Below are 56,104 nucleotides of genomic sequence, written 5' to 3' on the forward strand. Positions count from 1 at the left end.
GTCGTGCTGCGGGAACGGCTGACGGCCGTGCAGTGGACCGGGATCGTGCTCGCGTTCGGGGCGTCGGTGGGCTTGGCGCTCGCGTAGCGGGGCGCGTGCGCGGGCTGCGGCGGCGCTGGGTGCGGCGGCGCTGGCGGCTGCTGCGGCGCTGGCGGCTGCTGCGGCGGCGCTGGCGGCGTGGGATGGTTCGCGCTGCGCGACAGTTCACGGGCGATCGAGCGCGTGAGGTGTCGCTCAGCGCGTGGAGTCGTCCGGGCCGGGCGGCGCGCATCCGGGGTCAGTCGTCGGGGATGAGCCGCTTGCCGAGCGAGACCGCGTGGTCGTCGGCGTACCCGAGCGACTCGTAGAAGCCGATCACCCGCTCGTTGCCGGCGCGGACCTGCAGGCTGAGCTTCGGGCAGCCGAGGTCCGTCAGCAGTCGCTCGAACTCGGCCATGAACGTCCGTCCGAGGCCCGTGCCCTGCACGTCGGGCCGCACCGCGAGGTAGTTCACCCAGCCCCGGTGCCCGTCGAACCCCGCCATGCCGGCCCCGACCACCGGGCGTGCCGGATCGTCGACGTCCTCGGCCACGAGGAACAGCTCGGGCTGCACGGTCAGCTTGCGCGCGATGTCGCGTCGGGGGTCGTTCCAGGGACGGACCAGCCCGCACTCCTCCCACAGGGCGACGACGGCGTCGGTGTCGGCAGGGGCGAACGGTCGGAGGACGTGCTGCATCACTGCACCGTAACGGTGCTGTGGACAACCTCGTCTCCGGTTCGTCGCCGTGATCTGATAGACCTGTCCGACCACCCCATCCGAATCAGGAGCCCCGTGACCGCACACGAGACACTCTCGTCGCGCCGAGACCGCCGCGACGGTGCCGTGGGTGCTGCGCGTCGGGCTCCGCGGCGGCGTCAGACCGTGGGTGGCGCGATCGTCTCGCTCATCGCGGAGCTGCTCATCATCGCCGGCGTGGGGACCGGGCTGTACGTGGTGTGGACGGCGTGGTGGACCGACGTCGTCGCCGTGAACGAACAGACCAAGCTCGTCGACGGCCTCGGGCAACGCGACACCGCCGGCACCGGGACCGAGCACCGCGGGCCGGCACCCGTGCTCGCGGAGCCGCCGGCTGTCACCGACGTCTTCGGGACCATGCAGATCCCCCGGTTCGGCAAGGACTACGAGCGACCGATCGGCGAGGGTACCGACCGCGAGAAGGTCCTCAACACCATCGGCCTCGGTCACTACGTGGACACCGCCATGCCGGGCGCCGAGGGCAACTTCGCCGTCGCCGGACACCGGGTCACCTACGGCAAGCCCCTCAACCAGATCGCCGAGCTCAAGACCGGCGACGACATCGTGGTGCGGGTCACCGACGCGAAGACGAAGTTCGACGTCTGGTACGTCTACAAGGTCACCGACTCGCAGATCGTCACGCCCGACCACGTCGAGACCATCGCCCCGGTGCCGAACAAGCCCGGCGTCGAACCGACCGCCGACGACCGATGGATGACCCTGACCGCGTGCCACCCGATGTGGTCGGCCAAGGAACGGTACGTCACCCACGCCAAGCTCGACTACTGGATGCCCGCGTCGGAGGGCACCCCGAAGGAACTCTCGGAGACCGTGCAGTGATCTTCCCGTTCGTCTGGCGCATCCTGCCCGGCCCCACGGCGCTCAAGGTGATCGAGTTGCTCGTGCTCCTCGCGGCGATCGTGTGGGTGCTCTTCACCTACGTCTTCCCGTGGGTCGCGGCGGACATCCTGCCCCCGCCGGACGGCACGGTGGACGTCTCACCGTCGCCCTGACCCACGTCGGCGGGCGGCCCGTCGGCGTCGCGCGTCAGACGGTGGTGGTCACCCGCGAGCCGCCGTCGGCCGTGCGCCGCACCGCGATCCGCTCCGGGATCCGCTGCTTCAGTTCCTCGACGTGACTGACGATCCCCACCTGGCGTCCGCCCGCCGTCAGGCGCGACAGCTGCCCGATCACGTCGTCGAGGGTCTCGGGGTCGAGCGTGCCGAAGCCCTCGTCGACGAACAGCGTGCCGAGCGACACCCCGCCCGCCTCGGCCTGGACGACGTCGGCGAGCCCCAGGGCGAGGCACAGCGACACCGTGAAGGTCTCGCCACCCGACAGGCTGCGGGGATCGCGGACGGTGTCGGTTGTCTGGTCGTGCACCGCGAGTGCGAGCCCCGTCCGTCGCGACCGTGAGCCGGACTCCCGCTCGTCGGAGGTCTCGAGCGTGAAGCGACCCGCGAGCATCGCTCGCAGCCGGTCGTTCGCCGCCGCGACGACGTCCTCGAACCGGCGCATGAGCACGTAGGTGCCGAGGGTGATCCCGGTGGGGTTGGCCGAGGCGACACCGGCAGCGACGTCCGCGAGTCGCACGACGGCCCGGCTGCGCGCCGAGGTGTCGTCGCGCGCACGCACCGCCGTCGCCAGATCCACCGCGCACCGCTCGGAGGCGACCGCACGGTCGAGCGCCGAGGTGGCCGCGCGGACGGTGGCCTCGGCCGCGGCTGCGGTGGCGTCCCGCGCCGCCCGGGCGCCGTCGAGGTCGAGCGTCTGTGGGTCGTCGTCCGCCGCGGCGACCACGGCCGGTTCGGCGAGCCCGGCGTCGACGACCGCACGGGCCTGGTCGGCGCGGGCGACCTCGGCTCGGAGCGCCCCGGCCGTTGCCTGGTCGAGCACGTCGGCACGGGCGGAGGCGACGTCGTCGAACCCCTGGGCGCTGAGCACCCGGTCGACCTCGGCCGCACGTTCGTCGACGTCGGCCGCCGCCGAGGCCGCCCGGACGTCGGCCTCGACCACCGCGTCCAGACGCCCGACGAGCGCGTCGAGGGCCTCGACCCCGCGGCCGAGCGTCTCCGGAGCGGTACCGAGGTGCTCGGTGACCCGATCGACGGCGAGCGCCACCGCGGCAGTGTCCTGGTCGAGGCGTTCGGTGTCGGACGTCACCGCGGCGGCGAGCACGGCCCGTTCGGCGTCGACGTCGTTCCGCTGCCGTTCGAGGCTGCGTGTGGTGTCGTCGTGCGTCGCGCGCTGCTGTTCGAGCTCGCGCACGCGGACGGCGGCAGCGTGCGCAGCGGCCACGGCAGCGTCGGCCGCCGCGGCGAGGGCATCGACGGTCTCGTCGTCGGTGTCGCCGAGGGCATCGGTGAGCCGATCGAGCTCGGCCCGCTCGAGCGCGAGGGTCGTCGCTGCGTCGGCGAGCGACCGCTCCGCCCGACGGGCACGCTCGGCGGCGGCCTCGATCGCGTCGGCGGTGGGGTGGTCGTCCTGTGGGGTGGCGACGACGGGGTGTTCGGTCGCGCCGCAGACGGGACACGGGTCACCCGGCTGGAGCGCGGCACCGAGTTCCCCCGCGAGACCGGCGATGCGGCGCTCCCGCAGGTGCTGCTCGGCCCGGACGAGTTCGTGGGCGGTGGTGCGCGCGGCGGCGACGGCCTGTTCGGCGCCGTGCACCCTTCGCTCGGACCCGGCCCGTGCGACGAGTTCGGCCCGGAGCACGCGGACGCGGTCCACCTCGAGCCGCGCCGCCTCGGACCCGGCGGCCAGGGCGGCAGCGGCACGGGCGTCCTCGACGATCCGGGCGCGCTCGGCTGGGCGAGCGTCGAGCGTGGCGTCGAGTTCGACGAGCCGCTCGGCCAGGAGGGCCCCGCGGGCGACGGCGTCCGCTATCGAGCGACGCCGGCCCGGGACGGCGGCTTCGAGGTCGACGCGGTGCCGGACCGCGGCGAGACAGTCCGTCACGGCGGTCCGCCGTCGTGTGAGTGCGTCGTGGTCGGCGGTCAGACCGTGCTGGGAACGGAGGGCGTCCGTCGACGCGCGGGCACGGTCCGCCCGCGCCCGAGCGGCGTCGAGGCCGTCGGCGAGGACCGCGACCCGGCCGGCACGTTCGCTGGACGCCACTCGGGCCCGGGCGGCCGCGACGGCGTCGGCACCAGCATCGAGTTCGGCACGACGTGCGAGCAGGGCGGTCCGTCGCTCGGCCGCGGCGGCGCGGCCCGTGACCGACTGCTCGTGCGCGGCCGCGACCGCAGCGGCACGCGTCGCGTCGGCGCGCTCGGACTCGGCGGCGTCGGCCGTGGCACGGAGCGCGGCGACGGTCTCGGGCACGGCGGCCTCGTCCGGGTCGTCGGCACCCGCCGCCTGGGCGAACCGGGCGAGCGCGTCGCGGACGGCGGCGTCCGCACCCTCGACCTCGGCGAGGACGGCGCGGCGTCGGGCAGCGAGCTCGTCGGCCGTCCGGTCGTAGACCTCGGTGCCGAACAGCGACTGCAGCAGCTTCCGGCGCTCTTCGCCGGGCGACCGCAGGAACCGCGCGAACTCGCCCTGCGGCAGGACGACGGTCTGCAGGAACTGGGCCTTGTCGAGTCCGACGATCCGCGCGACCTCGATCGCGATCTCGGGGATGCGCGAGGACATCGGCTCACCGATCGCGTCACCGGGACCGGCGAGCCGGAACAGCTGCGCGGACGCCTGCTGCTTGACGGTGCCCGTCCCCCGCTGCTTCGGGCGGTGGTACTGCGGTGTGCGTCGGAGGCGGTACACCCCGGCACCGGTCTCGAACACGAGCTCGACGAACGGCTCGACCGCGGGGTCGGCGTGCTGGCTGTGCAACCGGTCGTCGCTCGCCTCGGCACCGGCGAGTCCGCCGTACAGGGCGAACACCACGGCGTCGATGATCGTCGACTTGCCGGACCCGGTCGGCCCCTCGAGCAGGAACACCCCCGAGGCGGCGAGCGCCGCGAAGTCGATCGACACGAGGTCCGGGTAGGGACCGATCGCGCGGAGGTCGAGTCGGTGCAGGTACATCAGCGGTCCCCCTCGCGCTGGAGTGCCGCGGCGGCGGCCTCGTACGCCTCGGTGAGGATCGCACGGTCGGCGTCGTCGGGGGTGGTGCCGGTCGCGAACGACACGAAGTCCGCCGCGACCTCGACCGGGTCGGAGGTCGCCGTGACCGCGCGTGCGGCGGCGCGCTCGCCACGGTCGGTGGGTTCGTGCGTGACGGCGAGTGCGAACGGGAAGCGGTCCTTCACCCGCGCGTACATGCGCTCGGGGTGCACGGTGTCCGTGACGGCGACCCGGACCCAGGCGTCCGTGGCGGCCTGGTGCGCCCCGGACTCGATCTCGTCGATCGTGGCGCGGACGTCGACCAGGCGGCGCGGCACCGGCGTCGGTACGAGCTCGGCCGTCACCCGGCCCGCGTCGTCGAGGTCGACCACGGTGACGGACTTCCGCTGGTGCCGCTCACCGAACGAGAACGCGAGGGGCGAGCCGGCGTAGCGGAGGCGGTCGTCGTCACCGACGCGCTGCGGACCGTGCAGGTGCCCGAGCGCGACGTAGTCGATGCCGTCGAACACGGAGCGCGCCACCCGGTCGACACCGCCGACGCGGATGTCCTGCTCGCTGTCGCTCGGTTCGGTCCCACCGACGAACGCGTGTGCGACGACGACGCTGCGCGTGCCCGGGCGTCCGGCGAGGTCGGCACGGACACGGTCCATCGCGGCACCGACCACGGCCTGGTGGGAGCGGGCGAGCGGTTCGTCGGGGACCGCGGCGAGGGCGTACCGCGTCAGGTCGGGGTGCAGGTAGGGGATGCCGTAGACGGCGACGGGACCGTGGGCGTCGTCGACGAGGACGGGCGTGGCGATGCCGGCGGGTTCGGCGAGGATCCGGACCCGCGCGTCCATCACACCGGCGCCGAAGCCGAGCCGGGCGGCGGAGTCGTGGTTGCCCGGCGTGACCACGACCGTGGTGGTCTCGGCCAGCCGTTCGAGCACCCGTGACAGCATCCGGACGGCGTCGACCGGCGGGACGGCACGGTCGTAGACGTCCCCGGCGACGACGACGAGGTCGACCGCGCGGGCGCGCACCTGTTCGACGAGCCAGTCGAGGAAGGCCGACTGGTGCGCGAGCAGATCGGCACCCAGCAGTGTGCGGCCGAGGTGCCAGTCGCCGGTGTGCAGGATGCGCATGCGGTCACGGTAGCGCCGGCCGGGGACATCGCCGGGTGCCTCGCGGCGGCCTGTGGAGAACTCAGGCGCAGCTGAGGCTCGTGCCGACGAGGGCGGTCTGGATCCTGGCGGTCGAGGTGCTCGTCGACGTCCAGTTGCCGAGGAAGTCCACGCGCACGACGACGGTGTACACCTGTCCCAGGTTGAGGAGACCGGAGCCGGTGACCCGCACGGGTGAGGTCGTCCCGGTGGCGAGGACGGTCGTCCCGCTGAGCACCGAGAACGAGGTCGCCGCGGGCCCCGGGTAGGTGAAGCCGATGTTCACCGTTCCGTCGCCGTTGGCGGTGCAGCCGAGGCCGGTGGCCTGCGGCACCGTCAGGGCACCGAACGAGGACGCCGTGGCGGTGGTCCGCGTCCACGGTCCCGCGACGGCCTCCGCGGGCAGCAGCACCCCGGCACCGCCGGCGAGGACGAGCACGGCTGCTGCGCCGCCGAGCCGGCGGGTGCGACGCATGCGACGGGCGGTCCGACGGACGGTGCGGCGCGATGCGACGGTGGACGGGTCGGGCGCACGGTGTCTGGCGGGGGTGCGCCGCGCCTCCTGGCCGTCGTCCCTGCCGGTCCGAGGGCCGGTGGCGGTGCCGTCGGCGTCGTCCGGTCCCGTGGGCGGGTCGTCGTCGGACGGACCGTCCGCGGGGTCGGTGTCGACCAGGCGGCGCAGCGATCCGTCGACGGTGCAGAGCGCGAGCAGCGCGACGAGGCCGATCGAGAGGATCCCGACCCTGCCCCACGCGCCCTCGCGGAGCCAGAGGATCGGGGTGCCGACGACGGGGACCCGCAGGAAGGCGACCCCGTGCACCGCCGACCGCTCGACGGGTGTCGAGTCCTGCTGCGGGTTGGCGTCGCCCTTGGTGACGATCGTGCCGTCCGGGCCGTCGTCGACGTAGCGGTGCATGCGCAGGTGGCCGGGCTGGTCGGGGTCGTCGGCGAGCAGGACCCTGCCCGCCCGGAGCTCGGCGGGCGCCACGGGGCGGGAGACCACGACGTCCCCGGGGACGAGCCGCGGTTCCATCGAGCCGGTCACCACGGTCGTCGGCTGCCAGCCGATGACGGCGGGCGCGGCGGCCCAGAGCGCGAGCCCGAGCACCGTCGCGACGACGCCGCGGGCGATCGTGGCGACGACGACGCGCCCCCAGTCGACGGCGTCGCGGAGCGCGTCGTGCGGTGCGGGTCCACCGTGCACTTCGATGCTGACCATGACTGCCTTCGACCGGGGGCGCGTTGATCGGGCGGTGACGGACGGGGCCGCATCGGGCCCGGTCCCGGCCGTCACGCTGGGCGGCGGCGGGAGCGCTCACGACGCTCCCGCTCGGCCCGCTCAGCTGTTCTGGGCCTCCCAGGTGAAGCCGAGGGCCGCGGTGCCGCCCTGCACGGTGTTCGGCGCGGTGCTCGACACGGTGTAGGTGAAGCGGAAGACGCGCGACTCCGAGCCGCTGCCGGTCGGCGCCCAGGTGCCGACGCCCGAGGCGAAGTTCGTCGAGGCCGAGCCGAAGCCCCCGACGGTGCCGCTGTAGAGCGTGCCGCTGGTCGACGCGGGGGTGAAGCCCGTGCAGGAGCCGAAGCCGCCGCCCGTGCCCTGCTCGACGGTGAGGTTGATGTTCGTCGCGAGGGCGTTGGTCGTCGCCGGGTTCGTGCCGTACAGCTTCACCGTCGAAGGCAGCGTGCCGGTCGAGGTGACCGTGATGCAGTTCGTCCCCGTCGAACCGGGCTTCAGGCCGGTCGCGGTGAAGAGCGCGGTGTTGTTGTCGTCGTCGGTGAGGGCGACGGTGCCGGCGCTCCAGTTGCTGGTGGGGTTGACCGTGGTGGCGGAGAACGCCGAGTAGGACGCGGTCGAGACGACGACACCCGAGGCCACGAGAGCGGCGGGGACGGCGATCCAGGCGGCGAGACGAGCGGCGCGAGGGGTGACACGGGACATGACGGAGCTCCTGATCCATGGTGTGCCGGGTCTGCGGTGGTTGGTCGCTCCGGCACGGTGGTTCGTACGACGATCAAGCTACTTGGCCGCCGTGTGACTCACAATGGAAGCTACACCCCCACAGTTGGGGGTAGTTCAATCGCTGAGATACTTGTTCAATGAGCATCACGGCGTCGTACCCCAGTCGTCCCACCGATCGCCCCGACGATCACCACCCGAGAAGAGCCGCCCGATGACGGACACCGTCCCCGCGCTCGCGCAGCGCCCGCACACCGCGCAGCTCCTCACTGCACCCGTGTCGCCGACGATCGGCGTCCCCGAGGGCGACCCGCGCGGGGACCTCGCGGCGCTCATGACCGCGTTCCGGATGCTGCAGACCCAGCACGCACGGGTCCTGCACCACGAGAGCGCCACCCACGGCCTGAACGCGACGGATTCCCGGTTCGTGTTCTTCCTCGCCTCGGCCGACGGCGAGGGCGTCACCCCCAAGCAGGCCGGCGAGTACCTCGAGCTCTCCACGGGCGCCATGACGAGCCTGATCGACCGGCTCGAGCAGCGCGGGCACATCGAGCGTCGGCCGAACCCCGCCGACCGGCGCAGCATCCTCGTGCACCTCACCGCCTCCGGCTCCGAGGTCGCCAGCGAGATCGGCAGCGTCTACACGGCCGCCTTCCGCGACGTCATCGCCCCCGGCGACCGTCGGCGGCTCGCCGACGCCTTCGACCGGCTCGGCACGGCGCTCGAACACCACTCGCGGAGCGTGTCGGTGGCGGCGACCGTCGCCGGCATCACCCCGTGACGAACGGGGTCGGTCGCCGCGCGTAGCGTGGCCGGCATGACCCCCTCAGAACTCCTCATCGAAGCGTTCTCGCGCGTGCCGGCGACCGTCGAGCGGGCCGTCGGCGGCCTGTCGGAGGACCAGTTGGCCGCTCGTCCGGCGGCGGGCGCGAACACCCTCGCCTGGCTCGCGTGGCACATCGCGCGCGGGCAGGACGCCCAGGTCGCGGACCTCGCGGGCACCGAGCAGGTGTGGACCGCGGACGGCTGGGTGGACCGCTTCGGGTTGCCCTTCCCCGCTGAGGCCCTCGGCTACGGCATGTCGCGCGACGACGTCGGACGCGTCCGCGCCTCGGCGGACCTGCTGGTCGGCTACCTCCGCGCGGTGCACGAGCGCACGGTCGCCTACGTCCGCACGCTCGACCCGGACGACTTCGACCCGGTGGTCGACGACGCGTGGGACCCGCCGGTCACGCGGGGCGCGCGACTCGTCAGCATCCTCGACGACTGCACGCAGCACGCCGGACAGGCCGGGTACGTGCGCGGGTTGCTCTTCTTCAACCGCTGACGCGGTCGCGACGGGAGGCACGGTGCCAGCCGGCACCGTGCCTCCCGTCGTGCGTCCGCTCGCGACTACCGCGCGGCGAGCTCCGCGACGATCCCGTCACCGGGTGCGGCGTCGACGAGGTCCGCCTCGATCTCCGCGTGCTCGAGGATGCCCTCGATCTTGCGACGACGGCTGCGCGGGACGATCGTGACGACGGTGCCCTCCTTGCCGGCACGACCCGTGCGGCCCGAGCGGTGCATGTACGCCTTGTAGTCGTCCGGGGCGTCGGCCTGCACGACCAGCGAGACGTCGTCCACGTGGATGCCACGGGCCGCGACGTCGGTCGCGACGAGGACGTTCACGCGACCGCTCGTCAGCAGCTGCAGGTTGCGCTGGCGCCGCGACTGGTTCAGGTCGCCGTGGAGCGAGGTCGCGCGGATGCCGGCGTCCTCGAACTGGTCGGCGAGCCGCTCGGCGTAGGCACGGGTCCGGGCGAACACGATGGTCTTGCCGTCACCCGCGACGAGCTCCTCGAGCAGCTGGTCCTTCTGGCGCTGCTCGACCACGAGCACGCGGTGGTCGATCGTCGACGAGGCCTGGTCCTCACCGGCGACCTCGTGGACGCTCGGTTCGTGCAGGAACTGGGCGACGAGCGACGCGACCTGGGCGTCGAGCGTCGCACTGAACAGGAGCTTCTGCGCACGGTTGCCCTGGGGCGTGACCTCGGCGGTGGCGGAGAGGATCTCCTGCACCGGCTCGAGGAAGCCGAGGTCGCACATGTGGTCGGCCTCGTCGAGCACGGAGATGACGACCTCGCTGAGGTCGAGCTTCCCCTTGTTCATGAGGTCCTGGACGCGGCCGGGGGTGCCGACGATGATGTCGACGCCGCGCTCGAGGGCGCCCTCCTGACGGCCGTACGGCACGCCGCCGTAGATCTGCGTCGTGAAGAGGCCGACCGAGCGGGCGATCGGCTGCACGGTGCGGTCGATCTGCAGCGCGAGCTCGCGGGTCGGCGCGAGGATGAGCGCACGCGGAGCGCGACCCATCTTCCGCTTCGTGCCGCCGCCGTGCTCCATGAGCTTCTCGACGAGGGGTGCACCGAACGCGATCGTCTTGCCGGAGCCGGTGCGGCCTCGGCCGAGGACGTCCTTGCCGGCGATCACGTCGGGGATGGTCGCCGCCTGGATCGGGAACGGGCTGGAGGCGCCGAGCTCGGCCAGGGCACGGGTGATGTTGCCGCCGATGCCGAGGTCGCCGAAGGTCACGCCCTCGACGTCGGCCGCGACGGTGGCCTCGGCCTGGAGCTTCTCGAGCTTGACGTCGTCCGCGGGGACGAAGTGCCCACGGGCGCTGTCGTCGCGGTCGAACGAACGACGCGGACGGTCGTCGTCGCGACGGGGTGCGCGGTCGTCACGGTCGAACCGACGCGGGGCACGGTCGTCACGGTCGAACCGACGCGGGGCACGGTCGTCACGGTCGAACCGACGCGGGGCGCGGTCGTCGTCGCGACGGGGAGCCCGGTCGTCACGGTCGAACCGACGCGGGGCACGGTCGTCGTCGCGACGGGGAGCCCGGTCGTCACGGTCGAACCGACGCGGGGCACGGTCGTCGCGGTCGAACCGACGCGGGGCACGGTCGTCGTCGCGACGAGGTGCGCGGTCGTCACGATCGAACCGACGCGGGGCACGGTCGTCGCGGTCGAACGAACGACGCGGACGGTCGTCCTGGTCGCGGCGCGGAGCACGGTCGTCACGGTCGAACCGACGGGGCGCTCGGTCGTCGTCGCGACGGGGGGCGCGGTCATCGCGGTCGAAGCGACGCGGGGCACGGTCGTCACGGTCGAACCGACGCGGGGCACGGTCGTCGTCGCGACGAGGTGCGCGGTCATCGCGGTCGAAGCGGCGGGGAGCGCGGTCGTCGCGGTCGAACGAACGACGCGGACGGTCGTCCTGGTCGCGGCGCGGCGCACGGTCGTCGCGGTCGAACCGACGCGGGGCACGGTCGTCGCGGTCGAAGCGACGGCCACCGCGGTCGTCGCGCTGCGGGCGGCCCTGGCCACCGTCGCGTGGCTCCCAGTTCGGCCGGCTCGGGCGCTCGCCCTGTGCCGCACGGCCGCGACGCTCTTCGGCGTCCCAGCGCTGCTTCTGCCGCGGAGCCGACGGGTCGGCGGCGCGGAACCCGCGGTGCTTGCTGCTGCGAGCGGCAGGGGTGCCGTTCGGGTGACGGACACGGTCGGAGGCGCGGTTGTCCGCGCCGCCCTTGTTGTACGGGGCCATGACTACTTCCTCGGGTGCGCAACGTACCGCAGCGCCCGGCAGCGACATCGGCGGGGGCTTGCGTGCGGAGAGGGGGTTCTTCCCGTCGCGGATCGACGTGAATCCAGCCCTCGAGCAACACACACCCAGAAGAACACTCCGTGATCACAATGTCACGGTGTCGAAGGCCGACCGAGTGAGTCTACGCGATGGACGCGTCGCTGGCCAGCCCACCGCCGGGCCGGGGCCGCGGGGCGAGGGCGACCCGTGCCTCCTGGACGGACCCCGGGTCAGGACTCGGCGAGCCGCTGCCGTTGCTCGGCCACGTCGAAGTCCGCTGCGGGCCAGGTGAGCTGCATGTCCTCGAGCGTGCGGAGCAGGAGCTGCTGCACGGCGAGCCGCGCGTACCACTTGCGGTTCGCGGGGACGACGTACCAGGGGTTCGTCGCGGTCGAGGTGCGCTCGAACACCGTCTGGTAGGCGGCCTGGTAGTCGTCCCACAGGAGTCGCTCGTCGATGTCGCCCGGGTTGAACTTCCAGTGCTTGTCGGGGCGGTCGAGCCGCTCACCGAGGCGCTCGCGCTGCTCGTCCTTCGAGATGTGGACCATGACCTTGACGAGGCTCGTGCCGGACGCGGCGAGCTCGTCCTCGAAGTCGACGATGGCCCCGTACCGGCGCTCGATCTCCTCGGGCGGAGCGAACGCCCGGACCTTCTGGATGAGGACGTCCTCGTAGTGGGACCGGTCGAAGACCCCGAGCTGGCCGGCACCCGGGAGCTGTCGTTCGATGCGCCAGAGGAAGTCGTGGTCGCGCTCCTCGGCGGTGGGCGCCTTGAACCCGGCGTAGTGCACGCCGTTCGGGTCCACCGCGCCGACGACGTGCGAGACGATGCCGCCCTTGCCCGCGGTGTCCATGGCCTGGAGCACGAGGAGCACGCGGCGCTGGTCGCCCGCGGTGGACGCGGCCCAGAGGCGCTCCTGCAGTGCGGACAGGCGGGAGGCGCCGGCGGCGAGCGCCTCGAGGCCGTCGATCTTCCGGCCAGGGAACCCCGGGGTGGCTTCCGGGTCCACCCGGTCGAGGCGGAACCCGTCCTCGACGCGGAGCAGCGGTTCGGGGTCGGCGTTCCAGGCCTTGCGACGGCTCACGGGTCCTCCTGCGGGGTCGCCCCCATCCTGGCACCGACGGGCGGGTTCGTCCGGCGGGGCCGGGGCGGGGTCGTCGGGGCGCGGGGTCGTCGGGGGCGGGGGCGTCGGTGGGGCGGGGGTGTCGGTGGGGCGGGGTCGTGTGTGGTGCGGGGTCCTCCCGTGGGTGGACGACGGCCCGTGGCGGCCGGGTTACCGTTGACCTGATGAGGTCAGGCCGTCGCACGCTGCTCGCGCTCGTCGCCGCGGTCGTGGCGCTCGGCGCGGTCGCGTCGTGCAGCACGGACCCGGTCGGGGACGACAACCGGACGGTGACCGCCGGACCCGTCATCTACCCGCTGTCGCTCCGGTACCACGGCATCGACGTCGTCGCGGACGTGCCGTACGGATCGGACCCGTTGCAACGGCTCGACGTGTGCCTGCCGGCGGACAGCGCGCCGGACACCACGACGACGCCGACCCCGGCCGCGTCGGCCTCGGCCTCGGCAGACCCGGATGCGGACGCGGTCGGCCTGCGGGCCGGAGACGCCGTCGCGGTCGATGCGCAGGCCCGAGACACCGGCGCGGGCGATGCGGCCGCCGGAGGCACCGTCGCGGGCGATGCGGTGGCCGGGGTCGCCGAGCAGGCGGCCGGGGGCACGCGGCCCGCCGTCCTGATGATCCACGGTGGGAGCTGGTCGCACGGCGACAAGGCGACCGCCGCCTACCGGTCCGTTTGCGAGTACCTGGCGTCCGAGGGCTTCGTCACCTTCAACGTGGACTACCGGCTCGCCCCGACGGACCCGTTCCCGGCCGGGCTCGACGACGTCCGACGGGCGCTCGACTGGGTGTTCCGGCCGTCGACGCTGTCCACGTACGATGTCGACCGGAAGCGGGTCGGGGTGTTCGGGGGCAGCGCGGGTGGGAACCTCGCGGCGATGCTGGCGGTGACGGACCACGACTCCACGGCGTACGCGCAGGGCGACCGGATCCGTGCCGTCGTCGACCTGAGCGGCCCCACGAACCTGACGTCCCGCTCGACCGAGGCGGACGGCGTCTCGGCGTCGTTCCAGCGGAAGCAGCTGCTGTACCTCGGCTGCCGGACCTACACGGACTGCCCCGCGGCGACCCGGGCGTCGCCGGAGTACCACGTCACCTCGGACACGGCGCCGTTCTTCATCGGGCACTCGACCGACGAGTTCATCCCGCTGTGGGAGTCGCAGGAGTTCGCCGCGACGCTCCGTCGGCACGACGTCCCGGTGACGTTCGTCGCGGTCGAGGGGTCGGCGCACTCGATCGCGCAGCTCGACGAGGCGATGAGCAAACGCGTCGTCGCCTTCCTGCACGCGCGCCTGGGCTGAGGCGCGGACACGCGACACGCACGCACGCGTGCACGCACGCGCCCCCGAGTCTCGGCTCGGCGGACGTTCCTCGGGCGCCGGCGGCGCGGAACTGTCCGCGGAGCCGAGACTCGGCACGGGCGGCGGCACCGGCACGGGCACCAGCCGCGGCGGCGGCGCCGGCGACGTGCCCCGGCCGGGTGGCACCCGGAGTCGGGACTGCCGCCCGACGCCCACGGCGCGCAGACTTCGGGGGTGACCGACACCTCGACCCGCTCTGCGCACGCCACCGCCTCCCGTTGGGAGCGGCACTCCTCGCTGCAGACGTTCGCCGAGCTCCTGCTCGGCCTGTCGTTCACCGCCGCCGTCGCCTTCGGCGGGTACGCGGCCGTCACCGGCCGGATGACCGTGCTGTCGCAGGGCGCCGGCGTGGTCTTCCTCGTGACGCTGACCTGCGTGCTCGTGTCGTGGTTCCGAGCGGTCGAGCGCGAGGACGCACCCGCGGCGGCGCGTCCCGTCGCCCCGGCGACACCGGCGCACCCGCTCTCGGCGATCGACGCCGAGTACCGCCGCTAGCCCGCGGACCCCTCGCCGGACGCGCCCCGCTCGAGCCGCGCGTCCCGCTCGGACTGCGCATCCCCGTCGAGCCGCGCCGCCCGCCGGTCGGCCCGCTTCTCGAAGAAGCCCTCGACGAGCGCGTACAGCGACGGCAGCACCACGAGGGTCAGCAGCGTCGACGACACGAGCCCGCCGATCACGACGAGCGCGAGCGGCTGCGAGATGAACCCGGACTTGCCCGTGAGCCCGATGGCCATCGGGAGCAGCGCGAAGATCGTCGCGAGCGCGGTCATCAGGATCGGGCGGAGTCGCCTCGTCGCACCCTCGATCAGGGCGTCGTGCACCCGGAGCCCTCGGCGTCGGTACTGGTTGACGAGGTCGATGAGCACGATGGCGTTCGTCACCACGATGCCGACGAGCATGAGCAGCCCGATGAGCGACGCGACCCCGAGCGGGATCCCCGTGACGATCTGCAGGAGCACCGCACCGGTCGCCGCGAACGGCACGGACACGAGCAGCAGCAGGGGCTGTCGGAGGCTCCGGAACGTGGCGACCATGATCACGTAGACGATCAGGATCGCGACGAGCATCGCGAGCAGGAGCTGGCTGAACGCCGACGACTGGCTCGACGCGACGCCGCCGATCTCCGCCGAGGCACCACGCGGCAGGTCGAGCGCGTCGACGGCCGCCGTCACGTTCTGCACCGCGGCGCCGAGGTTCGTCGAGTCGGGCGTGACCGTGATGGTCGCCGTGCGGACCGCGTTCGAGGTCGTGATCGAGGTCGGCCCCTCCGCCCGTTCGACCGTCGCGAGGTCGGACAGCGGCACCGATCCCGTCGAGGTCGGGACCGACAGCGACCGCAGTGCCGCGGCGGTCGTCGGCGGCGCAGGGTCGGCGATGTAGACGTCGAGGGTCGCGTCGTCGATCTCGATCGTGCCGGTGTCACGTGGCGAGACGGCCGCCGCGACGATCCCGCCGACCTGCGTCTCGGTCAGCCCGCGTTCGGCCGCCGCCTTCCGGTCGACCCGGACGGCGAGGTACGGCTCGGACGCGGCGAGGTTGCTCGTCGCACCGGTCGTGGCGTCGACCTTCCGCATCTCGCGCAGCACCGACGCCGCGGCCGTCCGGAGCTCGGCCTGGGTCGGCGCGGTGACGTCGACCTCGATGTCGCTCGAACCGCCGAAGCCGCCGCCGGCGGTCGACAGGCTCACCTCGCCGACCCCGTCGATCCGGTCGATGCGGTCGCGGGCGGTGGACTGGATGGTGGTCTGGTCGTCGCCGGCGTCGGTCGTGACGTTGTACTGCACGGACGCCGAGGCCCCGCCACCGAACGCCGCCTGGATCGACTGCCCGCTCGTCCCGATGGTGGTCTGCACGGTCTGGACGCCGTCGACGCCGCGGAGGACACGCTCGACCTTGCGCGCCGCGTCGGACTGCTCGTCGAGGCTCGTCCCCGGCTCGAGGTCCTGCGTGACCGTGAACGTGTTCTGCCCGGAGTCGCCGAGGTAGTTCGTCTTGACGAACGGCACCGCCGCCCCGGTGCCGCCGAGGACGAGGACCGCCAGCACCACCACGAGCGCCGGTCGGCCGACGGCCCAGCGCAGCACCGGCTGGTACGCGCGCCGGAGCCGGTCCGAGGTCCCGGCGTCGTGCAGGTCAGCGGCGGACGACAGCGAATCCGTCGCGGCGGAGGCGCGAGCACCGGACCCCGCGGAGCCCGCGGGAGCCTCGGGCGCCGCGGTGTCCACGGACTCCGCGGACCCTCCGGCGTGCCGGTGGGTCTTCGGCGTCCGGAGGAACCAGTACGCGAGCACCGGGACGATGGTCAGCGACACCAGCAGCGACGCGACGAGCGCCATCGTCACGGTGAGCGCGAAGGGCCGGAAGAGCTCGCCGACGAGTTCCGCGACGAACGCCACCGGCAGGAAGACCGCGACGGTGGTGAGGGTCGAGGCGGTGACGGCTCCGGCAACCTCGCGGACGGCGTCGAGGACCGCCCGGGTCCGGTCCACGCCGGGCTGCAGGTGCCGCTTGATGTTCTCGATGACCACGATCGAGTCGTCCACGACACGTCCGATCGCGATCGTGAGCGCGGCGAGGGTGATGACGTTCAGCGTGTAGCCCGTGGCTCGCATGCCGATCGCGGCGAGGAGCACGGACGTCGGGATCGAGATCGCGGTGACGATGGTCGACCGGACCGACAGCAGGAACAGCAGGATCACGACGACGGCGAAGCCGAGGCCGAGCAGTCCCTCCTCGGCGAGGGAGTCGATCGACTGCTGGATGTAGGGCGCCTGGTCGAACACCACGGTGAACCGGGGGTCGCCGGCGACCTTCGCCTCGATGCCGGGCAGGGCGTCCCGGACCGTCTTCGAGACGTCGACGGTGTTGGCCTCCTGCGTCTTCGTGATGGCGATCGTCACGGCCGTCTCGCCGTCGACGCGGCTGATCGAGGTGCGCGGGGACTCCTCGATCGCGACCTTCGCGACGTCGCCGATGGTGGTCGGCGTGGTCGCGGCGGTCGTGCCCGAGGCGGTGGTCCCGGAGGCGCTGCTCGCGCCCGTCGCGCCGCTCGCCGCCGTCCCTCCGGTCGCGCTGGTCGCGCTGGTCCCGCCGGTCGATCCCGGCGCGCCCGTCGAGCCGGTCGCGCCGGCGCCGGTCGCACCGGTACCGCTCGCACCGGTCGCCGAGGCCGTGGACCCACTGCCCCCGCTGCTCGACGACGCGGTCAGCGGCAGGGCCTCGATGTCGTCGAGCGACGCGATCCGCTCCCCCGTCTGCACCGACAGCGTCGTGCCGTCCTGCGTGATCGTGCCGCCGGGGACGAGCGTGCCGTTGTCGTCGAGCGCGTCGGCGATCGACTGCGTCGTCAGCCCCTTGGACGCCAGCTCGTCGGTGTCGGGCGTGATCACCACGCGCCGACCCGGGTTGCCGAAGACGTCGGCCTGCCGGACGCCGTCGAGCTTCTCGATGTCGGGGATCGCCGTCGCGTTCAGCCGATCGACGAGCTGTTCCTGGTCGCCCGTGCCGGACACGGCGAGCTGCAGCACGGGCAGGTCGTCGAAGGACCCGGTGACGATCTGGGTCTGCACGGTGTCCGGGAGCGACAGGGCGTTCACCGCGGTCTGGATCTTGTCCTCGGCGCTGGCGAGGTTCGAGCCGTAGTCGAACGACGCCGAGACGACGCTCTGCCCGGTCGACGACGTCGCACTCGTGGACTCGAGGTTCGGGACGACCTGGATCGCCTGCTCGATCTTCGTCGACACGTCGTTCGACACGACCTCGGGCGTGGCGCCCGGGTAGGCGCTGACGATGGCGACCTGGGGGAACTGCACGCTCGGGATGAGCTCCTGCTTGAGGCTCGTGAGCGCGATGCCGCCGAACACCGCGACGACGACGGTGACGAGCGCGATGAGCGCCCGGTTGCGGAGGCTGAAGACCGAGAGGAGGTGCACACCCCGATCCTTGCAGGGCGGAGCGCGACGCACTCAGCCGCCGAGGAGCAGGCGACGCACTCAGCCGCCGAGGAGCAGGTAGATGCCGAGCACCCCCACGGTCCCGAGCACCCCGGTCGCGAGCGCCACGATCCGGCCGGTCGGGGTCCGGGCCGCGAGCACCGCGACGACGAGCACGGCGACACCGACGACGATCTCCACGACCCAGGTCGTCGAGCCGGTGGTCGCCGCGACCTGCAGCAGTGCGCGGACGCCCTCACCGACGAGCACGGCGGCGGTCGCACCGAGCGCCGGCCCGCGCCACCGGACGTCCCGCGTCCGGACGGCCACCGCGACCGCACCGGCGAGCACCCCCGTGGGGATCCCCATCAGGACCCAGAAGTTCGTGATCGACAGCACGTCCGGGTACCCGCGCAGGTTCGTCGTGGCCCAGTAGCCGACGTGCATCAGCTCGAGGAGCACGATGCCGAACAGCATCGCGAGCGGCAGCGCCACGCGGCCGGCGCGGACCCCGGCGAGCAGGCAGAGGGCGGTCGCGACGACGAACCAGGGTCCGGCCGAGTTGGCGACGCTCGAGAGCCCCGGGACGGCCTGCCCGAACGAGGTCAGCACCCCGGCGAGCAGGGCACCCGTCAGTGCCATCGACACCCGGGCGGCCGCGGGCACCCGGTGCTCCCGGGCGTCGGCGGTGCGGACGGTCGTGCCGGCGTGCATGGTCGTCTCCATGGGACCAGGATCCCCGCCGAGTGGCGCCGGGTGCATCCCTCGGCAGGGCCAGATCGCGCGGTCGGCGTCACCCCCGAGGATGACCCGCCGGGCGACCCGGCCACCCGTCACACCACGGCGGCGAGCGATCCCCGCACCCCGGCTGCGTCGCCGCCGATCCGAGCCCACGACCGTCCGAGCACCTCGACGAGCCGGACCCGGTCCGCCGGGGACATCGTGAAGGGCACCCGCAGGAACCGCTCGAACCCGCCGTCCGGTCCGAAGACCCCTCCGGACGCGAGCACGACGCCCTCGGCCCGCGCGGCGAGCACCAGGGCGCTCGAGACCGGTCGCCCGAGCCCGACCCACGTCGTCAACCCGCCCGCCGGCGACGGTACGTCCCACTCCGGGAGCCGCGCGCGCAACGCCCCCACGACGTCGTCGCGACCCTGGCGCAGGTACTCGCGCCGCGCCTCCAGGACCGCCGCCGTGCGCGGGACGAGCTCCCGCGCGACCAGCTGGTCGAGCACGGGTGTGCCGAGGTCGCCCGTCGGGCGGGCGAGCAGCAAGCGCTGCAGGAGCTCGGGAGCGGCTCGGATCCAGCCGATGCGCAGGCCGCCCCAGAAGACCTTGTCGGCGGACCCGATCATCACGACCGACGCACCGGACGGGTCGGCCGCCGCCAACGGCAGGGACGGCGAGCCCTCGATCCGCAGCTCGCCCATGGTCTCGTCGGCGATGACCGTCGTCCCGGTCGACGCCGCCACGGACAGCAGCAGCTGCCGGGTCGACGCCGACATCGTCGCGCCGGTCGGGTTGTGGAGCTCGGGCATGACGTAGGCCACGGCCGGTGCCGTGCGGCGCATGGTCGTCTCGAGCGCCGCGGCGTCCCAGCCGGTCCGCGCGTCCACCGGCACGCCGACGAGTCGTCCGCCGGCCTCGCGGAAGGCCTCGTGCGCGTGCGGGTAGGTCGGGGACTCGACGACGACCGCGTCCCCGCGGCGGACGAGCACCCGAGCGAGCAGGGCGATGGCGTGCTGCGCCCCGATGGTCACGACGATCTGGGAGGGGTCGGTGGGCAGCCCCCGCTCGGCGTAGCGCTCCGCGATCGCCGCGCGGAGCCCGGGGTCGCCCACGGTGTCGTACCCGATGCCGGCGAGCGCGGCGGGCACGTGCCGCATCGCGTGCTCCACCGCCTCGGCGAGTCCCGGTGCGGCGTGCAGCGCCGCCTTGCGGAGGTCGAGCAGGTCGTCGTCGACCACCCCGCCGAGCCGTTCCGGGTCCGGTCGACCGATGAGCCCGGCCGGCAGGCGGACCACGCTGCCGGAGCCGCGGACCGACACCAGGAAGCCGTCGGAGCGGAGCCGGGAGTACGCGTTCGCGACCGTGGTCCGCGAGACGCCCAGCGCCGTGGCGAGGCCCCGCTCGGCCGGCAGCCGCACGCCCTGCGGGACCCGCCCGTCGATGACGAGCACGCGCAGCGCGTCGGAGAGCGCCTCGTACGCGGGGGCGTCGGTGCCGGCGCGCCAGTCGGTGAGGAGGAGCGCTGCGGACCGAGCGCTGAGCAGGACCGGGGTCATGGATCCACGGTAGCCGAATTGGCTCTCGACCAGCAGTCCAATTTCCACGACGATCGAGCCATGCCCCGCTCGACCGCCCTCACGCTCCGCTTCGTCCAGCTCTTCGTCGGCCTGTTCCTCTACGGGGCCTCGACGGCCCTGCAGGTCCGCGCCGTGGTCGGCGTCTCGTCGTGGACGGTCCTCACCGAGGGGCTCGAGCACGTGGTGCCGTGGTCGTTCGGCGTCATCACCGTGGTGTCGAGCGGCGTGATCCTGCTGTTCTGGATCCCGCTCCGCCAGAAGCCGGGCATCGGGACGCTGCTGAACGCCCTCGCGATCGGACCGAGTGCCGACCTCGTGCTGTGGCTCGTCCCGACCCCGGCCGATCTCGCGAGCCGGGTCCTGCTGTTCGCCGCGGGACTGGCGCTCCTCGCGGTCGCCACCGCGTTCTACATCGGCGCCGGCTTCGGCACGGGGGCGCGCGACGGCCTGATGGTCGGCCTGCACGAGCGGCTCGGGTGGCCGGTCTGGGTGGCGCGGACCGTCATCGAGGTGTCGGTGGTGGTCGTCGGCTGGTTCCTCGGCGGCGACGTCGGTGTGGGCACCGTGATCGCGGCGTTCGCGATCGGCCCGATGGTGCAGCCGCTCATGCCGCTGTTCCGTCGGTTCCCGTGGAGCCCGGAACGGACGCGTTCAACCGTCGCGGAGTCGTCCCGTCCGACACCCGGCCCGGAGGCGCGGGTCACCGGTTGAAGGACGAGTCCGGACGTTCAGGCTCGGCGAGGATGTGCGCCAGGGCCGCAAGTGTGTCGGCAGGCGTGTCGAGCAGCGATTCCCACTGCCCGGCGTACTGCGAGTTGGCAATGGGCCGACCGGTTCGGACAGCGAGTCGGACGAGGAACTTCTCGACTTCGATCGACCGGATCCGCTCGGGTTGCTCGAACCACGCGAAGCTGGCGCTAGGAGTGACGAAGTCGTACTCGAGGAATCGTGCGAATGCGCTTCGAGCATCCGAGACTTCCCGCTCCGCGTATCGCTTGACGATGAGTTCCTCCCGATCAGCATGTGCACGAGCGAGCTTTGCCGCGGCTTCCGCGATCGCAGCCCGAGCCTGATCGATGTCAAAGTCGCTGAGCCAAAGGTCGACGGAGACTGACGCATTCGCCGCGATCGTCGCAGTCCAAGCCGAGACCATCATCGGACGCCCCATTGGGCTCACGGTGACGAATTGGTCCAGCGGCCGCCCCTCGGCGCGCGAAGCCCAGACAGCCTCGTTTCGCGTCCGCGCCGAGGAGTCCTGCTTGCCGACGTAGACAACGTCCCCCGTCCCGCCCTCAGCGACCTGAACGTACAGGTGTGGAAGACCGGCAGTTTCTCCACCTTGGATGCTGAGCCGCACCCCTACACTCGCGGCAAGCGCGGTCATCTCGTCCAGCTTCACGTCACAGCCGATCTCTTGCGTCTGGCGAAACGCATCGGCGCTTTCTCTGTCCGCCCGGAATCGACCGCGCTGGTGCGCGGGACACGCTGCCACCCCTGCGCGTCGATCCGGGCTCGCCGTGTCCAGACATCAGGCAACCTCGGCAGCCAACGGAGGCTCTTCCTCGGCGAGCAGCCCGGTCGCGGATCTCGGCGGCAGCTCGGAAGCTCCGGCCTCTCGGTAGGCATCGAGCCACGACGACGCGTGCCGAGCCTGCTGTGTCGCCCGCAGTCCGGCGAGTGCCACCCCAGCGATGAGCAGGAGGCTGATGAACCCTGCTGACAGTCGGAATTCCGGGGGTGCCACGGACTCCGGTGCCGCCGCCAGAATCGCGTTCAGCGCCGCAACGACAGCCGCGACAACGGACAGCGCCGTGCCTACCGAGACCTCCTTCAGCTCCGCGAGCTCGCTGAGTACCTTCCGCCGGAGTTCACGGTTTTCAGCTGCCGCAGAAGCGAAGTCATCGGCCTGCTTCTGGCTGGGAACGCCTCCGTTACCAGGCTTCGGCATCCAACGCTTCCAATTCTGAGCTTCAGTGGGTGTCGTGTTCATAAATGAGATTCCTTTCGGTTCCAAGGTGCTCAATCGGACGCCGGGCGAGTTTCGTCGGTGAAGCACGAGAAAATCGTGCGATCAGTGAACTCGCGATGTATCGTGTCCTGCACAGACGCGATACATCGCGAGTTCGAGGAGGCAACATGGCCCAGGAGAAGTGGCTCGTCGAGGAGCCGAAGGTGATCGACACCGGGATCGTCCGCCGCTTGCGCGTCGGACTCGCCGGTGGTCAGGTCGACGTCGTCGCCCACGACGAGCCGACCGCGCGCATCGAGGTGCACAGCGTGTCCGGCAAGCCGATGAAGATCGAGCTCGACGGGGACACGCTCACCATCGACCACCCGCAGGTGCGCTGGGACGACCCGATCGGGTTCCTGAAGTCGTTCCACGGCAAGGCCCACGCCGACGTCAGCGTCCTGGTCCCCCGCGACGCGATCGTCACGCTCGGCGTCGTCTCGGCCGGCGCCCTGCTGTCCGGCACCAACCGCGGTGCGACGCTCAACACGGTCTCCGGCGACGTGGTCGTCGACGGCGTGGCGGGCGACGTGACCGTGAACGCGGTGTCCGGCACCACGACCATCCGCGACCTCGACGGCGCCCTCACCGTGCACACCGTGTCCGGCGACGTCGTGGCGACGGGTGCGATCCCGCGGTTCCAGGCGGACGGCGTCAACGCCGACGTCGTGCTCGACCTGCACGGCACCCCCGACCAGGCTCGCGTCAACACGGTGTCCGGTTCGGTGAGCGTCCGGCTCGAGGACGGCGTGCCCTACCGGTGCACCGTCAGCACGGCCTCCGGCAAGCTGCAGTTCGACGACTCGGAGATCCGCGGCGTGCGGGGGTCCTACGTCAAGCAGGGCGGCGAGCTGTCCGGACAGTGGCTCGACCTCAAGGTGAACTCGGTGTCCGGCGACATCGCGGTGCTGCACGCCCCGCCCGTCGCGGAACCGTCGGAGGGATCCGCCCTGACCACCCCGAGCACCCCCGCGGCTCCGACGACCTCGGTCACCGACAGCGAGGTGCCCGAATGAGCCCCGTCTTCGCGCACGGCCACCTGCGCCTCTACCTGCTCGTGCTGCTGGCCGACCACCCGATGCACGGGTACGAGGTCATCCAGGCCCTCGGCGACCGCTTCGGCGGCACGTACGTCCCGAGCGCCGGCACCGTGTACCCGCGGCTCGCCAAGCTCGAGGAAGAGGGACTCGTCACGAAGTCCGCCGACGGCCGGAAGACCGTCTACGCCATCACCGACGCCGGCCGTGCCGAGCTCGACGCCCGCGCCGACGAGATCGCCGCGGTCGAGAACGGCGTGAACGACTCGGTGAAGTCGCTGGCCGACGGCGTCCGCGCATCGGTGGGCGAGGCGATGCGCTCCCTCCGCGCCGACCTCGCGGCGAGCGCACAGGCCCCGCGTGGGCAGACCGCCGACGAGCCGGAGGACGTCCCGTCCGAGGGTGCACGTGCCCTGCGCGAGGTCGAGATGGCGCTGTCGTCGTTCCGGCAGCAGGTCCGCGCGGACCTCCGCCGGCGTGCGACGCGCGGCACGCTCGGCTCCGACACCGTCACGCGCCTGCGCGACGGCCTGGAGTCCCTGCGCAAGTCCCTCTGACGACCGACGGCCGACGGACGGTCACGACCCGCGCCTCCAGGCAGACCGCCAGGAGGCGCGGGTCGTCCGTCACAGGCCGCGGTCGGCCAGCGCGTGCATCGCGTCCCGCAGGGCGCGTGCCGCACCCGCGCCCGCCCACTCGTAGGCGTGCGTGAACCGCTCGTCCTGCACGTACATGTCACCGAGCGTGCGGAACCGGTCGGCGGTGAGCTCGGCCGGGGGCGTCGCCTCGGCGAGCCACGCGAACTGGCGCTTCGCGAGTGCCGCGCCGGCCTCCGATGCCGGACCCGCGCCCGACGCGGCGAGCGCTGCGGCGTCCTGCGCGATCGCGCGCTGTTCCGCCTGGAACGCCTCCTTCGCGGCGGAGTCCTTCGACTCCCACCAGCGTGCGCCGCGGTCCCAGGCGTCGGCGCCCCAGCGCTCCTCGACCTCCTGCCGGAACCGTGTCTGGTCGAACCCGTCGAACGTGTCCGTGGTGTTCATGTCCACTCCTTCCTCGATCCTCGTGATGGTGGTCCGCACGGCCGCGAGCTGCCGGGCGAGCCGGTCGCGCTCGCGTTCGAGCCACGCGACGTGTGCGGTGAGGGCCGTGACGTCGTCCTGCTCCCCGTCGAGGACCCGGCGGACGTCGGCCAGGCCGAGCCCGAGGCCCCGCAGCAGCAGGATCCGCTGCAGCCGCACGAGCGCCTGGTCGTCGTACCGCCGGAGCCCACCCTCGCCGGTCGCCGTGGCGGGCAGCAGACCGATCGCGTCGTAGTGCCGGAGCGTGCGGCTCGACACACCGGCGGAACGCGCCACCTCGGCGATCCCGTGCGGCGCTTTCGCAGCCGGACTGCCCGTGTCTGTCGAATCCCTCATGCTGGAGAGGCTAGAGGTTGACGCTGCGTCAACCGCAAGCCCGATCCGGGGTGCGAACCACCCGACCCGATGCGGACCGGGAATACCGCCGGATCCGCCCGTGTTGACTCGCGCCCGGAAATGAGTAGGTTTGCCGCTCGTGACGAACGAGATCCGGTCGTTGAAAGCGCGACTGATCGGGGATCCCCTCCCCTCCGAGAAGCTCGAGGGACAGCTCCTCCCGAAGCACCTGGCACTGCCCATCTTCGCGAGTGACCCGCTGTCCTCCGTGGCGTACGCACCGCAGGAACTCCTCATGATCCTGCTGCTCGGCGGCATGGCGTTCCTGACCTTCGCCCCCTGGGTCGCCGCCCTCGTCGTGCTGCTGCTCGTCGTGGTCGTCGCGTCCTACCGACAGCTCATCAAGGCCTACCCGTCCGGCGGCGGCGACTACGAGGTCGCCCACCGGAACCTCGGCGAGAAGGCCGGACTCGTCGTCGCGTCCGCCCTGCTCGTCGACTACGTGATGACGGTCGCCGTGTCGGTCGCCTCCGGCGTGGACAACATCATCTCGGCCCTCCCCGTCCTCAACGAGTTCCGGGTCGAGCTCGCCCTGCTCTTCGTCGTGCTGCTCGCGGCGGCGAACCTCCGTGGCGTCCGCGAGTCGAGCAAGGCGTTCGCGGTGCCGACCTACCTGTTCGTCGCCTCCGTCTTCGTGATGGTCGTCGTCGGGTTGGTCCGCGTCGTCGCCGGCGACGCCCCCGTGGCGGAGTCCGCCGCGTACACCGTGCAGAACGTCGAGCACACGACCCAGGCCGCGTTCGTCCTGTTGCTCCTCCGTGCGTTCGCCTCTGGCTGCTCGGCGCTGACCGGTGTCGAGGCGATCGCGAACGGGGTGCAGGCGTTCCGTCGACCGAAGGTCCGCAACGCGCAGATGACGCTGGTGTTCATGGGGTCGATCGCGATCGTCCTGTTCGTCGGGCTCATCACGCTCGCGCTGGTCTCCCGCGTGCACTACGCCGAGAGCGCCTGCGACCTGCAGGGCTTCGCGCAGTGCGCCACGACGCCGCAGCGTTCCCTGATCGCCCAGATCGCCGCGGCGACGTTCGGGAACAACACGATCCTGTTCTTCGTCATCCAGGCCACGACCGCAGCCGTCCTGCTGCTCGCGGCGAACACCGCCTTCAACGGGTTCCCGCTGCTCGGTTCGATCCTGGCCCGCGACTCCTACGCCCCGAAGGCGCTGTCGACCCGCGGCGACCGGCTCATCTACTCGAACGGCGTGATCGTCCTCGCGCTCGTCGCGGCCGCGCTGCTGATCGTCTACCGGGCCGACGTCACGAGCCTCATCCAGCTCTACATCATCGGCGTCTTCGTCTCGTTCACCCTCGGGCAGACCGGGATGATCGTGCACTGGACCCGGCTGCTCCGCGACGACCGGGCCGGGACCGCCGCCGAACCGGTCAACCGCGGGCAGGTCATCCGTTCCCGGGCGATCAACGCGACCGGCGCCACCTTCACCTTCGTCGTCCTCGTCATCGTCACGATCACGAAGTTCACGCACGGCGCCTGGCTCGTGTTCCTCATCATGCCGATCCTGTTCGTGCTCATGCTCGGCGTGAACCGGTACTACCGCGACGTCTCGCACGAGATCGAGGCCGACGACCAGACGCAGTTCGGTGCGACCGGCGACCACGCGATCGTCCTCGTGAACAAGCTGCAGAAGCCGGTGCTCAAGGCGCTCGACTACGCGATCGCCGCGAAGCACGCGAGCTTCGAGGCGGTGCACGTCGCGATCGACGACGCCGATGCCGCACGCCTCCGCGCGCAGTGGCAGGAGTACGGCATCGAGGTCCCGCTGACCATCGTGCCGAGCCCCTACCGCGACATCTCGATGCCGCTCATCAAGTACATCAAGGCGCACCGGATGGAGCACGGCTCCGAGGTGGTGACCGTCTACACGCCGGTCTTCGTCGTGGGGCACTGGTGGGAGACCTTCCTGCACAACCACCGCGGCCGTCGCATCCGGAAGAAGCTGCTGCTCGTGCACGGCGTCACCGTCGCGCTCGTGCCCTGGCTGCTGGACTCCTCCGAGCTCCTGTACGGCCGTCGCTCCCGCCCCCTCCCCGGGCAGGAGCGCCGCGGCGAGCCGATCCGGCCCGCGCTCCGCCGGTCACCGCACGGTGTCGTCCACCACGAGGTCGAGGACGACCGCCTGCTCCGGTCGGCCGAGCGGAACAGCCTCCAGCCCCGCCGAGCGACCCGGCCGGCCGGTCCCGCCGAGGGCGTCGACCAGACCCAGTGCACCGGCGAGATGCACGTGCTCGTCCCCTCGCCGCCGCGCACCGACGGTCGCTCGTCGTAGCATCTGACGTCATGACGATCTCCGACCTTCGCACGTTCGCGACGTTCGACGGGCACGGGGGCAAGGTCTCGAAGCGCGTCGAGGTGCTCGACCACGAGCCGACCCCCGGCGGTCCGCACGAGGGACTCGTCGCCGTCCGGGGCCCGCACCCCCTCGGTGCCCTCGACGAGCGGGCGGCCGACGACGAGACGCACCGGATCGGCTGGGTCGATCCCGCCACGCTCCGCGACTGGTACCGCCCCGACCGCGTGGTGGTGTCCCGCCTCGAGGCGCGTCGGTCCGGCATCGAGCCCGGCACCTACGCCGACTCCCGCGGTCGCGGTCGGGTCCGGATCGACGGACTGGAGGCGCGGCTCGCCCCCGACGGTCGGCCCGCCTTCCGCGCGCTGGCCGGTTCCGCGGACGCCCCGGTCGTGGACGTGGCGCTCCCCACCGACCAGGCGGTGCGGCTCGTGGTGGTCCGAGCGGTCGACGAGGGGATCGAGATCGTGACGACACCGGTTTCGCCGTTCCTGTCGCCCGGGCGGTACCCGGCCTTCGGTGACGACGTGGTGGGGCTGCCCCCGCGCGCAGCCACCGGGTCCGTGTCGGTCAGCGCTGCCGTCCTGATCGACGGCACCCTGCACGAGGTCGAACGGATCGACGAGCGGGCCGCGACGATCTGGATCCGCCGCGACGGCCGTTCGGTGCCGATCGCGGTGAGTTCGGTGGGGCCGGACCTGGTGCGGTACACCGCGGTCGCGGACTGAGCGCGCGGTCGTTCCGTCGCGTCGGGCGCGGGCGTGTGATGAGTCCTGCCGTCGGGTCCGTGTCGTCGCGGGTGTCGACGCGCGGGCCGGTGTCCGCATCGACGTCCGTGTCGTCGTGCGGGCCGGTGTCCGGGTCGACGTCCGTGTCGGTGTGCTGCCGGTGTCCGGGGGACGCCACCGTGGGCGTTCCGGTCGGCGGCGCGGCGTAGCGTCCGTGCCATGAGTGACGCAGACCCGACCGACGACCGCACCGAACAGCCCGAGACGCTCGGCGGAGCCCGACCCGACCCCAGCACCGACGCCAGCAAGGACCCGGAACAGTGGGTCACCGGCGACGAGCCCATGACCGGGCCGCAGCGCAGCTACCTCGACACCCTCGCCCGCGAGGCCGGCGAGGAACTCCCTGCCGACCTCACCAAGGCCGAGGCCTCGGAGCACATCGACCGCCTGCAGCAGCAGACCGGGCGCGGCGCCGACTCCTGACGGGACCGCCCAGGCCCGGGTCCGCGTTTCGGCGGACCCGGGCCTGGGCATGTTCTGGCGATGTCCGGGAAGTCCCCCGCACGGGGGTGAACGATGACGCGTCACCGGTTACGGTCGGCGGCATGCGAACGACAGCGACCTCCATCGGCCTGACCGCGCTCCGCATCGTCCTCGGCGTGGTGTTCGTCGCGCACGGCGCCCAGAAGTTCGCGCAGGGACTCGGCTCCGTGTCCCAGGGCTTCTCCGGCATGGGCGTCCCGCTCGCCGACGTCGCGGCGCCCCTCGTCGCCGGACTCGAGCTCGTCGGGGGCGTGTTGCTCGTGCTCGGTGTCCTGACCCGGGTCGTCGGCGTGCTCCTGGCCGTCGACATGGTCGTGGCCGGGCTACTCGCGCACGCGTCCGCGGGGTTCTACTCGCAGGACGGCGGGTTCGAGTACGTCCTGGTCCTCGCGGTGGCGTCCCTCGCGGTGGCGCTGACCGGGCCGGGTCGCTTCTCGCTCGACGCCGTGGTCCTGCGGGCCTCGCGCCGGCGCCGCGGCGTCGAGGGACCCCTCCCCGCCTGACGCGCCCGTGCCGGCGGCCCGCGGGCCCGCGTACCGCGTGCCGCGCGCCGCGCGGGCCGGCGGGTCGGAGGCCGCGCGGGGCCGCTCGTCACGCACCGTGCGCCTTCCCACATCCCGTGCGGCGTTGCCCGCCCGGTGCGGCGCTACAACCTCGCACCGATCGAGCAGCGCCGCACCCGGCCAACAACACAGCACCGTCCCCACCGCCACCGCGAGCCCGAACCACGCCCGCGCACCGTGCGCCCTTCCCCAACCCGTGCGGCGTTGCCCGCCCGGTGCGGCGCTACAACCTCGCACCGAGCGAGCAGCGCCGCGCCCGGCCAACAACACAGCACCGTGCGCACCGCCACCGCGAGCCCGAACCACGCCCGCGCACCGTGCGACCTTCCCCAACCCGTGCGGCGTTGCCCGCCCGATGCGGCGCTACAACCTCGCTCCGAGCGAGCAGCGCCGCGCCCGGCCGACGACACAGCACCGTGCGCGGCCATTTGGTGCGAGGTCAATCGGTGCGCGGCCAGGCCGTGCGTGATCAGTCGGCGTGCGCAGCCTGCCCGTCGGGGTCGTCCTCAAGGACGTCCATCACCTGCCGAGCGATCCTCCGGCCGGCCCGGTTCGCGCCGATCGTCGACGCCTGCGGCCCGTACCCCGCGAGGAAGAGCCGCGGCTCGTCGACCGAGCGCCCGTCTTCGACCACGATCCCGCCGGCGGCAGTCCGCAGGTGCAACGGCGCGAGGTGCCGCAGGTCCGCGCGGAACCCCGTGGCCCAGATCACGGCGTCGGCGTGCACGTGCTCGCCGTCGGCCGTGACGACACCGGTCTCGTCGAGTCGCGTGAACATCGGCGAATCCCGGAGGACACCGCGGTCGAGTCCCGCACGGATCCGGCGCGAGATCGGGACCCCGGTGCCGGACACGATGCTCGGCAGGGTCTCCCCCGCCCGGGCAGCCCGGTCTTGCTCGTCCACCGCCGCGACCGCGGACTCGACGTCGAGCGCCGCCGCTTCGGACCACACCACCGGGCGACGCGTGAACCACCGCGTCCGCGCAGCCACTCCGTCGAGCTCGAGCAGGAAGCCGATGGCACTCGTCCCGCCCCCGACCACCACCACGTCCTGCCCGGCGAACTCCGCCGCGCTGCGGTACTCCGTCGTGTCCACCTGCCGACCGCGGAAGACGTCCCGGCCCGGGTACCAGGGGACGAAGGGCGTGCCCCACGTCCCCGAGGCGTTCACCACGACGTCCGCGCCGATCCGGCTCGTCCCCCCGTCGGCACTGCGCACGGTGACGCACAGTCCCGCCGAGGATCCGGTGGTGTCCGCGATGCGCGACACGGAGGTCACCGCGACCGGCCGCCGCACGCGCAGGTCGTAGTACTGCTCGAAGCGTCGGTAGTACTCGCCGACGACGTCCCGGGCCGGCCGCGACCGATCGGCGTCGTCGAACCGGAGGCCCATCGCGTTCATCCCCGGCAGGTCGTGCACGCGGTGCGCGGCTCCGAGACGGAGGGCCTCCCACCGGAACTGCCACGCTCCTCCGGTCGCGGGCGCCCGGTCGAGCAGCACCAGGTCGCTCCCCGGCGTCAGCCCGAGCCGACGGAGGTGGTATCCCGCCGAGAGACCGGCCTGACCCGCGCCGATCACCACGACCCGGGCGTGCTGGTCGGCCGGGGCCTGCGCGTCGTCTGTCATCACTTCGATTCTGCTGTGGGCGGGGCCGTCGCGGCGACGTCCAGATCGGGGTACATGGTAGAGTGATCGGCAGATTTCAAACCACGAAACCGTTCGGTTCCCCGGGTGACTCCTCTCCCGCCAGGACCGGACCAGAGCCGATCACGAGGGGGTCACGCATGGGGCGCGGCCGTCAGAAGGCGAAGCACACCAAGGTCGCCCGGGAACTGAAGTACTTCAGCCCGGAGACGAACTACGGTGCGCTCGAACGCGAGCTCTCCGCCGGGCAACACTCGGATGAGAACTCCTACATCGACCGCTGGGCAGACCAATACGGTGATGACCAGCTCGAAGAAGACGACGAGTTCGAACCCCAACAGGACCAGAACAAGTCCGCCTGACCCAGGCTCGATGACGACGCCGCGCACCCTCCGGGGCAGCGCGGCGTTTCGTCGTACGTGCAGGCCGGTGTCACCGTGCCGCCCGCATCGATGCGCGAGCACGGTGCGACGTTGTCCGCTTCGATCGACCGGCGCAACGTCGGCTCGTGCACGCACATCGGATGCCGGCGCATCGTCCGACATCGCACCCGTCGATCGACCGGCGCGGTGTCGCATCATGCACACGCACTGATCCCGGGCGCTCCCCGAGGTCGCACGACGCGCCGCGCCCGTTCCACCCGGTCGCGCGAACTGCCGCCCGGAAGGAGTCCGGACGGCAGTTCGTGCGACCTCGCGCCCGCGTGGCGCGCGCCCACCCCGCACCCGCGCGGCGACGCCCGTCCCGCGCCAAACGTGGCGCGGCGCGGCCCACCCCGCGCCCGCCCGCCCCGCGCCCGGGACTCAGCCCTCGTACGCCCCCACGAGACGCACCGCGCCGCCGTCGACACCCTTCGCACCCTGCTCGAACCCGGCGAGGTCCTCGCGCTCCGAGGTCGAGATCGACCCGACCGCCCACGACGGCAGGCCGGCAGCGCCGAGCGACGCGATGACGTCCGACGCGGCAGCCTCCGAGACGACCGCGAACATGCCGATGCCGAGGTTCCAGGTGCCCTCGGTGTCCTCGATCGGGGTCCCGGCCATGTCGGCGAGGACCCGGAACACGGGCAGGGGCTGCCACGTGGAGCGGTCGACCTCGACCCAGGAGCCGACGGGGAGGACACGCGCCAGGTTCGCCGCGATGCCGCCGCCCGTGACGTGCGAGAGCGCGTGCACGGCACCCGGGTGCTGCTCGATGAGCGACAGCAGCGGCGTCGTGTAGAGGCGCGTCGGCTCGAGCAGGGCCTCCCCCACGAGCCCGCCGAGCTCCGGCAGGGAGTCGGTGTAGGCGACGCCACGCGACGACAGGATGTGTCGGACGAGCGAGTAGCCGTTGGAGTGCAGCCCGGAGGACGCGATCGCCACGACGACGTCGCCGTCCTGCACGAGGTGCGCGCCGAGCTGCGACCCGGCCTCGACCGCGCCGACCGCGGCACCGGCCACGTCGTAGTCGTCCGGCCCGAGCAGGCCCGGGTGCTCGGCGGTCTCGCCACCGACGAGCGCGGTGCCGGTCTCCGAGCAGCCACGCGCGATGCCGGCGACGATGTCCGCGATGCGAGCGGGCACGACGCGTCCGCACGCGATGTAGTCCGTCATGAAGAGCGGCTTCGCCCCGACCACGACGATGTCGTCGACGACCATGCCGACGAGGTCCTGGCCGATGGTGTCGTGCTTGTCGATCGCCTGCGCGATCGCGACCTTCGTGCCGACGCCGTCGGTCGAGGTCGCGAGCAGCGGTCGTGAGAAGTCCTTCAGGAACGAGACGTCGTAGAGTCCGGCGAAGCCACCGACGCCGCCCAGTACGGACTGGTTGTGGGTGGCCGCGACCGCGGACTTCATGAGTTCGACGGCCAGGTCACCGGCGGCGGTGTCCACTCCGGCTTCGGCGTACGGGTTGGGCATGCTGAGTCCTTCGCGGTGACATGGCAGACTTGTTCGGTACCCCCCGATTCTACGGTCTGGAGCACACCCGCGAATGTGCGGCATCGTCGGCCTCGTTGCACAGGGCCCCGCCAACCAATCCATCTACGACGCACTGCTCCTGCTGCAGCACCGCGGGCAGGACTCGACGGGCATCGCCACGGTCGAGGGCCACGTGCACCACATGCACAAGACCCGCGGGCACGTCCGCGAGGCGTTCCGCACCCGTGACATGCGCGCCCTCCTCGGCACCATGGGGCTCGGGCACGTCCGCTACGCCACCAAGGGCGCCGCGAGCAACGAGGAAGAGGCCCAGCCGTTCTACGTGAACGCGCCGTACGGCATCGTCCTCGTCCACAACGGCAACCTCACCAACACGCGGGAACTCACGCGTGAACTGTTCGACATCGACCGTCGACACCTCAACACGACGTCGGACACCGAGCTGTTGGTGAACGTGCTGGCGCACGAGCTGCAGGGGCAGGTCCGCGGCGCGAACCTCGACCCGGGCCAGGTCTTCGACGCCGTCGAGCGCGTGCACGAGCGCGTCGAGGGCTCCTACGCCACGATCGCCACGATCGCCGGGCACGGGCTGCTCGCCTTCCGCGACCCGTACGGCATCCGTCCGCTCATCCTCGGGCACAAGTTCGACGAGGCCGGGCAGCCGGAGTGGGTCGTCGCGAGCGAGTCACTCGTGCTCGAGTCCGGCGGATACGAGATCGTCCGCGACGTCGCCCCGGGCGAGGCCGTGTTCATCGAGATGAACGGTCAGATGCACGCCCGGCAGTGCGCGAAGAACCCGCGACTGGTGCCGTGCTCGTTCGAGTACGTCTACCTGGCCCGACCCGACTCGGTGATGAACGGCATCTCGGTCTACGACGCACGCCTGCGCCTCGGCAACCGGCTCGCCGACACCATCGAGCAGTACGCGCCGACGGGTGACATCGACGTCGTCATGCCGATCCCCGACTCGAGCCGACCGGCCGCCATGCAGGTGGCGCAGAAGCTCGGCATCGAGTACCGCGAGGGCTTCTACAAGAACCGCTACGTCGGCCGCACCTTCATCATGCCGGGGCAGGCGGAGCGCAAGCGGTCGGTGCGCCAGAAGCTCAACGCGATGTCGTCGGAGTTCAAGGGCAAGAACATCCTGATCGTCGACGACTCGATCGTCCGCGGCACCACCAGCCGCGAGATCGTCGAGATGGCCCGTGCCGCCGGGGCGAACGAGGTCACCTTCACGAGCGCCGCGCCGCCTGTCCGGTACCCGCACGTGTACGGCATCAACATGCCGACGCGCGCCGAGCTCATCGCGCACGACCGGAAGATCCCGGAGATCAACAAGGTGCTCGGCAGCGACCACCTGATCTACCAGGAGATCGGCGACATGCGCGACGCGATCATCGAGGGGTCCGACGTCACGGACCTCGAGATGAGCTGCTTCACGGGCGAGTACGTCACGGGCACCGTCAGCCCGGAGTACCTGTCCTGGGTCGAGGCGAACCAGCTCAGCTGAGCGACGGTCGCGAACGCGACCCAGCAACGGACTGGAGGCGCGGTGCCAGGCCGAGCCGCGCCTCCAGTCCGTCAGATGCGGACGACTACGGCGCCCGGTCGCCGTCCGGCCGAGCGTCGCCGTGGTCCTCGATCTCGCCGTCCACGGTCTCGGGCGGCAGCTCGACCTCGACGCGCTCCGCCGTGAGGCGGGCGGCCCGGCGCGCGAACACGCGGTCGAGCACCACGGCGACGACGGCGCCGACGAAGGCGCCGATCGTGACGCCCCACAGGCTGAAGTAGCCGACCAGGCTGCCGAAGCTCGCGGTCTCCTGCGTGTCCCCACGGTCGATGTCCATGGTGAGCGACACGACGACGAGCGTCGCGATGAAGCCGAGGACCGCACCGCCGACGATGAAGACCCCGAACTTCGGGGCACGACGGATCGTCACCTCGTCGGAGGAGGAGACGGCGTTCGGCGCCGGAGCCGGTCGTTCGTCGGGTCGGTCGGTGTTGCTCACACGTCCATTGTCCCCCACTGTGGGACGTGCTCCGGCCTGTCCGCCCAGGTGGATCCGGGAGAGGATGGTCGCTACCGATCGGTATCCCACGGCAAGGAGGTGCGGCAGATGCGCGAACGGACCACCCGCGGCGCCCGGACGCCGGCGCGGATCAGCTGGCCGATCCTGCAGCGTCGCGAGGAGGACCGGGCCGTCGCGGTCGTCGCCGAACACCGGTGGAGCGTCGCGCTCGTCGGGGCCCCCGGCCTCGGCAAGAGCTCCGCGGCCCTGCGGATCACCGACCGCGTCGCCGGTCGTGACGCCTCCGGCCGGACGCTCGTCGTGCCCATCACGGCCGTCGCCGCCAGCCGGTCGATGCCGTTCGGTGCGGCGTCGGAGCGCTTCGGCGAGCTGCCGGGCTCCCTCGCCGAGCTCGTCGGCGCGGGCGGGGCCGAGCAGCGCCTCCGCGAGAGCGAGGAGCTCACCGACCGCGACGTGCTGCTGCGCGTGGACGACGCCGACCACCTCGACGCGATCTCCGCACGCTACGTCGCGTGGCTCGTCCGCGAGCAGGGTGCCCGGCTGGTCCTGACCTGCCGCGACTTCACCGCACTCCCCGAACCGCTCCGGGCCCTCTGGCAGGACGACCTGCTCGAACGCATCGACCTCGAGCCGCTCGACCTGCACGAGACCTCGACCCTCATCGCGCGGGCGCTCGGAGCCCAGCTCGAGACGGCGTCGGCCGAACGCGTGCACCGGGCCACCGCCGGCAACCCGCTCTACATCCGCGAGGTCGTCCGGTCGGCGCTCGCCTCCGGGGCGCTCGACCACACCGCCACCGGGTGGTACTGGCGTGGCCGGGTCACCGCCTCGAACAGCCTCGCCGACATGTACCGCACCGAGCTCGGGTCGCTGCCGGAGGACCTCCGCGACGTCGTCGACATCGTCGCCCTCGCGGACCCGATCCCGCTCGCGCGGCTGATCGGGCTGGTGAGCGGCGGGGACGTCGACCGCGTCGTGGCGCTCGGCCTCGTCCGCATCGACGCCCTCGAGGACGGTGCCGCCGTCGTCCGCCCGTCGCACCCCCTCGTCGGCGAGGTCGTCCGTGCGCTCGTCCCGGTCGCCCGCCGCACGGCGCTCTTCGCCCGCGCCAACGCCTTCCGCACCGACCGGCCGGAGGGCGCGCCGCCCGCCGCCCGGCTCCGTGCCGCGCTGTGGTCGCTCGAGTGCGGCGTGCTGCCCCCGGTCGACCAGCTCCTCGACGCCGCCCAGGTGGCGGTCGGGCTGCAGGAGCACGAGAGCGGGATCGCACTGGCCTCGGCCGCCCTCCGCACGACGCTCAGCCCGTGCGAGCGGGTCGCCGCGCACTGCCTGCGGTCGCTCGCACACTCGTACAGCACCGGGCGCGAGGCCGGTCGCGCCGACGCCGAGGCCGCGTGGGCCGTGGTGTGCTCGGCCCCGACCGAGGTCGACGACCACGCCGTGATCGAAGCGTGCGAGACGCTCGCGAACATCCGGCAGTTCCACGACGACGACGTCCTCGCCGCGGTCGCCCTCACCGATGCCGCGTCGCGGCTCGTGGGTCCGGACGCCGCCGAACGGCTCCGCCTGCTCCGCCTGGCACACCTCGGCTGGGGCGGCCGCTTCGACGAGGTCCGCGACGAGCTCGAGCGCTCCGGCATCGTGCAGGCGGCGACGGTGCCGTTCGCGTTCCTCTGCCTCGCGCCGTGCGCCGTGATGGCCCTCGCCACCGCCGGTCGGCTCGACGAGGCCCAGGCCTTCGGCAGGGCGTGCCTGGCGACCGCGGTCGAGCACCTCGAGGACGCCCCGTGGAGCGTCGGCGAGATCGTGTCCGTGCTGCACCAGCTGCAGGTGTGGCGGGGCGACATCGCCGACCTCATCACCGAGGTCCCCGTCCGCCGGTCGAGCCCGTACCTGAAGTACGACTTCACGCTCGAGCTCATCGGCGAGGGCAACCTCGCACTCGCCCAGCGCCGGTGGGACGACGCCGTCGCGGCGTTCTCCGCGGCCTGCGAGCGCTACGACGTGGCCGATCACGGCGGCTTCGCGGCCTACCCGTGGGCACGGCTGGCGATGTCGTACGCCTACGCCGGTCGCGGCGAGGAGGCCTCGGCGGCGCTCGAGCGCGCCCGGGCGACGCCGCTCCGGGCGATGCGGATCATCGGCGACCAGGTCGCGGTGACGATCGCGTGGACCGAGGCGGTGCTCGGCAACCCGGCGGGCCTCCGGCACGCGGACGACATCATCGAGCGCGGGACGGCCAGCGGGTCGTGGACGCACGTGATGTACGCGCAGACCCTGCACTACACGAACGACATGCTGAACGGGCGCGACTCGGCGGCGTCCCTCCTGCGGATGCGCGACGCCGCCGCCCGCGTGGACGGCCCGCTCGCCGGAGCGATCGTCGAGTACGCCGAGGCGGTCCGCACCGACGACCGGACCCGGATCATCGCGGCCCAGGGGGTGCTCGCGTCGCACGGGATGGCGGTCTCGGCCGGCCGGGTGAAGCCGCCGCTGACGAACCGCGAGTACGAGGTGGCCGAACTCGCGTCCCACGGCCTGAGCAACCGCCGCATCGCGGAGACCCTCGGCCTGAGCGTCCGCACCATCGACGCGCACCTGTCCCGGGTGTTCACGAAGTGGGACCTGCACGCCCGCACGGAACTCGCCGAGCTGCTCTGATCGGTCGAGTCCGCGGGCCTTCCGGCGCCGCTGCGAGCCGCGGGTGGGTTGCGGAATGCAGCACGACTCGCCGGAACGGTTGACAGGATGTACGGAATGTCGCGTACCTTGGAGCCTGTCGCCGGGTTCGGACCCGTTCGGGTCGGGTCCGAATCCCGGCGACTTCTACGGTAGCCGCCGGGTCGGTGACGTCACATCAGTAGGTACTACCTAATTCGCTGAGGCCGTCTAGGTACCCGAGTCCTCCTGTCCAGGAGGCGCGGGGCGGGCTGGCACCGTCCCTCCCGTCCGACACACGCGCCCGTCTCGGATCCGTCTGCGATCCCGCGACCGCCTCGTCTCCGTGCCGTCGCTCGGCCGGCCGTCTCAGACGGCCAGGCGCACCGGCAGGAAGTCCGTGAGGTCCGCGCGGGAACCGGACGCGCTGACGCGCGACTGCGCGACGGCCTCGTCCCAGCGCAGCTCGCCGGTGGCGAGCGCGAGCCAGGTCGTCGCGTCCGTCTCGACCACGTTCGGCGGCGTGCCACGCGTGTGCCGGGGTCCGGGGACCGCCTGGACGGCCGCGAACGGCGGGACGCGCACCTCGACGCTGTTCCCCGGGACGTCCTCGGCGAGGCGCTGCAGCGACCACCGCACGGCGGTCGCGAGGGTCGGCCGGTCGGTGGCCCCCTGCTGCACGGCGGTGAGCGCGGCCCGTCCCGCTGCGTCCTCGATCCTCCTGGGTGGCATGTCCACAGGCTAGCCGCCGCATCGCAACGGGCGAGTCGGGATCGGTAGGGTGATCGGGTGCGAATCCTCGTCCTCGGTTCCGGTGCCCGCGAGCACGCGATCATCACGGCCCTCCTCGCGGAGCAGGCCGGTCACGTCATCACCGCAGCGCCGGGCAACGCCGGCATCGCGGCCGACGTCGAGACCGTTTCCATCGACCCGACCAACGGTGCCCTCGTCGCCGAGTACGCGCTCGAGAACGGCGTCGAGCTCGTCGTCGTCGGGCCCGAGGCGCCGCTCATCGCCGGCGTCGCCGACCCGGTCCGCACGCGGGGCATCCCGGTGTTCGGGCCGAGCAAGGCCGCCGCGCAGCTCGAGGGCTCCAAGGCGTTCGCGAAGCGGATCATGTCCGAGGCGGGCGTCCCCACCGGTCGACCCGTGTACGCCGGAACCGTCGACGAGGCCGTCGCCGCGATCGACGAGCTCGGCGCCCCGCACGTGGTGAAGGCCGACGGACTCGCGGCCGGCAAGGGCGTCCTCGTGACCGACGACCGCCAGGCGGCGATCGACCACGCCACCTACTGGCTCCAGCACGGGCGCGTCGTGGTCGAGGAGTTCCTCGACGGCGAAGAGGTCTCGCTCTTCTTCCTGAGCGACGGGCACGACGTCCGGCCGCTCAGCCCCGCGCAGGACTACAAGCGCCTCGGCGACGGTGACGTCGGACCGAACACCGGCGGCATGGGCGCATACTCGCCGCTCCCCTGGCTCGCCGACCGCTGGGAGTCCGAGCGGGCCTTCGTGGACGAGGTCACCGACCTCGTCGCGCTCCCCACCGTCCGCCGACTCGAGCACGAGGGCACGCCGTTCGTCGGCCTGCTCTACTGCGGTCTCATCGTCACCGAGCAGGGCGTCCGGGTGATCGAGTTCAACGCCCGCTTCGGCGACCCCGAGACGCAGGTCGTCCTCCCCCGCCTGGCGACCCCGCTCAGCGAGCTCATGCTCGCCGCAGCCACCGGGCAGCTCGGCTCCACGCCGGACCCCGTGTTCCGCGACGACGTCGCCGTCACCGTGGTCCTCGCGAGCGAGGGCTACCCCGAGAACCCGAAGACCGGCCGTCCGATCACCGGCATCGACCAGGCGAACGCCCGCGCGGGCGTCTCCGTCGCACACGCCGCCACCGGGGTGCTCGACACCGAGCTCGTCGCGACGGGCGGGCGCGTGCTGAGCGTCGTCGCCACCGGGGCCACCTTCGCCGAAGCCCGCGACCGCGCGTACGCCGGCGTCGGCGACATCGTGCTCGAGGGCGCGCAGTTCCGCACCGACATCGCCGCGAAGGTCGCCCGATGAGCGCGGCGCCCGTCCTCGACGGCTGGCAGCACGTCTCCTCCGGCAAGGTCCGCGAGCTCTACGTCCCCACCGGCACCGCCGACGTCGCGAGCGCCACCGAGCTGCTCCTCGTCGCGTCCGACCGTGTGAGCGCGTACGACTTCGCCCTCGAGCCGCCGATCCCGGGCAAGGGCGAGATGCTCACCCGGCTGTCCCGCTTCTGGTTCACCCGGCTGGCCGACGTCCCGAACCACCTCATCGCCCCGTCCGCCGGCGGGACCCCGGTGCCGGCGTCGGTCGCCGCGCGGTCCATGCACGTGATGCCGCTGACGATGTTCCCGGTCGAGTGCGTGGTCCGCGGGTACCTCGTCGGCAGCGGGTGGGCCGAGTACCAGCAGTCCGGCAGCGTGTGTGGCGTCCCGCTCCCCGACGGGCTGTCGAACGGGGACCGGCTGCCGGAACCGATCTACACGCCGGCGTACAAGGCACCGCAGGGCGAGCACGACGAGAACATCTCGTTCGAGCAGACGGTCGAGCTCGTCGGACCCGAGGTCGCGTCGCAGCTGCGGGACCTCTCGCTCCGCGTCTACTCCGAGGCGGCGGCGATCGCGCTCGACCGCGGGGTGGTGATCGCGGACACGAAGTTCGAGTTCGGGCAGGATGCGTCGGGGCTCGTCCGGATCGCCGACGAGGTCCTGACGAGCGACTCCAGCCGCTACTGGGACGCCCGGTCGGGGAACCGGACGGAGTCGTTCGACAAGCAGATCGTGCGCGACTGGCTCAGCGCGAACTGGGACCGGCAGGGGACGCCTCCGGTGCTGCCCGAGGCGATCGTGTCGCGGACGGCCGAGCGCTACCGCGAGCTCATCGAGCGCCTGGGCGCGTAGGGGTCGCCCCGCCGCGCCGCAGGGCCGTGGGGCCTCGCCGCCGCGGCCGGCCGCCCGTCACGCGACGAGCGGGCACAACACGCCGCTCAGGTCCGCCGAGGGAGCACAATGTGCCGCCCGCCGGCGCCGAGCGCGACAGATCGTGCACTCTCGGCGCACCCCCCGGCGCCGCGCCATGGGCCCGGCCGGCCGCGCGACCGCCGGGCGTGAGGCGCGAGGCCAGGCCGAGCCGCGCCTCCAGGCCGCCCGCGCGCCGGAAGCCGGCGCGAGCGGGCGCAACACGCCGCTCACGTCCGCCGAGGGAGCACGATGTGCCGCCCGCCGGCGCCGAGCGCGACAGATCGTGCACTCTCGGCACCCGCCGGCGCCGCGCGTGCCCGCGCCGGCCACGCGACCGCCGGGCGTGAGGCGTGAGGCGCGAGGCCAGGCCGAGCCGCGCCTCCAGACCGCCCGCACGCCGGAAGCCGGCGCGAGCGGGCACAACACGCCGCTCACGTCCGCCGAGGGAGCACGATGTGCCGCCCGCCGGCGCCGAGCGCGACAGATCGTGCACTCTCGGCACCCGCCGGCGCCCCGCGTGCCCGCGCGACCGCCGGACGCGAGGCCCGAGGCCAGGCCGAGCCGCGCCTCCAGACCGCCCGCACGCCGGAAGCCGGCGCGAGCGGGCACAACACGCCGCTCACGTCCGCCGAGGGAGCACGATGTGCCGCCCGCCCGCGCCGAGCGCGACAGATCGTGCACTCTCGGCACCCGACAGCGCCGCGACCCGCCGGCGCCCCCGCGACCCGCCGGCGCCGAGCGCGACAGATCGTGCACTCTCGGCGCACCCGCCGCCGGCGCCCCGCGCCGGCGCCCGCGCCCCCGCGCCGGCACCCGCGCGCCCGCGCCCGCGCGTCAGTCGCGCGCGACGACGACGACCGTCAGGTCGTCGCCCGGGTCGTGCGTCACCGCACGCGCCCGGATGCGCCCGAGGAACACGTCGAGCTCCGGGGCGTCCCGCCACATCGCCCCGAGCGCACCGAGGGACGCGAGCGTCGAGTCCCACAGCTCGAGGGCCCCGTCGCTGACGACGATGAGCACGTCCCCGCGCTCGAGGTCGAGCGTGCCCGTGACCCGCTCGGCCCCGACGGGGTGCAGGCCGATCGGCAGGTCGAACGAGCGCAGGACGCTCTCGGTGCCGTCCGCGTGCAGCTGCAGCACGAGGCCGTGGCCCGCGTCGGTGAACTCCATCCGCCCGGTGGCGGGCGTCAGGCGTCCGTGGAACATCGTCGCGAACGACTCGGCACGGCTGAGGTCCGGCCCGACCTGCGCCTCGAGTGCGGCCACGGCCCGGTCCGGGGCCTCGGAGCTCCGGGCGAGCAGGGCACCGCGGATGGTGGCGGCGAGGAGTCCCGCGGACATCCCCTTGCCCATGACGTCCGCCACGGTCAGCGAGAGGGTCGCGCCGTCGAGGTGCCAGTCGTGGAAGTCGCCGGACACGACGCCGTGCGGCAGCGACATGCCCCCGACGCGGTACCCGGGCAGCGTGACGCCACCGGGCTCGAGGCCGGCGAGCACGGAACGGAGCCGGTCCTCGTCGGCGCCGGCGGCGAGCTCGCGCTCCGCCCACACGCCGAGCTCCTCGAGCAGCGCCAGCTCGTCGTCGTCGAGCGTGCGCGGCGTCGGGTCGATGAGGCAGAGCGTCCCGACCTTGACGTCGGCGTCGCCTGCACGGAGCGGCACCCCGGCGTAGAACCGCACGTTCGGGTCGTCGACCACCATCGGCATGTCGGAGTAGCGGACGTCGGCGCGGGCGTCCGGCACGACGACGGGTCCGTCGACCGCGAGGGTCCTACCGCAGAAGGTGTCCTGCAGCGGGATCGTCGGGCCGAAGGCGGTGTCGCTCTGCTGCGACTTGATGAAGACGTCGGACTCGCGTGCGAGGTTGAGGAACGAGCCGGAGACACCGAAGGCCTCGCGCGCGATCCGTGTGATCCGCTCGAAGCGCTCCTCGGGCCCGCCCTCGACGACGTCCAGGGCTGCGAGCAGCGCCGCCCGCCGGACGGCGTCCGTCGCGGGGCGGTCGGAGACGGCGGGCTCGTGGTGCATGCACCCACGCTAACGCGCACAACGGACAGTGACCGTCCCCAGAACGGAGGACGTGTGTCGCCCGTGACAGATGTCACGCCGGATCCGTGACGCACCGCAGAGGGAGCGGGGACCACTCCCCGGCAGGCTCGGAGCCATGAACGACACACCGGTCATCCAGCTCCGCGACCTCCGCAAGCGCTTCGGCGCCGTGGCCGCGGTCGACGGCGTCGACCTGACGATCCGTCCGGGCGAGGTCGTCGCCCTCCTCGGCCCGAACGGCGCCGGCAAGACCACGACGGTCGACCTCGCGCTCGGGCTGTCGACGCCGACGACCGGCGAGGCCCTGCTCTTCGGCGAGGAGCCCCGCGCCGCGGTCGTCTCCGGCCGGGTCGGCGCGATGCTCCAGGGCGGCGCGCTCCTGCCGGACATGACGGTCCGCGACGCGGTCGCCCTCGTCGGTGCCGCGCACCGTCGCCCGATGCCCATCGACGAGGCGCTCCGCCGGGCGCGGTGCTCCGACATCGCCGGTCGTCGCATCGCGAAGCTGTCCGGCGGGCAGCTGCAGCGGGCCCGGTTCGCGGTCGCGGTGGTCTCCGACCCCGACCTGCTCGTGCTCGACGAACCGACCGCGGCGATGGACGTCGAGGCCCGGCACATCTTCTGGTCGTCGATGCGGGACTTCACCGACGCGGGCCGCACCGTCGTGTTCGCGACCCACTACCTCGACGAGGCCGACACCTTCGCCGACCGCATCGTCATCATGCGCAGCGGCCGGGTCGTCGCCGACGGCACGCCGGCCGAGATCAAGGCGATCGCCACCACCCGCACCCTCCGGTTCGCGGGTGTGGGCGCCGACGCGCACGCCGCGTTGCGCGCGCTGCCGGGCGTCGTGGGCCTGGAGGCGCGGCGCGACGCCGTCACGCTCCGCTCGGACCGCAGCGACGACACCCTTCGCGCCCTGCTCGCCGCCCACCCCGAGGCGCACGACGTCCAGGTGGTCGCCTCGACCATGGACGACGCCTTCCTCGCCCTGACCGCCGACCCGGCGCCCACCGCCACCGCTCCCACCGCCGCTCCCGAAGGAGTCCTCGCATGACCACCGTGACCACCTCCGGCCGGCTGCCGCTCGGCTACGTGTACCTCGAGACCAAGCGGCAGCTCCGCAACGTCCGCGCGATGGTGTTCACCTTCGCCGTCCCGGTGGTCATGCTGCTCGTGTTCGGCTCGGCGTTCGGGTCCGTGACGGACCCGACCACGCACCTGCAGTACCTCGTCGTCACGACCCTGCAGATGGCGTCCTACGGGGCGATGATGGCCGCGTTCAGCCAGGCGTTCGCCATCGTCAACGAACGGTCGATCGGCTGGAACCGGCAGCTGCGCGTGACGCCGCTGTCCGGGTGGGCGTTCATGGTGTCGAAGGTGATCGCCGCGATGGCCTTCGCCGCGATGTCGATCGTCGTCACGGTGGTCGTCGCGACCGTCGTGCTGCACGCGTCCCTCGACCCGTGGCACTGGCTCGCCGCCGGGTTCGGCATCTGGTGCGGCGTGGTGCCGTTCGCCCTCATCGCGATCCTCATCGGGCAGTTCGCGAAGCCGTCCTTCGCCCAGCCGGTGTTCATGGTGGTGTTCATGGGCATGTCGATCCTCGGCGGGCTCTGGGTCCCGCTGTCGGTGATGCCGAGCTGGATGGGGAGCGTCGCGCACCTCATGCCCTCGTACTGGCTGAACCGGATCGGACAGATGGGCGCCGGGGCGACCGGGTCCGCCGGCATGACCGAACCGGCGCTGGTCCTCGCCGCTTGGGCGCTCGTCCTCGGCGCGGTGATCGCGTGGCGCTACCGCCGCGATGCCGCACGAGCGTGACCGAGCGTCCTACGCTGGCACCGATGTCAGAGGCGACCAACACGACCGAGGTGCGTGGTGCGGGGAACGCACCGACGGGCTCGCGAGCTCGCCCGCGCTCGTTCCCGTGGGCGGTCCCGCCCGGCGCGAGCGACGACGACATCCGGATCGGCCGGCGTCGCTGGTACGCCGGGGCGGTGTTCGGCCTGCTCTGGCAGGTCCTCGAGGTCATCGCCGTCTGGAACGACGGCCGGAGCCTCCGGGCGCACGTCGTCTCGACGATCGCCCTGGCGGTCCTCTACGCGGCGTACCTGTTCGCTCCGGAGCTGATGTGGCGCCGGAGCCTGCGCGGCCGGGTCGTCGTCCTCGCGGGCGTCGCGCTGCTGGCCGGGCTGCTGCTGCTCGTCGTCGGGCCGCTCGCGATCTGGACGTGGCTGCTCGTCGCGGCACTGTCGGGCTTCGTCGCCGAACGGTTCTGGGTGGCGGGATCGGTCGTGCTCGCGATCGTCGGTGCGCAGTTCCTCGTCGCGCTGGGCACGGGGTGGGACCAGGCCGTGGACAGCGGCATCCTGTTCGCCCCCGTGATCACCGTCTCCGTCGGTGCATCGATGCTGTTCTTCGGACGACAGCGCGAGGCGGAGCAACGGCTGGGCGTCGCGCAGGACGAGATCACCCGGCTCGCCGTGGTCGAGGAGCGCGCCCGGTTCTCCCGGGACCTGCACGACGTGCTCGGCCACTCCCTGACCGTGGTGGCGATGAAGTCCGAGCTCGCCGCACGACTGGTGGACGTCGACCCGATCCGGGCCAGGACGGAGATGCAGGACGTGGAACGGCTCTCCCGCGAGGCGCTGCAGGGCCTCCGACGCGCCGTCAGCGGGTACCGCGAGGCCGACCTCGACGCGGAGCTCGTGTCGGCGCGGGCAGCCCTCGCCGCGGCCGGGACCGACGCGTCGCTCCCGCACGACGGCGACGCCGCGGCCGACGACGTCCGGAGCCTGTTCGCATGGGTCCTCCGCGAGGGCGTCACGAACGTCCTCCGGCACGCTGCCGCGAGCCGGGTCCGGGTCACCCTCACCCGGACGGCACTGACGATCGAGGACGACGGGACCGGGGTGCTCGAGGCGTCCGCCGCCGTGACCCCGGGGAACGGGCTGCGTGGGCTCCGCGAGCGGGCCGACGCCGTCGGGGCGACCCTGACCACCGGCACGAGCGACCTCGGCGGCTTCCGGCTGCGGGTCGAGAGGAACCGACGATGACCGACACCATCCGGGTGCTGCTGGCCGACGACCAGGCGCTCGTGCGCGGGGCCCTGGCGTCCCTGCTGTCGCTCGAGCGCGACATCGAGGTCGTCGCGCAGGTGGCCCGGGGCGACGAGGTGCTCGAGGCCGCGCGGTCCTCCGGCGCCGCGGTCGCACTGCTCGACGTCGAGATGCCGGGCGCCGACGGGCTAACCGCGGCTGCCGCCCTCGCCCGCTCGCTGCCGTCGTGCCGATCGCTCATCGTCACGACGTTCGGCCGCCCCGGGTACCTCCGCCGTGCGCTGGAGGCCGGGGCCGCGGGCTTCGTCGTGAAGGACACCCCGGCGGAGCAGCTCGCCGACGCCGTCCGCCGGGTCGCGGGCGGCTTCCGCGTGGTGGACCCGGTGCTCGCCGCGGAGTCCCTCGCCGCCGGCCCGTCCCCGCTCACCCCGCGGGAGACCGACGTGCTCATCGCCTTCCGCACGACGCCGACCGTGGCGGGCGTCGCCGGCTCCCTGCACCTGTCGGAGGGCACGGTCCGCAACCACCTGTCGTCGGCGATCGGCAAGACCGCCGCCCGCAACGCCACCGAGGCGCTCCGGGTCGCCGCGGACAACGGCTGGCTGCTCGGGTCGGCCTGAACCGCGGCGTAGCCTGGTGCCCGTGCTCCGACGTGTCCTCCCCGTGTTCGCCCTCGGTGCGGCCGCCGTCCTCACCCTCGCCGGCTGCGGCGCACACGACTCCACCGGCCAGGTGTCCGTCACGGTGTCGTCGAACGCGGCGGACCACGCCTACGAGGTGCAGGTCTTCACCGCCGAGACCGGCAAGCTCTCCGAGCACCAGCGGGTCTTCCCCGGTGGGACGGCGGACTTCGCCGGCGTGCCCCTCGGCACGGTCCGGGTGCGGGCGGACGACCTCTGCCCGCAGGAGACCACCGTCACGGACGGCGAGGTCGCGACCGTCACGCTGACGACGACGGGCTGCTGACGCACCGGAGGCGCGGTGCGGGTCGGACCCGCACCGCGCCTCCTGGACGGATCCCGGCCGTCAGGCCTCGGACCGGCCCGAGCGCCGGAGCGTCTCGTGCGGGCTCTCGCCGAACCGTCGCCGGTACGCCGCCGCGAACCGCCCGAGGTGCGCGAAGCGCCAGCGCCGTGCGACGTCGCGGATCGTCACGATCCCACCCCGTCGGGACGTGAGCTCGAGGTGCACCCGGTCGAGCCGGACCTCGCGCAGGTAGCGCATCGGCGTCACGGCGAGTCGGCGGCGGAACAGGTCCTGCAGCCCGCGCTCGCTGAGGTCCGCACCAGCAGCGATGTCCGCGACCTCGAGGTCTTCGCCCGCGTGCTCGTGCACGAAGCGGATCGCGCGACGGAGCCGGTGCTCGACGTCGGAGCGGGACCGGGTGAACGTCGAGAGCACGACCGTAGCCACCCGCCGGTCGAGCGCGGCCCGCTCAGCAGGGTCCAGGTCGGCGTCGAGGATGCGGTCGGTCACCTCGCGCAACAGGGTCAGCAGGGGCTCGACGCCCGGGTCGGCCGCGTCCGGTTGCACGAACTCGGACGGCTCCTCGGTGTCGCCGAGCATCGCGGGTGCGATGTGCAGGAGCGTCATCGCGGTCGCGTCGGTGTCGAACGCGTAGGCGACCGGTGCGGACAGCATCATCGGGCGTCCGGGTCCCACGTCCCACTCGCTGCCGTCGTCGGCGGTGAGGGTCGCCCGGCCGTTCGCGAGCACGAAGACGACGTGGTCCGGTCGTGGTCCGATCGTGCCGGACTGCGGGCCGCCGGTGCGGATCTGCCGCAGGGAGACGTGCTCGTCGCCACCGGACCGGTAGTCGAACGCCTGCTCGTCCGGGGCCGCCGGTCCGGACGCCGCCTGGTCGGACGCCGGGCGTTCGGACACGTCGTGGTCGGAGGACGTCACCCGTGCCTCCGTTCGACCTTCCGCGCGCCGGGTCCGGCGGGCCCTGGAACGCTACCGTGCCGCTCGTCCGTGCGCGAGGCCCCCGTCCGCGTCGCGCAGCTCAATGCGTCAGCACCACCTTCACGACGCCGATCACGAACGCCACGGCGGCGAGCACGATGCCGCCCCAGAGCCCGAGGAACGTCGGGCGCTTCCCGCTGAACCGCTGCATGAACACGCCGACCATGCCGATGCGGACGACGAGGATGACGAGCGCGGCCGTCTGCGCCCACGGCGCCGGGAGCCAACCGGCCCAGGCGACGGCGTAGAGCACGGCGGGGATGAGCCCGGACGTGGCGATCGGGTTCGCGTTCCGCACGATGGTGGCGACGGACTCCCGCCGGACCTCGTCGGACGCGTCGTCGTCCCCGAGTCCGTGCGCGACGAGGTGCGACAGCACGTGCGCGAGGTACGTGAGGACCGCGGTGCCGAGCACCGCCCAGACGGCGGAACCGTGGTGGATCGCCGTCGGGTCTACCGCGATCGCCGCGGCGAGGACCGTGATGTTGCCGTAGACGTACGAGGACATCCGGTCGCGCACCTGCTCGATCGGCAGGTCACGCCGGTCCGGACGGCCGCCACGGCGTCCGCCCGCTCGGTCCGGCAGTCGTCCTGTGCGTGGCATCTCCCCATCTTGGCCCCGGACGACATCGGCCCCGGCGGCGGGACACGCCGGGGAACGAACGCGGACGACCGCCACCGGGGTCATTTGGTTGACGCGTCAACCAAATGCGCGCACACTGGTCGCATGACCACGCAGGACCTCCTCGCCGCCGACACCTCGATGGGCGCCGTGACGCTCCGGGTCGCCGACCTCGACCGGATGATCGGCTACTACCGCGACGGCGTCCGGCTCACGCTCCTGTCGAACACCGGTGGCGTCGCCGTGCTCGGACGCGGCACGACACCGATCGTCGTCCTCGAGCACGCGCCCGAGATGCGGCACGCCGCACCGCGCGAGGCCGGCCTCTTCCACACCGCGATCCTGTTCGACACGAGGGCCGACCTGGCCGCCGCGCTGTACTCCGTCGCGACCCGGTACCCGCAGACCTTCACGGGCAGCGCCGACCACCTCGTGAGCAACGCCTTCTACTGCACCGATCCTGAGGGCAACGGCGTCGAGCTGTACTGGGACCGCGACCGCAGCGAGTGGTCGTGGACGCACGGCATGGTCGACATGGCCACCCTGTTCGTCGACCCGAACGCCTTCCTGCAGGAGCACCTCACGCAGGAGGCCCTCGACGACGCCGCGGCACGCCCCGGACGCGTCGGCCACGTGCACCTGTCCGTCGGCGACGTCACCACCGCGAAGGAGTTCTACGTCGACCGACTCGGCTTCGCGACGACCGCCGGATGGGGCGAGGCGCTGTTCGTCAGCGCCGGCGGCTACCACCACCACATGGCGATGAACACGTGGAACTCGCGCGGGGCAGGACGGCGCCAGCTCGGACTCGGACTCGGACTCGTCCGCATCGAGGTGCCCGGCGCCGACGACCTCGGCGCGCTCGTGTCCCGCATGCACGACACCGGCGTGCAGACCGCCGACGACGGCCGGACGGTGGCGTTCGAGGACCCGTGGGCGAACCGCATCGAGGTCACCGCTCCGGGACGGGGCTGATCCGGTACAGCCACCCGGCACCTCCGACAGGATGGGGTCATGACTGACGACATCCGGTGGGAGGTGGTCGAGGAGAGCACGCTGTCGCTCCCCGACCACGAGGCGATCGCAGCACTGCTCGCGCAGGCGTTCCCGGACTGGTCCCACTGGTACGTGGGCGGCCGCAGCTGGTCCGGCATGCAGCCCGAGCGGCGGGTCCTCGCCCGCGACCCGGACGGCGTCGTCCTGGCGCACGTCGGGATCCGCCGCATGTTCATCACGGTGGGCGGGCGCGACGTGCTCGTCGGCGACACCGGTCTCGTCGCCGTGTCGCCCAGGCTGCAGGGCTCGGGCAGAGGCCGGGAGCTCATGGAGCGCACGCACGCCGTGCTCGACGGGCTCGCGGTGCCGTACGGCTTCCTCGGTGCGGGCGAGAACCGCATCCCCTTCTACGCGAAGCTCGGCTGGCACGAGTTCCCCGAGGTCGTCGGCACCTTCTCGGCGTTCACCGCCGAGGGTGCCGGCATCACGAACACGGAGCAGGGCGGCTGGATGGTGCGGCCGGTGGCCGCGGCGCTCGAGGACTGGCCGGCCGGCCCGATCTGGCTGAACGGCCAGGAGGTCTAGAAGAGGACTGGGCACCTCCCCGAGGCGGCCCGACCTGGCTGAACGGCCAAGAGGTCGAGAAGAGGACTGGGCACCTCCCCGAGGCGGCCCGACCTGGCTGAACGGCCAAGAGGTCCAGGACCGGACCACGAACGGACGGGAGGCACGGTGCCAGCTGGCACCGTGCCTCCCGTCCGTCAGGTGGTGGAGCGGGGCTTACGCCTCGACCGCGACCTTCTCCGGGTCCTCGTTGGAACCCGGCGCGCTCGGCGCGACCGCCGCGCGCACGCGCGCGCCGAGGTCGGCGTCGACGTTCGTCCAGTACGCGAACACGCGCTCGCGCAGGTCGTCGCGCGTCACCTTCGAGACGTGCCCGGCGATGTTGCCGACCAGACGCTCGCGGGCGGCGTCGTCGAGGACCTCGCGGACGAGCGTGCCGGCCTGCCCGAAGTCGTCGTCCTCGGGGTGGAGGGTCGCGGCGGAGCGCTGCAGCGCGCCGTCGGACTCCCAACCGGGAGCCTCGTCGCTGGCGGCGGGGTCGGCGTGCGCACCACCGAGGGAGTTCGGCGCGTACACCGGCACCTCGGCCTTCTGGAAGTCGAAGCGCATGGCGCCGTCCTTCGAGTAGGAGTGCACCTCGTTCTTCGGGGCGTTCACCGGCAGCTGCGCGTGGTTCGTGCCGACACGGTAGCGGTGCGCGTCCGCGTAGCTGAAGATGCGCGCGAGGAGCATCTTGTCGGGGCTGGCCGCGATGCCCGGGACGAAGTTCGAGGGCGCGAAGGTCGCCTGCTCGATCTCGGCGAAGTAGTTCTCCGGGTTGCGGTTGAGCTCCATCGTGCCGACCTCGATGAGCGGGTAGTCGCCCTTCGGCCACACCTTCGTCAGGTCGAACGGGTTGAAGCGGTAGCTCGCGGCGTCCTCGTACGGCATGACCTGCACCTTGAGGGTCCAGCGCGGGAAGTCCTCGCGCTCGATCGCCGCGTGCAGGTCGCGGATGTGGAAGTCCGCGTCCTCGCCGGCGATGCGGTCGGCGTCCTCCTGCGTCAGGGTCTTGTGGCCCTGCTCGGTGATGAAGTGGTACTTCACCCAGAAGCGCTCGCCCGCTGCGTTGATCCACTGGTAGGTGTGCGACCCGAAGCCGTCCATCTCGCGCCAGCTCGCCGGCAGGCCACGGTCGCCCATGAGCCACGTGACCTGGTGCGCGGACTCGGGCGACAGGGTCCAGAAGTCCCACTGCATGTCGTGGTCGCGCAGGTGCGAACCGGGCAGACGCTTCTGCGAACGGATGAAGTCCGGGAACTTGATGCCGTCGCGGATGAAGAAGACGGGGGTGTTGTTGCCGACGAGGTCGTAGTTGCCCTCTTCGGTGTAGAACTTCAGCGCGAAGCCGCGCGGGTCGCGCCAGGTGTCCGGGGAGCCCTGCTCGCCGGCGACCGACGAGAAGCGCGCGAGCATCTCGGTCTGCTTGCCCGGCTGCAGGAACGCGGCGCGGGTGTACTTGCTGATGTCCTGCGTGACGGTGAACGTCCCGAAGGCGCCACCGCCCTTGGCGTGGACGACGCGCTCCGGCACACGCTCGCGGTTGAACTGGGCGAGCTTCTCGACCAGGTAGTGGTCGTGCAGCGCGAGGGGGCCGTCGGCCCCGACGCCCATCGAGTGCTCGTCGCTCGAGACGGGGGCGCCGGAGTTGGTCGTGGTGGTGGGGGTGCCGGACGGGGTGCCGGTCGTGTTCTGGTCGGACACGGTTCCTCCTTGGGTGGAACGGTTGGTTCGGTCAGGGGTGCTCGGGTTGCTCGTGGTCCCGGTTCGGTGCCGGGAGCGGGGACGACTGCGGATCGTCCCCGTGTCGGGGTGTCTGCGGTCGTCCCCGGGTCGGGGTGTCTGCGGTCAGGCCGGGACGGCCCCGGTGTCGTCGCGCTCGGCGGCGGCGCACTGCTCGCAGATGCCCCAGTAGGTGACCTCGGCCGTGGTGACGGCGAAGCCGTGGGTCTCGGACGGCGTGAGGCAGGGCGCGTGGCCGACGGCGCAGTCGACGTCCTCGATCGCGCCGCACATCGTGCAGACGATGTGGTGGTGGTTGTCACCGGTCCGCCGCTCGTACCGCGCGGGGCTGCCCGCCGGCTCGATCCGCCGCACCAACCCGACGCCGGTGAGCGCCGCAAGGACGCCGTAGACCGCCTGGTGACTGGTGGTCGGCAACTCGGCCGTGAGCGCGGTGACGATGTCGTCTGCCGTCGCGTGCGGCATCGTCGCGGTCGCCCGGAGGACCGCGAGCCGTGGCGTCGTGACCCGCAGGCCGGAGGCGCGGAGCAGATCGGCGTCGACGTCCATGCTGGGCCTTTCTTTTGCAGGAATCAAGACAACACCGTCACTGTACACCAGGCGGCCCACCCGGCCGGCGCGACCGCACCGCCCAGACGCATTCCCGGAGCGGAATACGATGTGTCACGATCCGGTCGCGATCACCTGCAACGCCCCTGGGAGTGCCCGATCCCGCGCTAGCGTCCCGCCATGTCCACGCAACAGGGCCTGCCGCAGCGGGTGAACCGTGCCGAGGACGTCCGGGGGATCATCGCGCAGCGGGACTTGGTCGTCGACCTCATCCGGACGGCCTGCGTCGTCCTCGTCGTCTTCGTGCACGTCACGATGGTCGGGGTCGCCGTGGGGGCGGACGGCATCGTGGTGACGAGTCCGCTCCAGGAGCTCCCCTGGTACGTCGCCGCGACCTGGGTCGGCCAGGTGATGCCGCTGTTCTTCGTGGTCGGCGGGTTCGCCAGCGCCGTGGGGTGGCGCTCCACGGTCGCGCGGGGCGGCGGCGCGCGCGACTTCGTCGCGACCCGACTCGTGCGGCTCTTCCGGCCCGCGATCCCCCTCTTCGCGGTGCTGGCGGTCGGCCTCGGCGTCGCCACCCTGCTCGGGACGCCGGCGGACCTGCTCGCCGAGGTGGCGTTCGGCATCGGCTCGCCGCTCTGGTTCCTCGCCGCGTACGGGATCACCCAGTGCTGCGTGCCGTTCATGATGCGCCTGCACGAGCGCGCTCCGTGGCGCACGCTCGTGGCACTGCTGGCCCTCGCCGCGGCCGTCGACGCCGTGCGCTTCGCCACCGGGACGGCCGAGGTGGGTCTGGTCAACCTCGGACCCGTGTGGCTCTTCGCGCAGCAGCTCGGGTTCCTCTGGGCCGATGGCTGGTTCGCCCGGCGCTCCCGCGTGCTGCTCGTCGCCGTCGCCGCGGCCGGGTACGGCGTGCTCGTGCCCCTGACGTCGATCGGGCTCTGGGCCCCGGACATGCTGCAGGACCTCAACCCGCCGATGCTGCCGCTCGCCGTGCTGGCGATCGCCCAGGCCTGCCTCGTCCAGGTCGTGCACGCACCGCTCGCACGACTCATGCGCACCCGGGCCGCACAGGCCACGGTGTTCCTGCTCGGCCGGGACGGGATGACGATCTACCTCTGGCACCTGCCGCTGTTCATCGCACTGAACGGCGTCGCCCTGCTCGTCGGCGTGCCGTTCCCGACGCCGGGCTCGCCGTCCTGGTGGGCGACCCGCGGCGTGGCCCTCGTCGTCCTGCTCGTGGTCGCGCTCGGCACAGCCCGCGCGCTCCGCCGCTTCGACCGGCCGCTCCCCCGGCTGGTCCCGGGCACCGATCGCCCGGCCTGGCCGGTGCTCGCCGTCGCGGCGCTCTGCACGATCGGTCCGGCCTTCGTGGTGATGCAGCTGCACCTGTCGTTCGGGGTGGCCGTGCTCGGCGCCCTCGCCGTCCCGGTCGGGGTCCACCTGTTGACCCGGACCGTGCCCGCTCGGAGCGCCGTCCGGATCTGAACCGGTTCTCACCGGCGGGGGACGGTCCGGGGCGCCGGGCGGGCGGAGGATTGTCGTCGGCAGCACGACCCGCAGGAGGCACCCCACGCCGTCGACACCCGAGTTCTGGAGCACGTGGCACCTCGATCCGCTCGCGGCCGTCCTCATCGCCGTGGCCGCGGTCACCTACGGCTGGTGGGTGGTGGGTGCCGCCCGTCGGGGCACCCGGTGGCCGTGGTGGCGGACGCTCGCCTTCGTCGGCGCGCTGGTCCTGTTCGGGATCCTGCAGTTCGGCATCGTGGGCATCCACGACCGGGACCTCCGGTGGGCGTTCGTGCTGCGGCTGGCCCTGCTCTTCTTCGCGGTCCCCACCTTCGCCGCGTTCGCCGCGCCCGTCTCGTTGCTCCGCTCGGGAGGCCCGGCTCGCCTCGCGCGCGCCGCCTCGGCAGCGCTCGCATCGCGTCCGGCGCGGTTCCTCGGCAACGCCATCGTGTCGCCCCTGGTCGCCCTCGCGCTGTTCTGCGTGCTGCTCACCCCGTTCTCGGCGACCATCCGCGAGTCCCCGGTGTGGGCGACCGCCATCACGGTGTTCGTGCCGGTGCTCGGGTTCGCACTGCTGACCCCGTTGTCCGAGCCGGGGATCCTGCGCTCGTCGACCTTCGTCACGGTGGAGTTCCTGCTCGCCTTCGTCGAGCTGATGGCGGACGCGATCCCGGGCATCGTGCTCCGGATCACGAACCACGTGCTCGACGGCTCGGTCACGCAGGCGGTCGGACAGCCCTGGTTCCCGTCGCCCCTGCGCGACCAGCACCTCGCCGGGGACCTGCTGTGGTTCATCGCCGAGGTCGCGGACGTCCCCGTGCTCATCTCGCTCTTCATCCGGTGGCAGCGGTCGGACCGCCGCGAGGCTCGCTCCGTCGACGCGCTCACCGACGAGGAGATGACCGAGCTCACCCGGGCGCACCTGCAGCGCCGCGGGTGACCGGGGCTCGACCGCGGACCGCCGACGCCGACGTCGACCGCCGGCGTCGACCGCGGACCGGCGGCCGCCGACGTCGACCGCGCACCGCCGGCCGCCGACGCCGAACGACGAGGTCGATGTCGTACGACGTCGAACTTGTCGCTTGCGGGCGGTCGCAACGATTGCGTTCGCGCACGAGCGACAACACCGCTGTCGTACGACATCGACGATGTCGCACCCGCACCGCCGCGCCGCCGCGCACCCGCACCGCCACACCGACACACACCCGCACCGCCGCACCGCCGAACTGCCGCACCGCCGCACCGCCCCGCACGCGCACAGGAGCCCCGCGCCGCACGGTGCGACGCGGGGCTCCTGCAGGACCCGGACTAGGCGTCCGCGTGCCGCCCGTGGTGGTCGGTCGCGGCGAGCTCGGCCTCGGCGGTCTCCGGAGCAGGGGCGGCGGCGTGCACACCGTGGCGCTGCTCGGCACCCGCTTCGTCACCCGCGGTCGAGGTCGAAGTGGACGACGCCGGCGACCCGTCGGACACCGCACCGCTCCGCTGCCACGCCACCGTCTGCTTCGGCTTCGCGAGGAACAGCGCGGCGACGATCGCGACCACGAGGACCACGGCCGGCAGGACGAGCGACTGCCCCATGGCGGTCGCGAACGGCTGCTGCAGGAAGCCCGGGAGCGTCCCGACCTGCTGCTCGGCCCCACCGGACGACCCACCCGCACCGGACGGGAAGTTCGCGGTGATGCGCGCCTCGATCAGGGCCGCGATGCCGGCCGAGCCGAGGACCGCACCGATCTGCCGCGTCGTGTTGTAGACACCGGAGCCGGCACCGGCGAGCTTCGGCGGGAGGTTCCGCGTCGCCGAGACCGAGAGCGGTCCCCACATGCAGGCGTTCGCGAGCCCGAGGAGCGTCGACGGCAGGAGCACCCAGCCCCAGTCGGCGCCGGAGGCCAGGAGCGAGCCGAACCAGAACAGCGCACCCGAGAAGCACGCGAGACCGAACGCCGCGACCCAGCGGAGGCTCCACCGGTTGAGGTTCTTGCCGACGAGCGGCGCGAGGCCGGCCGAGAGCACGGCCTGCGGCACGAGGAGCAGCGCCGCCTCGGTCGGGCTGAAGGCGAGCACGTCCTGCGCCCAGAGCATGATCGGCAGGGCGAACGACGAGATCGCGACGCCGACGGCGGTGATGGCGATGTTCGCGAGCGTGAAGTTGCGGTCCTTGAAGAGACCGAGCGGCAGGAGCGGCTCGCCCTTCTGCACACCCTGCCAGACCACGAAGGCGACGAGCACGACGATGCCGGCGATGATGAGCGACCAGACCGAGATGGGCCCGGTGATGGTGCCCCAGTCGTACGTCTCGCCTTCCTGGATGCCGAACACGAGCAGGAACATGCCGACGGCGCTCAGCACGATGCCCAGGGTGTCGAAGCGGTGTCCGTGCCGGTCGAACGTGGGGACGAACCGCTGCGCGAGCACGAACGCGACCACACCGACGGGGACGTTGACGAAGAAGATCCACTCCCAGCCGAAGCCGTCGACGAGCAGGCCGCCGACGATCGGGCCGACGAGCGAGGCGACACCGGCGACGGCACCCCAGAGGCCCATCGCGGCACCGCGGTTCTGCGGCGGGAAGATGCGGGTGATCACTGCCATCGTCTGCGGCGTCATCATCGCCGCGCCGAGCCCCTGCACGACGCGCGCCACGATGAGCAGCTCGATCGACCCGGCGAGACCGCACCAGAGGCTCGCGAGCGTGAAGACCACGAGGCCCGTCTGGTACATGACCTTCGGGCCGAAGCGGTCACCGAGCCGGCCGGTGATGAGCAGCGGCACGGCGTAGGCGAGCAGGTAGGCGCTCGTCACCCAGATGACGGAGTTGATGCTCGCGTCGAGCT

General features: G+C 72.7%; 51 protein-coding genes (2 of these 51 cut by a window edge). 28 read left to right on the forward strand and 23 right to left on the reverse strand.

Going from position 1 to position 56,104, the window contains the following annotated elements:
- Positions 1-87: the 3' portion of an EamA family transporter gene (locus tag ACQXVK_RS02620; RefSeq protein WP_430852572.1), read on the forward strand. Its footprint begins 855 nt before the window's first position; the window shows 87 of its 942 coding nt (coding positions 856-942); the start codon falls outside the window, past its left edge; the stop codon is at positions 85-87.
- Positions 88-277: 190 nt separating this feature from the next.
- Here ACQXVK_RS02620 and ACQXVK_RS02625 read toward each other — a convergent pair whose 3' ends face one another.
- Positions 278-715: a GNAT family acetyltransferase gene (locus ACQXVK_RS02625; RefSeq protein WP_402265019.1), complete on the reverse strand. Its 438-nt coding sequence runs from the start codon at positions 713-715 to the stop codon at positions 278-280.
- Between the two features lie 186 nt (positions 716-901).
- Between ACQXVK_RS02625 and ACQXVK_RS02630 the strand changes: the two genes are divergently transcribed.
- Positions 902-1,615 carry a class E sortase gene (locus ACQXVK_RS02630; protein WP_042723538.1) on the forward strand — a complete coding sequence of 238 codons (714 nt, stop codon included), beginning with the start codon at positions 902-904 and terminating at the stop codon, positions 1,613-1,615.
- Positions 1,612-1,788 (forward strand): hypothetical protein, encoded by a 177-nt coding sequence (locus tag ACQXVK_RS02635; protein ID WP_022905690.1) that lies wholly within the window; start codon positions 1,612-1,614, stop codon positions 1,786-1,788. Before ACQXVK_RS02630 ends, ACQXVK_RS02635 begins: the two co-directional genes overlap by 4 nt.
- A gap of 34 nt (positions 1,789-1,822) precedes the next feature.
- Here the strand turns inward: ACQXVK_RS02635 and ACQXVK_RS02640 are convergent, their stop codons facing one another.
- From ACQXVK_RS02640 to ACQXVK_RS02655, 4 genes are all read right to left on the reverse strand, one after another.
- Positions 1,823-4,798: an AAA family ATPase gene (locus ACQXVK_RS02640; RefSeq protein ID WP_430852573.1), complete on the reverse strand. Its 2,976-nt coding sequence runs from the start codon at positions 4,796-4,798 to the stop codon at positions 1,823-1,825.
- Positions 4,798-5,961, reverse strand: a complete 1,164-nt coding sequence (locus tag ACQXVK_RS02645; RefSeq protein WP_402265027.1) for a metallophosphoesterase family protein — start codon at positions 5,959-5,961, stop codon at positions 4,798-4,800. Before ACQXVK_RS02645 ends, ACQXVK_RS02640 begins: the two co-directional genes overlap by 1 nt.
- Before the next feature lie 61 nt (positions 5,962-6,022).
- Positions 6,023-7,198, reverse strand: coding sequence for a S24/S26 family peptidase (locus ACQXVK_RS02650; protein ID WP_416395686.1), 1,176 nt, complete (start codon positions 7,196-7,198; stop codon positions 6,023-6,025).
- Positions 7,199-7,318: 120 nt separating this feature from the next.
- Positions 7,319-7,918 carry a hypothetical protein gene (locus ACQXVK_RS02655; protein WP_022905694.1) on the reverse strand — a complete coding sequence of 200 codons (600 nt, stop codon included), beginning with the start codon at positions 7,916-7,918 and terminating at the stop codon, positions 7,319-7,321.
- Between the two features lie 232 nt (positions 7,919-8,150).
- Here ACQXVK_RS02655 and ACQXVK_RS02660 point away from each other — a divergent pair, with 232 nt between their 5' ends.
- Together ACQXVK_RS02660 and ACQXVK_RS02665 are read left to right on the forward strand one after the other, a co-directional pair.
- Positions 8,151-8,717, forward strand: coding sequence for a MarR family winged helix-turn-helix transcriptional regulator (locus ACQXVK_RS02660; RefSeq protein ID WP_430852574.1), 567 nt, complete (start codon positions 8,151-8,153; stop codon positions 8,715-8,717).
- Between the two features lie 36 nt (positions 8,718-8,753).
- Positions 8,754-9,263: a mycothiol transferase gene (locus tag ACQXVK_RS02665; protein ID WP_402265036.1), complete on the forward strand. Its 510-nt coding sequence runs from the start codon at positions 8,754-8,756 to the stop codon at positions 9,261-9,263.
- A 65-nt stretch (positions 9,264-9,328) separates the two neighbouring features.
- Here the strand turns inward: ACQXVK_RS02665 and ACQXVK_RS02670 are convergent, their stop codons facing one another.
- Positions 9,329-11,518 (reverse strand): DEAD/DEAH box helicase, encoded by a 2,190-nt coding sequence (locus tag ACQXVK_RS02670; protein WP_430852576.1) that lies wholly within the window; start codon positions 11,516-11,518, stop codon positions 9,329-9,331.
- A gap of 269 nt (positions 11,519-11,787) precedes the next feature.
- A complete protein-coding gene (locus tag ACQXVK_RS02675; RefSeq protein WP_430852578.1) occupies positions 11,788-12,642 on the reverse strand; it encodes a PPK2 family polyphosphate kinase in 855 nt (284 codons plus the stop codon).
- Between the two features lie 203 nt (positions 12,643-12,845).
- Here ACQXVK_RS02675 and ACQXVK_RS02680 point away from each other — a divergent pair, with 203 nt between their 5' ends.
- Together ACQXVK_RS02680 and ACQXVK_RS02685 are read left to right on the forward strand one after the other, a co-directional pair.
- Positions 12,846-13,979 carry an alpha/beta hydrolase gene (locus ACQXVK_RS02680; RefSeq protein WP_430852579.1) on the forward strand — a complete coding sequence of 378 codons (1,134 nt, stop codon included), beginning with the start codon at positions 12,846-12,848 and terminating at the stop codon, positions 13,977-13,979.
- Positions 13,980-14,213: 234 nt separating this feature from the next.
- Complete coding sequence (locus ACQXVK_RS02685) at positions 14,214-14,534, forward strand: hypothetical protein (RefSeq protein WP_430852580.1); 321 nt, start codon at positions 14,214-14,216, stop codon at positions 14,532-14,534.
- Here ACQXVK_RS02685 and ACQXVK_RS02690 read toward each other — a convergent pair.
- From ACQXVK_RS02690 to ACQXVK_RS02700, 3 genes are all read right to left on the reverse strand, one after another.
- On the reverse strand, positions 14,531-17,971 hold the full coding sequence (locus ACQXVK_RS02690) for an efflux RND transporter permease subunit (RefSeq protein ID WP_430852581.1): 3,441 nt from the start codon (positions 17,969-17,971) through the stop codon (positions 14,531-14,533). The genes ACQXVK_RS02685 and ACQXVK_RS02690 overlap by 4 nt on opposite strands.
- 60 nt (positions 17,972-18,031) lie before the next feature.
- Positions 18,032-18,697, reverse strand: a complete 666-nt coding sequence (locus ACQXVK_RS02695) for a DUF6518 family protein (protein WP_430852582.1) — start codon at positions 18,695-18,697, stop codon at positions 18,032-18,034.
- Between the two features lie 107 nt (positions 18,698-18,804).
- Complete coding sequence (locus ACQXVK_RS02700; RefSeq protein ID WP_416395703.1) at positions 18,805-20,256, reverse strand: PLP-dependent aminotransferase family protein; 1,452 nt, start codon at positions 20,254-20,256, stop codon at positions 18,805-18,807.
- Positions 20,257-20,316: 60 nt separating this feature from the next.
- Here ACQXVK_RS02700 and ACQXVK_RS02705 point away from each other — a divergent pair, with 60 nt between their 5' ends.
- Positions 20,317-20,988: a YczE/YyaS/YitT family protein gene (locus tag ACQXVK_RS02705; RefSeq protein WP_430852584.1), complete on the forward strand. Its 672-nt coding sequence runs from the start codon at positions 20,317-20,319 to the stop codon at positions 20,986-20,988.
- Here the strand turns inward: ACQXVK_RS02705 and ACQXVK_RS02710 are convergent.
- Both ACQXVK_RS02710 and ACQXVK_RS02715 read right to left on the reverse strand, forming a co-directional pair.
- Entirely contained in the window at positions 20,978-21,676 is a 699-nt protein-coding gene (locus ACQXVK_RS02710; protein ID WP_430852586.1) for a hypothetical protein, read from the reverse strand. The genes ACQXVK_RS02705 and ACQXVK_RS02710 overlap by 11 nt on opposite strands.
- A gap of 129 nt (positions 21,677-21,805) precedes the next feature.
- A complete protein-coding gene (locus ACQXVK_RS02715; RefSeq protein WP_430852588.1) occupies positions 21,806-22,267 on the reverse strand; it encodes a hypothetical protein in 462 nt (153 codons plus the stop codon).
- Positions 22,268-22,413: 146 nt separating this feature from the next.
- Between ACQXVK_RS02715 and ACQXVK_RS02720 the strand changes: the two genes are divergently transcribed.
- Both ACQXVK_RS02720 and ACQXVK_RS02725 read left to right on the forward strand, forming a co-directional pair.
- Complete coding sequence (locus tag ACQXVK_RS02720; protein WP_430852589.1) at positions 22,414-23,301, forward strand: DUF4097 family beta strand repeat-containing protein; 888 nt, start codon at positions 22,414-22,416, stop codon at positions 23,299-23,301.
- Positions 23,298-23,879: a PadR family transcriptional regulator gene (locus tag ACQXVK_RS02725; protein WP_022908414.1), complete on the forward strand. Its 582-nt coding sequence runs from the start codon at positions 23,298-23,300 to the stop codon at positions 23,877-23,879. Before ACQXVK_RS02720 ends, ACQXVK_RS02725 begins: the two co-directional genes overlap by 4 nt.
- A 69-nt stretch (positions 23,880-23,948) precedes the next feature.
- On the opposite strand, the gene ACQXVK_RS02730 is transcribed toward ACQXVK_RS02725, so the two are convergent.
- The gene (locus ACQXVK_RS02730; RefSeq protein ID WP_402265064.1) at positions 23,949-24,737 is read right to left on the reverse strand and encodes a MerR family transcriptional regulator; all 789 of its coding nucleotides are present in this window, start codon (positions 24,735-24,737) and stop codon (positions 23,949-23,951) included.
- Positions 24,738-24,867: 130 nt separating this feature from the next.
- On the opposite strand from ACQXVK_RS02730, the gene ACQXVK_RS02735 reads away from it, so the two are divergent.
- The 4 genes from ACQXVK_RS02735 to ACQXVK_RS02750 all read left to right on the forward strand — a co-directional run bounded on the left by ACQXVK_RS02735 (position 24,868) and on the right by ACQXVK_RS02750 (position 28,876).
- Complete coding sequence (locus ACQXVK_RS02735) at positions 24,868-27,081, forward strand: APC family permease (protein WP_416395710.1); 2,214 nt, start codon at positions 24,868-24,870, stop codon at positions 27,079-27,081.
- An 11-nt stretch (positions 27,082-27,092) separates the two neighbouring features.
- Positions 27,093-27,830, forward strand: a complete 738-nt coding sequence (locus tag ACQXVK_RS02740) for a hypothetical protein (protein ID WP_430852590.1) — start codon at positions 27,093-27,095, stop codon at positions 27,828-27,830.
- Positions 27,831-28,049: 219 nt separating this feature from the next.
- Positions 28,050-28,313 carry a DUF3072 domain-containing protein gene (locus ACQXVK_RS02745; RefSeq protein ID WP_430852592.1) on the forward strand — a complete coding sequence of 88 codons (264 nt, stop codon included), beginning with the start codon at positions 28,050-28,052 and terminating at the stop codon, positions 28,311-28,313.
- Positions 28,314-28,435: 122 nt separating this feature from the next.
- Positions 28,436-28,876 (forward strand): DoxX family protein, encoded by a 441-nt coding sequence (locus ACQXVK_RS02750; protein WP_430852593.1) that lies wholly within the window; start codon positions 28,436-28,438, stop codon positions 28,874-28,876.
- A 529-nt stretch (positions 28,877-29,405) separates the two neighbouring features.
- Here ACQXVK_RS02750 and ACQXVK_RS02755 read toward each other — a convergent pair.
- Complete coding sequence (locus ACQXVK_RS02755; protein ID WP_430852594.1) at positions 29,406-30,563, reverse strand: NAD(P)-binding domain-containing protein; 1,158 nt, start codon at positions 30,561-30,563, stop codon at positions 29,406-29,408.
- A 158-nt stretch (positions 30,564-30,721) separates the two neighbouring features.
- On the opposite strand from ACQXVK_RS02755, the gene ACQXVK_RS02760 reads away from it, so the two are divergent.
- A complete protein-coding gene (locus ACQXVK_RS02760) occupies positions 30,722-30,943 on the forward strand; it encodes a DUF3073 domain-containing protein (protein ID WP_022908422.1) in 222 nt (73 codons plus the stop codon).
- Between the two features lie 441 nt (positions 30,944-31,384).
- Here the strand turns inward: ACQXVK_RS02760 and purM are convergent, their stop codons facing one another.
- Positions 31,385-32,482: a phosphoribosylformylglycinamidine cyclo-ligase gene (gene purM, locus ACQXVK_RS02765; protein ID WP_430852595.1), complete on the reverse strand. Its 1,098-nt coding sequence runs from the start codon at positions 32,480-32,482 to the stop codon at positions 31,385-31,387.
- A gap of 73 nt (positions 32,483-32,555) precedes the next feature.
- Here purM and purF point away from each other — a divergent pair, with 73 nt between their 5' ends.
- Positions 32,556-34,013: an amidophosphoribosyltransferase gene (gene purF / locus ACQXVK_RS02770; protein WP_402265084.1), complete on the forward strand. Its 1,458-nt coding sequence runs from the start codon at positions 32,556-32,558 to the stop codon at positions 34,011-34,013.
- A gap of 85 nt (positions 34,014-34,098) precedes the next feature.
- Here the strand turns inward: purF and ACQXVK_RS02775 are convergent, their stop codons facing one another.
- The gene (locus ACQXVK_RS02775; protein ID WP_430852597.1) at positions 34,099-34,512 is read right to left on the reverse strand and encodes a hypothetical protein; all 414 of its coding nucleotides are present in this window, start codon (positions 34,510-34,512) and stop codon (positions 34,099-34,101) included.
- Between the two features lie 108 nt (positions 34,513-34,620).
- On the opposite strand from ACQXVK_RS02775, the gene ACQXVK_RS02780 reads away from it, so the two are divergent.
- Entirely contained in the window at positions 34,621-37,194 is a 2,574-nt protein-coding gene (locus ACQXVK_RS02780) for a LuxR C-terminal-related transcriptional regulator (protein WP_430852598.1), read from the forward strand.
- A 366-nt stretch (positions 37,195-37,560) separates the two neighbouring features.
- Here the strand turns inward: ACQXVK_RS02780 and ACQXVK_RS02785 are convergent, their stop codons facing one another.
- Positions 37,561-37,923 carry a sterol carrier family protein gene (locus ACQXVK_RS02785; protein ID WP_031261651.1) on the reverse strand — a complete coding sequence of 121 codons (363 nt, stop codon included), beginning with the start codon at positions 37,921-37,923 and terminating at the stop codon, positions 37,561-37,563.
- Positions 37,924-37,980: 57 nt separating this feature from the next.
- Between ACQXVK_RS02785 and purD the strand changes: the two genes are divergently transcribed.
- Together purD and ACQXVK_RS02795 are read left to right on the forward strand one after the other, a co-directional pair.
- On the forward strand, positions 37,981-39,249 hold the full coding sequence (gene purD, locus ACQXVK_RS02790) for a phosphoribosylamine--glycine ligase (protein ID WP_430852599.1): 1,269 nt from the start codon (positions 37,981-37,983) through the stop codon (positions 39,247-39,249).
- Positions 39,246-40,115 carry a phosphoribosylaminoimidazolesuccinocarboxamide synthase gene (locus tag ACQXVK_RS02795; protein ID WP_430852600.1) on the forward strand — a complete coding sequence of 290 codons (870 nt, stop codon included), beginning with the start codon at positions 39,246-39,248 and terminating at the stop codon, positions 40,113-40,115. Before purD ends, ACQXVK_RS02795 begins: the two co-directional genes overlap by 4 nt.
- Positions 40,116-41,009: 894 nt before the next feature.
- Here the strand turns inward: ACQXVK_RS02795 and ACQXVK_RS02800 are convergent.
- A complete protein-coding gene (locus ACQXVK_RS02800; protein ID WP_402265098.1) occupies positions 41,010-42,203 on the reverse strand; it encodes a PP2C family protein-serine/threonine phosphatase in 1,194 nt (397 codons plus the stop codon).
- A gap of 136 nt (positions 42,204-42,339) precedes the next feature.
- Here ACQXVK_RS02800 and ACQXVK_RS02805 point away from each other — a divergent pair, with 136 nt between their 5' ends.
- The 5 genes from ACQXVK_RS02805 to ACQXVK_RS02825 are packed head-to-tail and all read left to right on the forward strand — an operon-like array spanning position 42,340 to position 46,252.
- Positions 42,340-43,281 carry an ABC transporter ATP-binding protein gene (locus ACQXVK_RS02805; protein WP_430852601.1) on the forward strand — a complete coding sequence of 314 codons (942 nt, stop codon included), beginning with the start codon at positions 42,340-42,342 and terminating at the stop codon, positions 43,279-43,281.
- Positions 43,278-44,048: an ABC transporter permease gene (locus ACQXVK_RS02810; protein ID WP_430852602.1), complete on the forward strand. Its 771-nt coding sequence runs from the start codon at positions 43,278-43,280 to the stop codon at positions 44,046-44,048. The genes ACQXVK_RS02805 and ACQXVK_RS02810 overlap by 4 nt, the downstream gene beginning before the upstream one ends.
- A gap of 23 nt (positions 44,049-44,071) precedes the next feature.
- A complete protein-coding gene (locus tag ACQXVK_RS02815) occupies positions 44,072-45,283 on the forward strand; it encodes a sensor histidine kinase (protein ID WP_430852603.1) in 1,212 nt (403 codons plus the stop codon).
- The gene (locus ACQXVK_RS02820; RefSeq protein WP_022906115.1) at positions 45,280-45,906 is read left to right on the forward strand and encodes a response regulator transcription factor; all 627 of its coding nucleotides are present in this window, start codon (positions 45,280-45,282) and stop codon (positions 45,904-45,906) included. The genes ACQXVK_RS02815 and ACQXVK_RS02820 overlap by 4 nt, the downstream gene beginning before the upstream one ends.
- A 22-nt stretch (positions 45,907-45,928) precedes the next feature.
- Positions 45,929-46,252: a hypothetical protein gene (locus ACQXVK_RS02825; RefSeq protein ID WP_148286873.1), complete on the forward strand. Its 324-nt coding sequence runs from the start codon at positions 45,929-45,931 to the stop codon at positions 46,250-46,252.
- A gap of 60 nt (positions 46,253-46,312) precedes the next feature.
- Here the strand turns inward: ACQXVK_RS02825 and ACQXVK_RS02830 are convergent, their stop codons facing one another.
- Both ACQXVK_RS02830 and ACQXVK_RS02835 read right to left on the reverse strand, forming a co-directional pair.
- Positions 46,313-47,191 carry a helix-turn-helix domain-containing protein gene (locus tag ACQXVK_RS02830; RefSeq protein ID WP_430852604.1) on the reverse strand — a complete coding sequence of 293 codons (879 nt, stop codon included), beginning with the start codon at positions 47,189-47,191 and terminating at the stop codon, positions 46,313-46,315.
- Positions 47,192-47,291: 100 nt separating this feature from the next.
- Complete coding sequence (locus ACQXVK_RS02835) at positions 47,292-47,855, reverse strand: hypothetical protein (RefSeq protein WP_402265112.1); 564 nt, start codon at positions 47,853-47,855, stop codon at positions 47,292-47,294.
- A 123-nt stretch (positions 47,856-47,978) separates the two neighbouring features.
- Here ACQXVK_RS02835 and ACQXVK_RS02840 point away from each other — a divergent pair, with 123 nt between their 5' ends.
- On the forward strand, positions 47,979-48,848 hold the full coding sequence (locus ACQXVK_RS02840) for a VOC family protein (protein ID WP_430852606.1): 870 nt from the start codon (positions 47,979-47,981) through the stop codon (positions 48,846-48,848).
- Positions 48,849-48,887: 39 nt separating this feature from the next.
- The gene (locus ACQXVK_RS02845; protein WP_416395222.1) at positions 48,888-49,454 is read left to right on the forward strand and encodes a GNAT family N-acetyltransferase; all 567 of its coding nucleotides are present in this window, start codon (positions 48,888-48,890) and stop codon (positions 49,452-49,454) included.
- 195 nt (positions 49,455-49,649) lie between these two features.
- On the opposite strand, the gene ACQXVK_RS02850 is transcribed toward ACQXVK_RS02845, so the two are convergent.
- Both ACQXVK_RS02850 and ACQXVK_RS02855 read right to left on the reverse strand, forming a co-directional pair.
- Positions 49,650-51,176, reverse strand: a complete 1,527-nt coding sequence (locus tag ACQXVK_RS02850; protein WP_416395224.1) for a catalase — start codon at positions 51,174-51,176, stop codon at positions 49,650-49,652.
- A 144-nt stretch (positions 51,177-51,320) separates the two neighbouring features.
- Positions 51,321-51,764, reverse strand: coding sequence for a Fur family transcriptional regulator (locus tag ACQXVK_RS02855; RefSeq protein WP_022906722.1), 444 nt, complete (start codon positions 51,762-51,764; stop codon positions 51,321-51,323).
- 180 nt (positions 51,765-51,944) lie between these two features.
- On the opposite strand from ACQXVK_RS02855, the gene ACQXVK_RS02860 reads away from it, so the two are divergent.
- On the forward strand, positions 51,945-53,252 hold the full coding sequence (locus ACQXVK_RS02860) for an acyltransferase family protein (protein WP_430852608.1): 1,308 nt from the start codon (positions 51,945-51,947) through the stop codon (positions 53,250-53,252).
- Between the two features lie 151 nt (positions 53,253-53,403).
- Positions 53,404-54,213 (forward strand): cytochrome c oxidase assembly protein, encoded by an 810-nt coding sequence (locus ACQXVK_RS02865; protein ID WP_430852609.1) that lies wholly within the window; start codon positions 53,404-53,406, stop codon positions 54,211-54,213.
- 368 nt (positions 54,214-54,581) lie between these two features.
- On the opposite strand, the gene ACQXVK_RS02870 is transcribed toward ACQXVK_RS02865, so the two are convergent.
- Positions 54,582-56,104: the 3' portion of a DHA2 family efflux MFS transporter permease subunit gene (locus ACQXVK_RS02870; protein WP_430852610.1), read on the reverse strand. It continues 127 nt past the right edge of the window; the window shows 1,523 of its 1,650 coding nt (coding positions 128-1,650); its start codon lies off the right edge, out of view — the gene reads right to left on this strand; its stop codon occupies positions 54,582-54,584.

The sequence above is a fragment of the Curtobacterium sp. AB451 genome, assembly GCF_050585845.1.
GTDB lineage: Bacteria > Actinomycetota > Actinomycetes > Actinomycetales > Microbacteriaceae > Curtobacterium.

Bases quoted from the DNA above. Each gene is read 5' to 3' on its own strand.
- ACQXVK_RS02625 (WP_402265019.1), bottom strand. From the start codon at position 715: ATGCAGCACGTCCTCCGACCGTTCGCCCCTGCCGACACCGACGCCGTC.
- ACQXVK_RS02640 (WP_430852573.1), bottom strand. From the start codon at position 4,798: ATGTACCTGCACCGACTCGACCTCCGCGCGATCGGTCCCTACCCGGAC.
- ACQXVK_RS02645 (WP_402265027.1), bottom strand. From the start codon at position 5,961: ATGCGCATCCTGCACACCGGCGACTGGCACCTCGGCCGCACACTGCTG.
- ACQXVK_RS02650 (WP_416395686.1), bottom strand. From the start codon at position 7,198: ATGGTCAGCATCGAAGTGCACGGTGGACCCGCACCGCACGACGCGCTC.
- ACQXVK_RS02655 (WP_022905694.1), bottom strand. From the start codon at position 7,918: ATGTCCCGTGTCACCCCTCGCGCCGCTCGTCTCGCCGCCTGGATCGCC.
- ACQXVK_RS02660 (WP_430852574.1), top strand. From the start codon at position 8,151: ATGACGGACACCGTCCCCGCGCTCGCGCAGCGCCCGCACACCGCGCAG.
- ACQXVK_RS02665 (WP_402265036.1), top strand. From the start codon at position 8,754: ATGACCCCCTCAGAACTCCTCATCGAAGCGTTCTCGCGCGTGCCGGCG.
- ACQXVK_RS02670 (WP_430852576.1), bottom strand. From the start codon at position 11,518: ATGGCCCCGTACAACAAGGGCGGCGCGGACAACCGCGCCTCCGACCGT.
- ACQXVK_RS02680 (WP_430852579.1), top strand. From the start codon at position 12,846: ATGAGGTCAGGCCGTCGCACGCTGCTCGCGCTCGTCGCCGCGGTCGTG.
- ACQXVK_RS02695 (WP_430852582.1), bottom strand. From the start codon at position 18,697: ATGGAGACGACCATGCACGCCGGCACGACCGTCCGCACCGCCGACGCC.
- ACQXVK_RS02700 (WP_416395703.1), bottom strand. From the start codon at position 20,256: ATGACCCCGGTCCTGCTCAGCGCTCGGTCCGCAGCGCTCCTCCTCACC.
- ACQXVK_RS02705 (WP_430852584.1), top strand. From the start codon at position 20,317: ATGCCCCGCTCGACCGCCCTCACGCTCCGCTTCGTCCAGCTCTTCGTC.
- ACQXVK_RS02715 (WP_430852588.1), bottom strand. From the start codon at position 22,267: ATGAACACGACACCCACTGAAGCTCAGAATTGGAAGCGTTGGATGCCG.
- ACQXVK_RS02720 (WP_430852589.1), top strand. From the start codon at position 22,414: ATGGCCCAGGAGAAGTGGCTCGTCGAGGAGCCGAAGGTGATCGACACC.
- ACQXVK_RS02725 (WP_022908414.1), top strand. From the start codon at position 23,298: ATGAGCCCCGTCTTCGCGCACGGCCACCTGCGCCTCTACCTGCTCGTG.
- ACQXVK_RS02730 (WP_402265064.1), bottom strand. From the start codon at position 24,737: ATGAGGGATTCGACAGACACGGGCAGTCCGGCTGCGAAAGCGCCGCAC.
- ACQXVK_RS02740 (WP_430852590.1), top strand. From the start codon at position 27,093: ATGACGATCTCCGACCTTCGCACGTTCGCGACGTTCGACGGGCACGGG.
- ACQXVK_RS02745 (WP_430852592.1), top strand. From the start codon at position 28,050: ATGAGTGACGCAGACCCGACCGACGACCGCACCGAACAGCCCGAGACG.
- ACQXVK_RS02750 (WP_430852593.1), top strand. From the start codon at position 28,436: ATGCGAACGACAGCGACCTCCATCGGCCTGACCGCGCTCCGCATCGTC.
- ACQXVK_RS02755 (WP_430852594.1), bottom strand. From the start codon at position 30,563: ATGACAGACGACGCGCAGGCCCCGGCCGACCAGCACGCCCGGGTCGTG.
- ACQXVK_RS02760 (WP_022908422.1), top strand. From the start codon at position 30,722: ATGGGGCGCGGCCGTCAGAAGGCGAAGCACACCAAGGTCGCCCGGGAA.
- purM (WP_430852595.1), bottom strand. From the start codon at position 32,482: ATGCCCAACCCGTACGCCGAAGCCGGAGTGGACACCGCCGCCGGTGAC.
- purF (WP_402265084.1), top strand. From the start codon at position 32,556: ATGTGCGGCATCGTCGGCCTCGTTGCACAGGGCCCCGCCAACCAATCC.
- ACQXVK_RS02780 (WP_430852598.1), top strand. From the start codon at position 34,621: ATGCGCGAACGGACCACCCGCGGCGCCCGGACGCCGGCGCGGATCAGC.
- ACQXVK_RS02785 (WP_031261651.1), bottom strand. From the start codon at position 37,923: ATGCCACCCAGGAGGATCGAGGACGCAGCGGGACGGGCCGCGCTCACC.
- ACQXVK_RS02795 (WP_430852600.1), top strand. From the start codon at position 39,246: ATGAGCGCGGCGCCCGTCCTCGACGGCTGGCAGCACGTCTCCTCCGGC.
- ACQXVK_RS02800 (WP_402265098.1), bottom strand. From the start codon at position 42,203: ATGCACCACGAGCCCGCCGTCTCCGACCGCCCCGCGACGGACGCCGTC.
- ACQXVK_RS02805 (WP_430852601.1), top strand. From the start codon at position 42,340: ATGAACGACACACCGGTCATCCAGCTCCGCGACCTCCGCAAGCGCTTC.
- ACQXVK_RS02810 (WP_430852602.1), top strand. From the start codon at position 43,278: ATGACCACCGTGACCACCTCCGGCCGGCTGCCGCTCGGCTACGTGTAC.
- ACQXVK_RS02815 (WP_430852603.1), top strand. From the start codon at position 44,072: ATGTCAGAGGCGACCAACACGACCGAGGTGCGTGGTGCGGGGAACGCA.
- ACQXVK_RS02820 (WP_022906115.1), top strand. From the start codon at position 45,280: ATGACCGACACCATCCGGGTGCTGCTGGCCGACGACCAGGCGCTCGTG.
- ACQXVK_RS02835 (WP_402265112.1), bottom strand. From the start codon at position 47,855: ATGCCACGCACAGGACGACTGCCGGACCGAGCGGGCGGACGCCGTGGC.
- ACQXVK_RS02840 (WP_430852606.1), top strand. From the start codon at position 47,979: ATGACCACGCAGGACCTCCTCGCCGCCGACACCTCGATGGGCGCCGTG.
- ACQXVK_RS02845 (WP_416395222.1), top strand. From the start codon at position 48,888: ATGACTGACGACATCCGGTGGGAGGTGGTCGAGGAGAGCACGCTGTCG.
- ACQXVK_RS02855 (WP_022906722.1), bottom strand. From the start codon at position 51,764: ATGGACGTCGACGCCGATCTGCTCCGCGCCTCCGGCCTGCGGGTCACG.
- ACQXVK_RS02860 (WP_430852608.1), top strand. From the start codon at position 51,945: ATGTCCACGCAACAGGGCCTGCCGCAGCGGGTGAACCGTGCCGAGGAC.